This is a genomic window from Brenneria nigrifluens DSM 30175 = ATCC 13028 (assembly GCF_005484965.1).
In the GTDB taxonomy this organism is placed as follows: Bacteria; Pseudomonadota; Gammaproteobacteria; order Enterobacterales; family Enterobacteriaceae; genus Brenneria; species Brenneria nigrifluens.
Genome location: NZ_CP034036.1, coordinates 688,119 through 745,789 on the forward strand (window position 1 = coordinate 688,119; position 57,671 = coordinate 745,789).

The 57,671-nt window shown below is 57.3% G+C and carries 49 protein-coding genes (2 of these 49 cut by a window edge); 29 read left to right on the forward strand and 20 right to left on the reverse strand.

Going from position 1 to position 57,671, the window contains the following annotated elements; all coding sequences use genetic code 11:
* The 3 genes in view from thrA to thrC are tightly spaced (at most 3 nt apart) and all read left to right on the forward strand, a layout consistent with a single transcriptional unit that may run on beyond the window.
* Positions 1-476 carry the end of a bifunctional aspartate kinase/homoserine dehydrogenase I gene (gene thrA, locus EH206_RS03140; protein WP_009111365.1) on the forward strand. The gene continues 1,984 nt to the left of window position 1, outside the view, so only the last 476 of its 2,460 coding nucleotides appear in the window; its start codon lies off the left edge, out of view; it ends in the stop codon at positions 474-476.
* A 2-nt stretch (positions 477-478) separates the two neighbouring features.
* Positions 479-1,408 (forward strand): homoserine kinase, encoded by a 930-nt coding sequence (thrB, locus tag EH206_RS03145; protein WP_009111366.1) that lies wholly within the window; start codon positions 479-481, stop codon positions 1,406-1,408.
* Between the two features lie 3 nt (positions 1,409-1,411).
* On the forward strand, positions 1,412-2,701 hold the full coding sequence (gene thrC / locus EH206_RS03150; RefSeq protein ID WP_009111367.1) for a threonine synthase: 1,290 nt from the start codon (positions 1,412-1,414) through the stop codon (positions 2,699-2,701).
* Positions 2,702-2,836: 135 nt separating this feature from the next.
* On the opposite strand, the gene EH206_RS03155 is transcribed toward thrC, so the two are convergent.
* The 3 genes from EH206_RS03155 to EH206_RS03165 all read right to left on the reverse strand — a co-directional run bounded on the left by EH206_RS03155 (position 2,837) and on the right by EH206_RS03165 (position 5,448).
* Positions 2,837-3,436, reverse strand: coding sequence for a cysteine dioxygenase family protein (locus EH206_RS03155; protein WP_009111368.1), 600 nt, complete (start codon positions 3,434-3,436; stop codon positions 2,837-2,839).
* A gap of 77 nt (positions 3,437-3,513) precedes the next feature.
* Entirely contained in the window at positions 3,514-4,419 is a 906-nt protein-coding gene (locus tag EH206_RS03160) for a LysR family transcriptional regulator (RefSeq protein ID WP_009111369.1), read from the reverse strand.
* A gap of 66 nt (positions 4,420-4,485) precedes the next feature.
* Positions 4,486-5,448, reverse strand: a complete 963-nt coding sequence (locus EH206_RS03165) for a Bug family tripartite tricarboxylate transporter substrate binding protein (RefSeq protein ID WP_009111370.1) — start codon at positions 5,446-5,448, stop codon at positions 4,486-4,488.
* A gap of 282 nt (positions 5,449-5,730) precedes the next feature.
* Between EH206_RS03165 and EH206_RS03170 the strand changes: the two genes are divergently transcribed.
* From EH206_RS03170 to purB, 3 genes are all read left to right on the forward strand, one after another.
* The gene (locus EH206_RS03170; RefSeq protein WP_009111371.1) at positions 5,731-6,192 is read left to right on the forward strand and encodes a tripartite tricarboxylate transporter TctB family protein; all 462 of its coding nucleotides are present in this window, start codon (positions 5,731-5,733) and stop codon (positions 6,190-6,192) included.
* 4 nt (positions 6,193-6,196) lie between these two features.
* Positions 6,197-7,696: a tripartite tricarboxylate transporter permease gene (locus EH206_RS03175; RefSeq protein WP_009111372.1), complete on the forward strand. Its 1,500-nt coding sequence runs from the start codon at positions 6,197-6,199 to the stop codon at positions 7,694-7,696.
* Positions 7,697-7,835: 139 nt separating this feature from the next.
* A complete protein-coding gene (purB, locus tag EH206_RS03180; RefSeq protein WP_009111373.1) occupies positions 7,836-9,188 on the forward strand; it encodes an adenylosuccinate lyase in 1,353 nt (450 codons plus the stop codon).
* Between the two features lie 217 nt (positions 9,189-9,405).
* Here the strand turns inward: purB and yaaA are convergent, their stop codons facing one another.
* Entirely contained in the window at positions 9,406-10,179 is a 774-nt protein-coding gene (yaaA, locus tag EH206_RS03185) for a peroxide stress protein YaaA (RefSeq protein ID WP_009111374.1), read from the reverse strand.
* A 252-nt stretch (positions 10,180-10,431) separates the two neighbouring features.
* Here yaaA and tal point away from each other — a divergent pair, with 252 nt between their 5' ends.
* Positions 10,432-11,385 (forward strand): transaldolase, encoded by a 954-nt coding sequence (gene tal / locus EH206_RS03190; RefSeq protein ID WP_009111375.1) that lies wholly within the window; start codon positions 10,432-10,434, stop codon positions 11,383-11,385.
* 233 nt (positions 11,386-11,618) lie between these two features.
* Here the strand turns inward: tal and EH206_RS03195 are convergent, their stop codons facing one another.
* Positions 11,619-12,704 (reverse strand): GGDEF domain-containing protein, encoded by a 1,086-nt coding sequence (locus EH206_RS03195; protein ID WP_009111376.1) that lies wholly within the window; start codon positions 12,702-12,704, stop codon positions 11,619-11,621.
* A 389-nt stretch (positions 12,705-13,093) separates the two neighbouring features.
* On the opposite strand from EH206_RS03195, the gene mog reads away from it, so the two are divergent.
* Positions 13,094-13,681 (forward strand): molybdopterin adenylyltransferase, encoded by a 588-nt coding sequence (gene mog, locus EH206_RS03200; protein WP_009111378.1) that lies wholly within the window; start codon positions 13,094-13,096, stop codon positions 13,679-13,681.
* 279 nt (positions 13,682-13,960) lie between these two features.
* On the opposite strand, the gene satP is transcribed toward mog, so the two are convergent.
* On the reverse strand, positions 13,961-14,533 hold the full coding sequence (satP, locus tag EH206_RS03210) for an acetate uptake transporter (RefSeq protein ID WP_009111379.1): 573 nt from the start codon (positions 14,531-14,533) through the stop codon (positions 13,961-13,963).
* Positions 14,534-14,942: 409 nt separating this feature from the next.
* On the opposite strand from satP, the gene dnaK reads away from it, so the two are divergent.
* Positions 14,943-16,859: a molecular chaperone DnaK gene (gene dnaK / locus EH206_RS03215; RefSeq protein WP_009111380.1), complete on the forward strand. Its 1,917-nt coding sequence runs from the start codon at positions 14,943-14,945 to the stop codon at positions 16,857-16,859.
* A 113-nt stretch (positions 16,860-16,972) separates the two neighbouring features.
* The gene (gene dnaJ / locus EH206_RS03220; protein ID WP_009111381.1) at positions 16,973-18,106 is read left to right on the forward strand and encodes a molecular chaperone DnaJ; all 1,134 of its coding nucleotides are present in this window, start codon (positions 16,973-16,975) and stop codon (positions 18,104-18,106) included.
* A gap of 134 nt (positions 18,107-18,240) precedes the next feature.
* Here the strand turns inward: dnaJ and rpsT are convergent, their stop codons facing one another.
* On the reverse strand, positions 18,241-18,504 hold the full coding sequence (gene rpsT, locus EH206_RS03225) for a 30S ribosomal protein S20 (RefSeq protein ID WP_009111382.1): 264 nt from the start codon (positions 18,502-18,504) through the stop codon (positions 18,241-18,243).
* 413 nt (positions 18,505-18,917) lie between these two features.
* Between rpsT and ribF the strand changes: the two genes are divergently transcribed.
* The 9 genes from ribF (at position 18,918) to EH206_RS03270 (ending at position 31,716) form a co-directional block, all read left to right on the forward strand.
* Positions 18,918-19,859, forward strand: a complete 942-nt coding sequence (ribF, locus tag EH206_RS03230; protein WP_009111383.1) for a bifunctional riboflavin kinase/FAD synthetase — start codon at positions 18,918-18,920, stop codon at positions 19,857-19,859.
* 32 nt (positions 19,860-19,891) lie between these two features.
* A complete protein-coding gene (ileS, locus tag EH206_RS03235) occupies positions 19,892-22,705 on the forward strand; it encodes an isoleucine--tRNA ligase (RefSeq protein ID WP_009111384.1) in 2,814 nt (937 codons plus the stop codon).
* Positions 22,705-23,214 carry a signal peptidase II gene (gene lspA / locus EH206_RS03240; protein WP_009111385.1) on the forward strand — a complete coding sequence of 170 codons (510 nt, stop codon included), beginning with the start codon at positions 22,705-22,707 and terminating at the stop codon, positions 23,212-23,214. Before ileS ends, lspA begins: the two co-directional genes overlap by 1 nt.
* Positions 23,214-23,687 carry an FKBP-type peptidyl-prolyl cis-trans isomerase gene (fkpB, locus tag EH206_RS03245; protein WP_009111386.1) on the forward strand — a complete coding sequence of 158 codons (474 nt, stop codon included), beginning with the start codon at positions 23,214-23,216 and terminating at the stop codon, positions 23,685-23,687. The genes lspA and fkpB overlap by 1 nt, the downstream gene beginning before the upstream one ends.
* On the forward strand, positions 23,668-24,618 hold the full coding sequence (gene ispH, locus EH206_RS03250) for a 4-hydroxy-3-methylbut-2-enyl diphosphate reductase (protein WP_009111387.1): 951 nt from the start codon (positions 23,668-23,670) through the stop codon (positions 24,616-24,618). The genes fkpB and ispH overlap by 20 nt, the downstream gene beginning before the upstream one ends.
* A gap of 275 nt (positions 24,619-24,893) precedes the next feature.
* Entirely contained in the window at positions 24,894-25,718 is an 825-nt protein-coding gene (gene dapB, locus EH206_RS03255) for a 4-hydroxy-tetrahydrodipicolinate reductase (RefSeq protein WP_009111388.1), read from the forward strand.
* A gap of 446 nt (positions 25,719-26,164) precedes the next feature.
* A complete protein-coding gene (gene carA, locus EH206_RS03260) occupies positions 26,165-27,313 on the forward strand; it encodes a glutamine-hydrolyzing carbamoyl-phosphate synthase small subunit (protein ID WP_009111389.1) in 1,149 nt (382 codons plus the stop codon).
* A gap of 14 nt (positions 27,314-27,327) precedes the next feature.
* Positions 27,328-30,552: a carbamoyl-phosphate synthase large subunit gene (gene carB, locus EH206_RS03265; RefSeq protein ID WP_009111390.1), complete on the forward strand. Its 3,225-nt coding sequence runs from the start codon at positions 27,328-27,330 to the stop codon at positions 30,550-30,552.
* A gap of 231 nt (positions 30,553-30,783) precedes the next feature.
* Positions 30,784-31,716, forward strand: a complete 933-nt coding sequence (locus EH206_RS03270; RefSeq protein ID WP_009111391.1) for an SDR family oxidoreductase — start codon at positions 30,784-30,786, stop codon at positions 31,714-31,716.
* 190 nt (positions 31,717-31,906) lie between these two features.
* On the opposite strand, the gene EH206_RS03275 is transcribed toward EH206_RS03270, so the two are convergent.
* A complete protein-coding gene (locus EH206_RS03275; RefSeq protein WP_009111392.1) occupies positions 31,907-32,521 on the reverse strand; it encodes a LysE family transporter in 615 nt (204 codons plus the stop codon).
* Positions 32,522-32,695: 174 nt separating this feature from the next.
* Between EH206_RS03275 and EH206_RS03280 the strand changes: the two genes are divergently transcribed.
* The 3 genes from EH206_RS03280 (at position 32,696) to folA (ending at position 34,703) form a co-directional block, all read left to right on the forward strand.
* On the forward strand, positions 32,696-33,472 hold the full coding sequence (locus tag EH206_RS03280; RefSeq protein WP_009111393.1) for a threonine/serine exporter family protein: 777 nt from the start codon (positions 32,696-32,698) through the stop codon (positions 33,470-33,472).
* Complete coding sequence (locus EH206_RS03285) at positions 33,463-33,933, forward strand: threonine/serine exporter (protein ID WP_009111394.1); 471 nt, start codon at positions 33,463-33,465, stop codon at positions 33,931-33,933. The genes EH206_RS03280 and EH206_RS03285 overlap by 10 nt, the downstream gene beginning before the upstream one ends.
* Positions 33,934-34,220: 287 nt before the next feature.
* Entirely contained in the window at positions 34,221-34,703 is a 483-nt protein-coding gene (gene folA, locus EH206_RS03290; RefSeq protein WP_009111396.1) for a type 3 dihydrofolate reductase, read from the forward strand.
* 51 nt (positions 34,704-34,754) lie between these two features.
* Here folA and apaH read toward each other — a convergent pair whose 3' ends face one another.
* From apaH to lptD, 6 genes are all read right to left on the reverse strand, one after another.
* Positions 34,755-35,591 (reverse strand): bis(5'-nucleosyl)-tetraphosphatase (symmetrical) ApaH, encoded by an 837-nt coding sequence (gene apaH / locus EH206_RS03295; protein ID WP_009111397.1) that lies wholly within the window; start codon positions 35,589-35,591, stop codon positions 34,755-34,757.
* 2 nt (positions 35,592-35,593) lie between these two features.
* Positions 35,594-35,971, reverse strand: coding sequence for a Co2+/Mg2+ efflux protein ApaG (gene apaG / locus EH206_RS03300; RefSeq protein WP_009111398.1), 378 nt, complete (start codon positions 35,969-35,971; stop codon positions 35,594-35,596).
* 15 nt (positions 35,972-35,986) lie between these two features.
* On the reverse strand, positions 35,987-36,805 hold the full coding sequence (rsmA, locus tag EH206_RS03305; RefSeq protein WP_009111399.1) for a 16S rRNA (adenine(1518)-N(6)/adenine(1519)-N(6))-dimethyltransferase RsmA: 819 nt from the start codon (positions 36,803-36,805) through the stop codon (positions 35,987-35,989).
* Positions 36,798-37,799: a 4-hydroxythreonine-4-phosphate dehydrogenase PdxA gene (gene pdxA, locus EH206_RS03310; protein ID WP_009111400.1), complete on the reverse strand. Its 1,002-nt coding sequence runs from the start codon at positions 37,797-37,799 to the stop codon at positions 36,798-36,800. The genes rsmA and pdxA overlap by 8 nt, the downstream gene beginning before the upstream one ends.
* Positions 37,799-39,094: a peptidylprolyl isomerase SurA gene (surA, locus tag EH206_RS03315; RefSeq protein ID WP_009111401.1), complete on the reverse strand. Its 1,296-nt coding sequence runs from the start codon at positions 39,092-39,094 to the stop codon at positions 37,799-37,801. Before surA ends, pdxA begins: the two co-directional genes overlap by 1 nt.
* Before the next feature lie 92 nt (positions 39,095-39,186).
* Positions 39,187-41,580 carry an LPS assembly protein LptD gene (lptD, locus tag EH206_RS03320; RefSeq protein ID WP_009111402.1) on the reverse strand — a complete coding sequence of 798 codons (2,394 nt, stop codon included), beginning with the start codon at positions 41,578-41,580 and terminating at the stop codon, positions 39,187-39,189.
* 150 nt (positions 41,581-41,730) lie between these two features.
* On the opposite strand from lptD, the gene djlA reads away from it, so the two are divergent.
* Positions 41,731-42,600 carry a co-chaperone DjlA gene (gene djlA, locus EH206_RS03325; protein WP_009111403.1) on the forward strand — a complete coding sequence of 290 codons (870 nt, stop codon included), beginning with the start codon at positions 41,731-41,733 and terminating at the stop codon, positions 42,598-42,600.
* A 54-nt stretch (positions 42,601-42,654) separates the two neighbouring features.
* On the opposite strand, the gene rluA is transcribed toward djlA, so the two are convergent.
* From rluA to EH206_RS03345, 4 genes are all read right to left on the reverse strand, one after another.
* On the reverse strand, positions 42,655-43,308 hold the full coding sequence (gene rluA / locus EH206_RS03330) for a bifunctional tRNA pseudouridine(32) synthase/23S rRNA pseudouridine(746) synthase RluA (RefSeq protein WP_009111404.1): 654 nt from the start codon (positions 43,306-43,308) through the stop codon (positions 42,655-42,657).
* 20 nt (positions 43,309-43,328) lie between these two features.
* Positions 43,329-46,232 carry an RNA polymerase-associated protein RapA gene (gene rapA / locus EH206_RS03335; RefSeq protein ID WP_009111405.1) on the reverse strand — a complete coding sequence of 968 codons (2,904 nt, stop codon included), beginning with the start codon at positions 46,230-46,232 and terminating at the stop codon, positions 43,329-43,331.
* Between the two features lie 174 nt (positions 46,233-46,406).
* Entirely contained in the window at positions 46,407-48,773 is a 2,367-nt protein-coding gene (locus EH206_RS03340; protein ID WP_009111406.1) for a DNA polymerase II, read from the reverse strand.
* Positions 48,774-48,907: 134 nt separating this feature from the next.
* The gene (locus EH206_RS03345; protein ID WP_040343634.1) at positions 48,908-50,485 is read right to left on the reverse strand and encodes a sensor domain-containing diguanylate cyclase; all 1,578 of its coding nucleotides are present in this window, start codon (positions 50,483-50,485) and stop codon (positions 48,908-48,910) included.
* A 587-nt stretch (positions 50,486-51,072) separates the two neighbouring features.
* Here EH206_RS03345 and EH206_RS03350 point away from each other — a divergent pair.
* The 6 genes from EH206_RS03350 to EH206_RS03375 all read left to right on the forward strand — a co-directional run bounded on the left by EH206_RS03350 (position 51,073) and on the right by EH206_RS03375 (position 56,597).
* Positions 51,073-52,209, forward strand: a complete 1,137-nt coding sequence (locus EH206_RS03350; RefSeq protein ID WP_009111408.1) for an ABC transporter substrate-binding protein — start codon at positions 51,073-51,075, stop codon at positions 52,207-52,209.
* Positions 52,210-52,332: 123 nt separating this feature from the next.
* Positions 52,333-53,232: a branched-chain amino acid ABC transporter permease gene (locus EH206_RS03355; protein ID WP_009111409.1), complete on the forward strand. Its 900-nt coding sequence runs from the start codon at positions 52,333-52,335 to the stop codon at positions 53,230-53,232.
* A 59-nt stretch (positions 53,233-53,291) separates the two neighbouring features.
* Positions 53,292-54,275, forward strand: coding sequence for a branched-chain amino acid ABC transporter permease (locus EH206_RS03360; protein WP_232216591.1), 984 nt, complete (start codon positions 53,292-53,294; stop codon positions 54,273-54,275).
* A complete protein-coding gene (locus tag EH206_RS03365) occupies positions 54,265-55,044 on the forward strand; it encodes an ABC transporter ATP-binding protein (protein WP_009111411.1) in 780 nt (259 codons plus the stop codon). Before EH206_RS03360 ends, EH206_RS03365 begins: the two co-directional genes overlap by 11 nt.
* Positions 55,037-55,732, forward strand: coding sequence for an ABC transporter ATP-binding protein (locus tag EH206_RS03370; RefSeq protein WP_009111412.1), 696 nt, complete (start codon positions 55,037-55,039; stop codon positions 55,730-55,732). Before EH206_RS03365 ends, EH206_RS03370 begins: the two co-directional genes overlap by 8 nt.
* Before the next feature lie 94 nt (positions 55,733-55,826).
* Entirely contained in the window at positions 55,827-56,597 is a 771-nt protein-coding gene (locus EH206_RS03375; RefSeq protein WP_009111413.1) for a DedA family protein, read from the forward strand.
* Between the two features lie 63 nt (positions 56,598-56,660).
* Here EH206_RS03375 and ilvN read toward each other — a convergent pair whose 3' ends face one another.
* Positions 56,661-56,954, reverse strand: coding sequence for an acetolactate synthase small subunit (gene ilvN, locus EH206_RS03380; protein WP_009111414.1), 294 nt, complete (start codon positions 56,952-56,954; stop codon positions 56,661-56,663).
* A gap of 4 nt (positions 56,955-56,958) precedes the next feature.
* Positions 56,959-57,671, reverse strand: partial view of an acetolactate synthase large subunit gene (gene ilvB, locus EH206_RS03385; RefSeq protein WP_009111415.1) — the 3' portion only. Its footprint extends 952 nt past the window's final position; only the last 713 of its 1,665 coding nucleotides appear in the window; its start codon lies beyond the right edge, outside the window; its stop codon occupies positions 56,959-56,961.

Below are 57,671 nucleotides of genomic sequence, written 5' to 3' on the forward strand. Positions count from 1 at the left end.
AAAAGGGCTACACCGAGCCCGATCCGCGCGACGATCTGTCCGGTATGGATGTGGCGCGCAAGTTGCTGATTCTGGCGCGCGAAGCGGGTTATAAACTGGAGCTGGACGACATCGCGGTGGAATCCGTGCTGCCGGCCGGTTTTGACGCCTCCGGCGACGTGGAGAGCTTTATGAACCGTTTGCCGTCGGTGGACGGCGAATTCGCCGACCGCGTCGCCCGGGCGCGCAATGAAGGTCAAGTGCTACGCTATGTCGGCGTGATCGAAGGGGGGAACTGTAAGGTTCAGATTAGCGCGGTGGGCGGCAACGATCCGCTGTTTAAAGTTAAAGACGGCGAAAATGCGCTGGCCTTCTACAGCCGCTACTATCAGCCGTTACCGTTGGTATTGAGGGGTTATGGCGCGGGGAATGATGTTACCGCAGCCGGCGTATTCGCCGACTTGCTGCGTACCCTGTCATGGAAGTTGGGAGCTTGATTATGGTTAAGGTGTATGCGCCAGCGTCGATTGGCAACGTCAGCGTCGGATTTGATGTGCTGGGGGCCGCCGTTTCGCCGCTGGACGGATCGCTGCTGGGGGACTGCGTCTCCGCCGTCGCGGCGGATCAATTCAGCCTGCGCTGCGAAGGGCGATTTGTCGCCAAGCTGCCGGACGATGCGCGGCAAAATATCGTCTATCAGTGCTGGGAGCGTTTCTGTCAGGAAATCGGTAAAACCATCCCGGTGGCGATGACGCTGGAAAAGAATATGCCGATCGGCTCCGGCCTGGGCTCCAGCGCCTGTTCGGTGGTGGCGGGCCTGATGGCGATGAATGAATTTTGCGGCAAGCCGCTGGACGATACCCGCCTGCTGACGCTGATGGGCGAACTGGAAGGGCGTATTTCCGGCAGCGTGCATTATGATAATGTAGCGCCCTGTTTTCTCGGCGGCATCCAACTGATGCTGGGGGAAGAGGGCATTATCAGCCAGCCGGTGCCGGCGTTTGACGACTGGCTGTGGGTGATGGCCTACCCGGGTATCAAGGTGTCGACCGCCGAAGCGCGGGCGATTCTGCCGGCGCAATATCGCCGCCAGGACTGCATCAGTCACGGCCGATATCTGGCGGGCTTTATTCACGCCTGCCATACCGGGCAGGCCTCGCTGGCGGCTAAACTGATGAAAGACGTGATAGCAGAACCTTATCGGACGAAACTGCTGCCCGGCTTTGCCGAGGCGCGCAAGGCCGCGCAGGATATCGGGGCGCTGGCCTGCGGTATTTCCGGTTCAGGTCCGACATTGTTTTCCGTATGCGATGAAATGGGCAGCGCGCAGCGTCTGGCCGACTGGCTGCGGGATAACTATTTGCAGAACGATGAAGGTTTTGTTCATATTTGCCGTCTGGATACCACAGGCGCGCGACAACTGGGATAATGCATGAAACTCTACAACCTTAAAGATCATAACGAGCAGGTCAGCTTTGCGCAGGCTATTCAACGAGGGCTGGGAAGTCGGCAGGGGCTGTTCTTTCCTTTGGAACTGCCCGAGTTCGGGCGCACTCAGATTGATGAACTGCTGGCGATGGATTTCGTTACCCGCAGCAGCCGCATTTTATCCGCCTATATCGGCGATGAAATGGCCGATGAAACGGTCTATCAGCGCGTCAAGGCGGCATTTGCTTTCCCGGCGCCCGTCGCCGCCGTAACGGAAGATATCGCTTCACTGGAGCTGTTCCACGGTCCGACGCTGGCGTTCAAGGATTTCGGCGGGCGTTTTATGGCGCAGATGCTGACGGAAGTGGCGGGCGACAATAAAATCACCATTCTTACCGCCACCTCGGGGGATACCGGCGCGGCGGTGGCGCACGCGTTTTACGGTCTGGAAAACATCCGCGTGGTGATCCTCTACCCGCAAGGGAAAATCAGCCCGTTGCAGGAAAAACTGTTCTGCACGCTGGGCGGCAATATTCACACCATCGCCGTCGACAGCGATTTTGACGCCTGTCAGGCGCTGGTCAAGCAGGCCTTTGATGATGAAGAGCTGAAAAAGGCCATCGGTCTGAATTCGGCCAACTCGATTAATATCAGCCGCCTGTTGGCGCAGATCTGTTACTACTTTGAAGCGGTGGCGCAGTTGCCGCAGGAAGCGCGCGATCAACTGGTGGTTTCGGTGCCGAGCGGCAACTTCGGCGATCTGACGGCCGGCCTGCTGGCCAAATCACTCGGCCTGCCGATTAAACGCTTTATCGCGGCCACCAACGCCAACGACACCGTGCCGCGTTTCCTGAGCAATGGCGCCTGGCAACCGAATAAGACCGTCGCCACCCTGTCCAACGCCATGGACGTGAGCCAGCCGAACAACTGGCCGCGTGTGGAAGAGCTGTTCCGCCGTAAAGACTGGCAGTTGAAAACGCTGGGCTTCGGCGCGGTAAGCGACGATACCACCAAAGAGACCTTGCATGAGCTTGAAGCGCTGGGCTATACCTCCGAGCCGCATGCGGCGATTGCCTATCGTTTGCTGCGCGATCAGCTGCAGCCCGGTGAGTTCGGGCTGTTTCTGGGAACGGCGCATCCGGCGAAATTCAAGGAAAGCGTGGAAGCCATTCTGGGCAAAACGCTGGAACTGCCTGACGCGCTGGCGAAACGCGCCGATCTGGATTTGCTGTCGCACCATTTCCCGGCTGATTTCGCGCAGCTGCGTCAGTTCCTGATAACCTTGCCGGAGTAAGCAAACTTTTCTCTTCGCGTAAAAATCGCGCTGCGGCGGGCGTGAGCGGCAGGGACGCCGCGAAAGCCAGTGCCGCGCCGGGAGCGCGTCGCTTTTTCATCGCCGCGACTCCGCCAGCCGCGATGCGCCAAAGCGCTATTGCTGCTGCCTGGACAGGTCCCAGATATTGGGCAGCAGGGTATTGGAATAGCCCGAAATAAAGGTTTTTTCCCGGCCGTCGGCGTCATACACCGCGCGCCGCACCGCGCCAATATTGGCGCCGTAGACATGGATGCTGATAGAGACCGCGTCATCCAGCGCATTGCTCACCCGGTGGATGTCGCCGATATTGGGCGACACCGCCTCCACCTCGCCCGGGCGCAGCAGCACCGGCGGCCCGTCTTCCGCCAGGCGCCCATCGCGGCGCGCAAACGACTGCGAACGCTCCGCCCCGCGCAGCAAGCCAATCAGTCCCCAGACCCGATGGTCGTGTACCGGCGTGAATTGTCCGGGGCCCCAAACGAAACTCACCACCGAAAACCGCTGGCGGGAATCCACATGCAGCAGATACTGCTGGTAGTGGTCGGGGTGAGGTTGGGCGAAAGCCTCATCCAGCCAGTCATCGTGGCGTACCAACTCCGCCAGCAGCGGTCGTCCCTGGCGTAGCAGACTCTCTTCATCGTCAGCCGACTCCACCTCCGCCGCCAGTTTGCCGATAAAGTCGCGTAGCCGATCCTGTCTTAACGTTGCGCTCATATTCTCTCCTTCACCCTGGTTTGCAAAACCCGCGCGCGCAGGCGCGGGGATTCGGCCGGCGGGCGCGCCGTGCCGGTCTAAGCGGCGTGCGGCGCCGGCAGCCCCAGTCCGGCGGCCACCGCCCCGGCGAAGCTGGCCGCCGCGTCGCGTAGTTGCTGCGGCAGGGCGGAATGCACCAGCCACAGGCGATTTTGCGGGGCGAAATCCGCCAGGGGCAAAATGCGTAGCCGATCGGCCCACAGACCGTTTTCCACCTGAAAGCGCGGCAGTAGCCCTAACCCGCCGCCGCTGGCGATAAGCGACTGCTGCAGGTTGGATCCGATCACCTCCATGGTGATGCGCAGCGGCAACCCTTGTTCCGCCAGCGCGCGTCGCAGCGCGGCGCGAAAACCGCACCCCTCCGGATTAAGCACCCAGCCGTGGGGATAGCACTCCGCCAACGTCCGCGGCGGGGGAGCTTTGTCGCGCGGCGCCACCACCGTCAGCGGCACCGGCCCGAGATCGCTGCTATGCAACCCGTCGGGAAACACGTTGCCGGCGGGAAACATCAGCACCGCGGCATCCAGTTCTCCCTGCCGCAGGCTCTCCAGCAAAGGCAGCCCCCAATGGCTGACGATCTGCGGCCGGATATCGCCGTACTCGCCGCACAGCGTCGCCAATGCCGGCATCACCCCCCGCTCCGCCAGGCTGTGCGGCAACCCCAGGCGCAGCGCGCCGCTCGGACCCTCTTTGCGCGATATCAATTGGCGCAGGGCGTCTATCTCATGCCGAATGCGCCGGCACTGCCGGTAAACGCTCAGACCGAGCGGCGTGGGTTTGAGCGGCTTGGTTTGCCTGTCCAGCAGCTGTACGCCCAGCGCCTGCTCCAGATTTTGTACGCGGCGCGTGACCGCCGGCTGGGTTAGCCCCAACTGAGTCGCGGTAGCCTGGGTGGATTTCAACTGCACCAGCGTCACAAAGGCGTCGATATCATCTATTTTCATAATAAACAGGCGCTATATTTTTCGGGCGGAAAAAATAGCCCGAGATTATATGGATAGGATATTGGCTTATTCATTGACGGAAATATTGGCTCGTTGAATGATATCTTTACTGATGGAATAGGTGGCTTTAATTAATTCGCTGGTTTGCTCCGGCGTTTTTATTTCCGGCGATACGCCGATGCCGGTTAATTCCGCCTGGGTTTTCGCATCGTTTAACGCTTCACTGAAGGCCCGGCGCAATTTATCCACCACCGGTTGCGGCGTGCCCGCGGGCGCGACGGCGATAAATGAACCGGAGAAGTTCCACTGCGGATAGCTGTCGGTAATCGGCGGAACGCCGGGCAAATCCGGCGCGCTGTCGGCACCGAAATAAGCCAGGCCGCGTAGTTTCCCGGCTTTGACAAAACCGTTGGCCAGCGGATCGGAAACCAGATCGATGTGCCCTGCCACCGCGTCGGCCAGCGAGGGGGCGCTGCCCTTATAGGGAATATGAAGAATATCGACGCCGCTCAGCATCTTGAAATACTCCATGGAAATATTGCCCGGCGTACCGTTCCCCGAAGTGCCGTAAGTTAATTTTCCGGGATTTTTCTTTGCATAATCAATGAGCTCTGCGATGGAGTTAATCGGCAGCGATGGATTGACCGCGATGACGGAACGCGAGCCGCCAATATGGGCCAGCGGCGTGAAGTCCTTGAACGGATCAAACTGCGCCGGCAGCAGCTGCGGCGCGATGGCCAGATTGCCGATGGAGGCATTCAGCAGGGTATAACCATCCGGGCGCGCATGCGCCACTTTGGCCGCTCCCAGCGTGCCGCCCGCGCCGGGGCGGTTCTCTATCACTACCGGTTGACCCAGCCGCCGTTCCAGCGCGCGCGCGACGATGCGCGCTGAATTGTCATTGGTGCCGCCCGGAGTGTAAGGGACGACATAAGTGATGGGGCGCGTCGGATAAGCTTCCTGCGCCTGTGCAGGCGTCCCCGCCGCGATCGCCATGACGGCAGCGAAGCGTATAAATGCATATTTCATTATCTATTTTTCCTCTTTATTTATCCCGGCAATGAATATGTGTAATTTATCTTTAGAAATTAAAAATGCGTACTTAGAATAAGGGCGTAATTATAAAATTACATGATATAAATAACCGGTATTATGCAAACTATCTATATATTTTTTTGCTGACTAAAGTTGATTCATCGCTAAAGCGATATCGTCGTAATAAAGCAGGCAATGATATGAACGCAAATAAACGGGAAATATATTTCGGGTTGTTTATTCGGGCGACCGGCCGCCGCCGCCCGGGAGCAGTGTATGTCACGGCGCATTAATCAACCCGATGCGCTCAGCGGTCTGCTGTATCTGCTGCTGGGCGGCGCGTTCGCGATCGTCGCCTGGCGGCATTACCCGTTGGGCAGCGCGGCGCGCATGGGGCCGGGCTTTCTGCCGTTCTGGCTGGGTACGTTGCTGATGCTGATCGGCTGCTGGGTATTGGCGCAGGGAATACGTTCCCGTTTCGCCGAACGTCTGCCCCCTACGAATCGGCGCGCCTTGGGGCTGGTCGCCGGGTCCATCGTGGCGTTTGCGCTGGCCTTGCCCTGGTGCGGCCTGCTGTTCGCCATCGTGCTGATGGTGCTGGCCGCCACCCTGGCGGCGCCGCATGCCTCGCTGTTGCGGGCGGCGGCGCTGGGTGGCTCGCTGGCCCTGTTCAGCGCGCTGGTGTTCGTCAAGGGATTGGGCCTGCCGCTGCCTCTGTGGCCGTTTTTCATAGGATAGGATCATGGAGCTACTACAACATCTGCAGTTGGGGTTCGCCACCGCTCTCAGCCTGGAAAATCTGCTGTTCGCCCTGCTGGGCTGCCTGCTGGGCACGCTGATCGGGGTGCTGCCCGGTATCGGGCCGGTAGCCACGATAGCCATGCTTCTGCCGATCACCTACGGCATGTCCCCGACGGCGGCGCTAATCATGCTCTCCAGCATCTATTACGGCGCGCAGTATGGCGGTTCGACCACCGCCATACTGGTTAATCTGCCCGGCGAATCCTCCTCTGTCATCACCACCCTGGATGGTCATCAAATGGCGCTTCAGGGCAGGGCCGGCGTGGCGCTGACCGCCGCCGGTATCGGTTCTTTCTTCGCCGGCAGCGTGGCGACGCTGCTCATTGCCCTGTTCGCCCAGCCGCTTACCGCCATCGCGCTCAATTTCGGTCCCGCCGATTATTTTTCCCTGATGGTGTTCGGTCTGGTTGGTTCGGTGGTGATCGCTTCCGGCGCGCTGAGTAAAACCTTCGGCATGATCATTCTGGGGCTGCTGCTGGGTACCGTGGGAACCGACGTGAATTCCGGCATGGCGCGCTACGCTTTCGGCCAGCTCAGCCTGCTGGACGGGCTGGATTTCGTCTGCATCGCCATGGGCATTTTCGGCATCGCGGAAATCGTACGCAACCTGGAGCAGGAGGCGGCGCGGGCCGATGGCACCGCGCCGATCCACACCCTCTGGCCAGCGCGCCAGGACTGGCGCCGCATGTGGCCCGCTATCCTGCGCGGCACCGGACTGGGCAGTCTGCTGGGGGTATTGCCGGGCGCCGGGGCCACTCTGGCCGCCTTCTCCTCTTATAGCCTGGAAAAAAAATGTACCGCGCGGCCGCAGGAGTTCGGCCGGGGGGCGATTGAAGGCGTGGCGGGACCCGAATCGGCGAATAACGCCGCCGCGCAGACCTCGTTTATCCCGCTGCTGACCCTGGGGATCCCGTCCAGCGCCACGATGGCGATGATGGTCGCGGCGATGATGATCCACAACATCCAGCCCGGGCCGCAGGTGATGAGCACCAACCCGGCGCTATTCTGGGGGCTTATTGTCTCCATGTGGCTGGGTAATCTGATCCTGGTACTGCTCAATTTGCCGCTGGTCGGCCTGTGGGCCCGGCTACTGCGCATTCCCTATACCTTGCTGTATCCGATGATCCTGGTGTTTTGCTGCATCGGCGTGTATTCGGTGAAAAACGCCGCGGCGGATCTCTGGCAGATGCTGGCCTTCGGGCTATTCGGCTATCTGCTTGGCAAACTGCGGCTGGAGCCGGCGCCGCTGTTGCTGGGCTTCGTACTGGGGCCGCTGCTGGAGGAGAATTTGCGCCGGGCGTTGCTGCTGTCGCGCGGCGATTTCAGCGTCTTCGTTACCCGCCCGCTCTCCGCGGGCCTGCTATTGGCCGCGCTGCTGCTGGTGCTGCTTATCTTTTTACCTCGACTGAATCGCTCCCGGCAGGAAGTTTTTCAGGAATAAATCCCCGATGCCATGGACGATGGCGCGACAAGGCCCGGATTGCCGCGTAGCGGGATACGCTATTAGCGCGGCGCCGGTGATAAAGCCGCGGGCCGGGTAAGACGAAACAGGAAAATTTTCCACAGGAGATAATTGTCTTATGAGTGCCTATGTTATTGATAGTGAACTGTTCGGCGACCAATTCGGTACGGCGGAAATGCGCGATATTTTCAGCGATCGCGCCACGGTACAACGCTGGCTCGACGTTGAGGCCGCTCTGGCCGACGTTCAGGCGGAGCTCGGTATTATCCCGGCCGCCGCCGCCGCCGAAATCCGCCGCCAGGCGCGCGCCGAGCTTATCGATCTGGCGGCGCTCAAAGCCGATATGGATCGTATGGCGCATCCCATTGTGCCGCTGCTTAAGGCCATGAAGCAGCTCTGCGCCGGAGACAGCGGCGAGTACATTCACTGGGGAGCAACCACGCAGGACATCATGGATACGGGAACGGTGCTGCAAATCCGCGACGCATTGACATGGGTGGAGAAAAGCTTGGCGGAGTTGATCGAGCATGCGCTGGCGCTGGCGGTTAAGTATCGTGATTTGACCATGGTGGGACGCAGCCACGGCCAGCAGGCGCTTCCCATCACCTTTGGCTTTAAAGCCGCAGGTTGGGCGCAGGAGCTGCGGCGCGGACAGCAGCGGTTGCAAGAGATCAAGCCGCGGGTGCTGGTCGGCCAGTTTGGCGGGGCGGTGGGTACGCTGGCGTCGCTTGGCGATAAAGGCATCGCGGTGCAGCAGGGGCTTTTTCGGGCGCTCGACCTGAATGACGCCTACATCAGCTGGCATGTGAGCCGGGATAGCATCGCGGAATTGGTTGTTCAGTTGGCCATGGTTTCCCAGTCGGCCGCCCGCATTGCCCATGAAATCTATAACCTGCAAAAAAGTGAAATCGCGGAATTGGAAGAGCCGTTTAATGAAGGCAAAGTGGGCAGCAGCACCATGCCGCACAAACGTAATCCCCCCGTCTGTGAAACCGTGGTGGCGCTGGCGCGCATCGTGCGCAGTACGGTGCCGTTGGCGCTGGAAGCGATGATTGCCGATCATGAACGCGACAAGATCGCCTTGCAGACCGAGCGGGAATTTATCAGCCGGGTGTTCAGTCTGACGCACGCGGCGCTGAAAAAAACCGCCGCTGTCACCGCCCGTTTGAGCGTGCGTGAAAGCAATATGGAACGAAACCTCCATCTGCAAAAGGGGCTGCTGCTGTCCGAAGCGGTGATGATGCGCCTGGGAGAAAAAATCGGCCGTCAGGAAGCCCATGACATTCTTTACCATATCTGCATGGCCGTATTTGAACGGGGAGGGTCGTTACAGGACGAGCTTCAACAGGACTCGAGGGTTACTCAATGGCTGGAGACCGGCGAGTTGGCGGAATTGCTTGCTCCCCATCGCTATACCGGCCTTGCCGGTTATTTCGTCGATCGCATCGCCGGTAACGCGCCAGGGTCTTAAGAGGCCGGCGGCGTGAAAGCCGCTCATCCCATGGCTTTCCCTCGCTGTAAAAACAAGACCGGAATGATGTATTTCGTTACCCGCGGGGCATAAAGTCGGATCAGGAAAACAGCCGGATATATTACCGTATCCATAGACGAGCTCTCCTCAAACCTGGAGAGAAAACCGCACGCGCGGCTATCTTGAGGTTTGTGAGGATGAGTCAGCGGATATTTATTTACCGCTCGCGCCGTTTGAAAATCAGCTCGTCCGCCGAAGATTGGGTCGCTTCGAAGTAATAACCTTCCAGATCAAAGTCTTTCAGCTGTTCCGGCTGCGTCAGGCGGTTCTGGATAATAAAACGGCTCATTAAGCCGCGGGCTTTTTTGGCGTAAAAGCTGATGACCTTGAACTTGCCGTTTTTCTCATCCAGAAATACCGGTTTGATAAGTCGGCCATGCAGTTTTTTGCGGTCAACCGCTTTGAAGTATTCATCCGACGCCAGATTAACCACAATGTCGTCACCTTGTTCGCCGAGCGCCTGATTCAGCTTTTCAGCGATCACATCCCCCCAAAAGCCGTAGAGTCCCTTGCCCGTTTTATTGTCGAGTCTGGTGCCCATTTCCAGCCGGTAGGGCTGCATTAAATCCAGCGGTCGCAACACGCCGTATAACCCGGAAAGTATGCGCAGGTGCCGCTGGGCGAAATCAAAGTCGTCTTCGCTGAAATCTTCCGCGGCCAGGCCGGTGTATACATCCCCTTTAAAAGCCAGCAGCGCCTGGCGCGCATTTTCGGGGGTAAAGTCGGGGTGCCAGTCATTAAAGCGGCCGGCATTCAAGTCGGCCAGTTTGTCGCTGATGCTCATCAGCGAAGCGATCTGCGCCGGCGTCAGTTGCTTACAAATGGAAATCAACCTGCTGGAATAGTCCAGTAATTCCGGCTGAGTATAGCGTTGCGTCGCTAAAGGCGTGGTGTAGTCGAGGGTTTTTGCGGGTGAAATGGTTATAAGCATGCGCCATATCCTATCGGGCCGATGTTGATGCTCTTACTATAACAAGAACCAGGCAAAATCAGGCAAGAAAGCGGCGATGGTTATAACAGGGAATAGCAATCGAGCTTTCGCCGGGCTGAACGGACGGATAGCGCAGCTGAAAAGGCCGCCTTGCGCCGGATTTCGCGCGTGTTATTATCAGATTCAAGCGAAAATACACCGCCACCAGTTCATGCTCGAATAATTCACGTATAAACCATGAGAAATGCCAATATGACGGATAAACTGACCTCCCTACGCCAACTGACAACGGTTGTGGCTGATACCGGCGATATTGCGGCGATGAAATTGTATCAACCGCAAGACGCCACCACCAATCCATCGCTGATTCTTAATGCCGCCCAGATTCCCGAATACCGCAAGCTGATTGACGACGCCGTTGGCTGGGCGCGCGAGCAGAGCGATAGCCGTGAGCAGCGGGTGATTGACGCCACGGATAAGCTGGCGGTGAACATCGGCCTTGAGATTTTAAAACTGATCCCCGGCCGTATCTCCACCGAGGTGGATGCCCGTCTTTCTTATGACACGCAAGCCAGCGTGGCGAAGGCAAAACGTCTGATTAAGCTTTATAACGATGCCGGCATCAGCAATGAGCGCATTCTGATCAAACTGGCTTCCACCTGGCAGGGCATTCGCGCCGCGGAACAGCTGGAGAAAGAAGGCATCAACTGTAACCTGACGCTGCTGTTCTCCTTTGCGCAGGCGCGCGCCTGCGCCGAAGCCGGCGTATTCCTGATTTCACCCTTTGTCGGCCGTATTCTGGATTGGTACAAAGCCAATGGCGATAAGAAAGAATTTGCCCCGAACGAAGATCCGGGGGTGATTTCGGTCACTGAAATCTACAACTACTACAAACAACACGGTTATGAAACCGTGGTGATGGGCGCCAGCTTCCGTAACCTGGGGGAAATTATCGAGTTGGCCGGGTGCGACCGTCTGACCATCGCGCCGGCTCTGTTGAAAGAACTGGCGGAAAGCGAAGGGGATGTGGTGCGTAAACTTTCTTATAGCGGCGAGGTTAAGGCGCGTCCGGCTAAACTGACCGAAGCACAGTTCTACTGGCAGCATAATCAGGATCCCATGGCGGTCGATAAACTGGCCGATGGCATTCGCAAGTTTGCGGTCGACCAGGAAAAACTGGAAAAAGTGATTGCTGAATTACTGTAAAAAAACGCGCGAAAAAAATGGCCGGATGGATATCCGGCCATTGCAAGGCGTAAACGCATGACGCCATGCCATATATACCCAATAGATTTCGAGTTGCAGGAAGGCGGCAACTGAACGAATCCCCAGGAGCTTACTCAAGTAAGTGACTGGGGTGAGCGAAGGCAGTCAACGCACCTGCAACTTGAAAGATGACGGGTATACTTTAGTTTTTTTCATGTTTTCGCCAGGCGACGTTATTTCGCCACGGCATTGCGCGTGTTTTTGGCGATATAGAGTTTTTCATCCGCACGGTTCATAACCGATATCAAATCTTCTTTTTCAATATGGTATTCCACCAGTCCGATACTGACCGTCAGGTTCATCTCATTGCCGAATATTACGCTCTTGGCATTACTGACCTTTAATCTGGCTCGTTCCGCCACCGTGTAGGCGTCTTCCAGTTCGATGTTGGGTAAAACAATAGCAAATTCATCACCGCCGATACGTCCGAAAATATCTTCTCGGCGGAATGATTTTTTAAAAACTTCGGCGACAAATTTTAGTGCCTCATCCCCGGCGCTATGGCCGAAAGTATCATTCACGTTCTTAAAGTGATCAATATCGATAAGGATGACGCAAACCGGACGTTTGGCGAAATTGGCGATGCTCAGCACTTTATTGGCGGCCATAAAAAAGGCCTCCCGCCGCAGGTATCCGGTCAGGTCGTCATATCTTGCGGTTATCGGTAGTTCTATCAGATACTTTTTGGCGAGTATGGAGAGCAGACTTCCCAGTATCGCGCAAAACAGCACGATGCTCAGTATAATAAACGCCGAGGTGGTCGATAAAAAGGTATCCAGTATCGAAGGGATAGGCTCCCGTGACGTAGTGCGGATGCGCACGCCCAGCAGTTCGTCTTTTGCCGACAGAATCGGGAAAATGAACGTTAAGGTATCCCGCCCCGCGTACTTACCTATGGAGGGGAGTTTATTCTGACAGACGCGGATAACGGCCATATCATTAAATTGCAGCTCTGAGGCTGACAAGCGGTTGATACATTCACTGCTCACATCGCGGGTATTGAAGGCGAAGGTTCTTATGCGCGCGACAAGGTAGCGTCCGGTTTTTTCCGTGGTATCGATGTTTGTAACGTCGCCGGAATTATAGGAATCATAGGTTTTGATGATCGATTCAAGGTTACGCTTCTCCACCCGCCAGGTTCTTTTATCTGACTCATGCATAACAACGACGGCGATTAAAAATGAAATAAAACCGAACAGAATAAATGCGGATATCGGATGGGAAAAAAACTCTAATATCTTATATTTAGTGCTATTCATGCATACTTCCTTGGTGTGACTTTTTACTTATTATCTTGGCATATAAGCTATGCCCCGATTTTATCATATTATCCTCGCTCGGGTGAACGTTAATGATAGGCAGAGGCGTTGTTTTCCTTTTTTTTAAAAGTTTTTATTTAAGGAAAAGCTGACGGGAGTTCGGCGGTTGAGGAAACTCGCACTGTTCTATTATCTCTTTGGATTCAATGCTGCGGGTTACTGCTTAAAATAAATTTTTATCATTTTTGAGAGGAGACTTAATAACGATTATTATATACAGGCTGGGCGGCATCCCGGTGTGGCGAGGCTTGGCGGTGATGTGGCGATTTAGCCGCTCGAAGCAGACAATATCCTGATAAAATTGGGTTTTCATTTTCCAGGAGTCCTTTATGAACGTATTGCATGTGGGATTGGTATCCGTTTCCGATCGGGCCTCCGGCGGTGTTTATCAGGATAAAGGCATTCCGGCGCTGGAAACATGGTTGACGGCCGCATTAACTACACCCTTTGAAATCGAAACCCGCCTGGTGCCGGACGAGCAACCGTTGATTGAACAAACGCTATGTGAACTGGTTGATGAGCGTGGCTGTCATCTGGTGCTCACCACGGGCGGCACCGGGCCGGCGCGTCGCGATGTGACGCCCGACGCGACGCTGGCGATCGCCGATCGCGCAATGCCTGGATTTGGCGAACAGATGCGCCAAATCAGCCTGCAATTTGTGCCGACGGCGATTCTGTCCAGACAGGTGGGGGTGATTCGTAAACATGCGCTGATTCTTAATCTGCCGGGGCAGCCCAAATCCATCAAAGAGACGCTGGAAGGGCTAAAAGATAGTGACGGCAACGTCGTCGTGGCCGGGATTTTTGCCAGTATTCCCTATTGTATCCAACTGCTGGAAGGGCCTTACATTGAAACCGATCCGCGCGTCGTAGCAGCTTTTCGTCCTAAAAATGCCATCCGCGAAATAAAAAACTGAAGTTGAGATTGCTGACAAAGTCGCCTGTAAGTCGGCGATACCCGGGCCTACCATACCGAGGGGCCATGATGGGACACATCCCTGTGTCCCACCCTTGCGGGCCAGCATAAATGCTGTTCAAATTTGCTCCCGGCAAATTTGTCGGCGGCGTAAGCCGCTACGGCCCCTCGCCACGCTCTCCCTAATAACGAGCTTTGTCAATGGCCTGAACTGAAGTTTGGCGATTTCAAACATAAGATGGTCACTCCCCGCGGCGCAGGGAGTGACGCAATTCCATACTTAGTGCGCGCCGCGTGCGCCGATGGGCAGGACTTTACGTCCGAACTGTTCGTTCAGCACTTCCGCCATCGCCAGATAAATCGCGCTGGCGCCGCAGATAATGCCTTCGAAACCGGCAAAGGTCAGCAGCGCATGGTTGCCGGTAAAATTACCGACGGCCAGTAACGCGAAAAGCAGGGTCAGGCTGGCAAATACAAACTGCAACGCCAGGTTGGCGCGTAAGGTTCCGAAGAACATAAACAGGGTGAATACTCCCCACAGGCCGAGGAATACGCCCAGGAACTGAGGATCGCTGGCTTCGGCCAGGCCCATTTTCGGTAATATAAGAATAGCGACCAACGTTAGCCAGAAAGCACCGTAAGAGGTGAATGCGGTAACGCCGAAGGTATTGCCTTTTTTATATTCCAGTAATCCGGCCAGAATCTGGGCGATACCGCCGTAGAAAATGCCCATGCTGAGGATAATGGAAGAAAGCGGGAAAAAGCCTGCGTTGTGCAGGTTTAATAAAATAGTGGTCATCCCGAAGCCCATCAGTCCTAACGGACCGGGATTCGCCAACGTGTTTGCGCTCATAAAACCTCTGCAATAACCGATTATCAAAATAGATGTTGTTTAAGGTGTTATTGCCCGTGATAGCGACGGAAGCGTCCCCCGTTTTACCAGCGAGCGCGGCATCATATCCGGCGCGTTGAGCGGACACAACATGTCGAATGCGGAATAGTTTGATTGAACAGGGCATAAAGGTCATTTTTTTTCATATCCCCCCTTGATGATGGAATTGTTGACCCCATCTTATTTTCAACCAAAACGGTTTGACCAAATCAAAAAAGGGTTTATGTCGGCTCGTTACGCTGGCGCGGCGTCTTGGAAACAGCAGGCCGCGCCGGTGGAAAATGTTGTTGTGCAGTTGAAAAATGACATTGCGTCCGCATAGTAGGTTGAACTACCACACCGAATATGACTTTTTAGTGGAGATGTTTAGATGGGTAAGATTATTGGTATCGACCTTGGTACGACCAACTCTTGTGTAGCGATTATGGACGGTACGCAGGTTAAAGTACTGGAAAACAGCGAAGGCGATCGCACCACGCCTTCAATCATTGCTTATACCCAAGACGGTGAGACTCTGGTTGGCCAACCGGCTAAACGTCAGGCGGTGACTAACCCGAAAAATACCTTGTTCGCGATTAAGCGTCTGATCGGCCGTCGTTTCAAAGATGAAGAAGTTCAGCGCGATACCAACATCATGCCGTATAAAATCATCGCGGCGGATAACGGCGATGCCTGGCTGGAAGTGAAAGATCAGAAGCTGGCTCCGCCGCAGATTTCAGCTGAAGTGCTGAAAAAAATGAAGAAAACGGCGGAAGACTACCTGGGCGAACCGGTAACCGAAGCGGTTATCACCGTTCCGGCCTACTTTAACGATGCTCAGCGCCAGGCGACCAAAGACGCCGGCCGTATCGCCGGCCTGGAAGTGAAACGTATTATTAACGAACCGACCGCCGCCGCGCTGGCGTACGGCCTGGATAAAGAAGTGGGCAACCGCACCATTGCCGTCTATGACCTGGGCGGCGGTACTTTCGATATCTCTATTATCGAAATCGATGAGGTCGACGGCGAAAAAACCTTTGAAGTTCTGGCGACCAACGGTGACACCCACCTGGGCGGCGAAGACTTCGACAGCCGCTTGATCAACTATTTGGTTGACGAATTCAAGAAAGAGCAGGGCTTCGACCTGCGTAACGATCCGCTGGCGATGCAGCGTCTGAAAGAAGCGGCGGAAAAAGCCAAGATTGAGCTCTCTTCCGCGCAGCAGACCGACGTCAACCTGCCGTACATCACCGCGGATGCGACCGGCCCGAAACACCTGAACATCAAAGTGACGCGCGCCAAACTGGAGTCTTTGGTTGAAGATTTGGTCAACCGTTCTCTGGAGCCGCTGAAAGTCGCGCTGAAAGACGCCGGCCTGTCCGTGTCTCAGGTTCAGGACGTTATTCTGGTCGGCGGTCAGACCCGTATGCCGCTGGTACAAAAGAAAGTGGCTGATTTCTTCGGCAAAGAACCGCGTAAAGACGTCAACCCGGATGAAGCGGTGGCTATAGGCGCCGCGGTTCAGGGCGGCGTGTTGTCCGGCGACGTGAAAGACGTTCTGCTGCTGGACGTTACCCCGCTGTCGCTGGGTATCGAAACCATGGGCGGCGTGATGACGGCGCTGATTGCCAAGAACACCACTATCCCGACGAAACACAGCCAGGTGTTCTCTACGGCGGAAGATAACCAGTCCGCGGTGACGATTCATGTCCTGCAGGGTGAACGTAAACGCGCCCAGGATAACAAGTCCCTGGGGCAGTTTAACCTGGACGGCATTCAGCCTGCGCCGCGCGGTTTGCCGCAGATTGAAGTTACGTTCGACATCGATGCCGACGGTATCCTGCACGTTTCCGCGAAAGATAAAAACAGCGGCCGCGAGCAGAAAATCACCATCAAGGCCTCTTCCGGTCTGAATGAGGACGAAATCCAGAAAATGGTGCGCGATGCCGAAGCGAACGCGGAATCCGACCGTAAGTTTGAGGAACTGGTGCAGACCCGCAACCAGGGCGATCACCTGTTGCACAGCACGCGCAAGCAGCTGGAAGAAGTCGGCGATAATCTGGCCGCCGATGATAAAACCGCCATTGACGACGCGCTGAAAGCGCTGGAAAGCGCGCTGAAAGGCGAAGACAAGGCCGATATCGAAGCGAAGATCCAGGCGCTGGTTCAGGTTTCCGGCAAACTGCTGGAAGCCTCTCAGCAGCAGGCACAGGCCGGCGCGGGCGCTGAAGGCGCGGCGGATGACGCCGCTCATAAAGACGACGACGTGGTCGATGCCGAGTTTGAAGAAGTAAAAGATAAAAAGTAATTGCCCTGAGCGGGCACGGTAGCGGTCAGTAGTAGATACTGTTGCTGGCAACCAGCACGGGCGTCGAGGAAACTCTGCGCCCGTGCACGTATGTTGAGGGCAGGAAAAAAAGAATGGCGAAGCAAGACTATTACGAGATTTTAGGCGTTGCTAAAGATGCGGACGAGCGTGAAATCAAGAAGGCTTATAAACGTCTGGCGATGAAGTATCACCCGGATCGTAATTCCGGTGAGAAAGAAGCCGAGGCGCGATTTAAAGAGATCAAGGAAGCCTACGAGATCCTCACCGACTCACAGAAACGGGCTGCTTACGATCAGTACGGTCATGCCGCGTTTGAACAAGGCGGCATGGGCGGCGGCGGGGGCTTTAGCGGCGGCGGCGCCGATTTCGGTGATATCTTTGGCGACGTTTTCGGCGATATTTTTGGCGGCGGTCGCCGTCAGCGCGCGAGCCGCGGCGCCGATTTACGCTACAACATGGAGCTGTCGCTGGAAGAGGCCGTCCGCGGCGTCACCAAAGAGATCCGTATTCCCACGCTGGAAGAGTGTGATGTTTGCCATGGCAGCGGGGCGAAACCGGGCAGTTCGCCCGTCACCTGTCCCACCTGTCACGGCAACGGCCAGGTGCAAATGCGCCAGGGCTTCTTTACCGTGCAGCAGGCCTGTCCGCACTGCCACGGCCGCGGTAAGATAATTAAAGATCCCTGCGTTAAATGCCACGGTCACGGCCGGGTGGAAAAGAGCAAAACGCTGTCGGTGAAAATCCCGGCCGGGGTGGATACCGGCGATCGCATCCGTTTGTCCGGCGAAGGGGAAGCGGGGGAGCACGGCGCGCCGGCGGGTGATTTGTATGTGCAGGTTCAGGTGAAAGCGCATCCGATTTTCCAGCGCGAGGAAAACAACCTGTACTGTGAGGTGCCGATCAACTTCGCCATGGCGGCGCTGGGCGGAGAAATTGAAGTGCCGACGCTGGATGGCCGGGTGAAGCTGAAAGTCCCCGCCGAAACGCAAACCGGCAAACTGTTCCGCATGCGCGGCAAGGGCGTGAAGTCGGTACGGGGCGGCGCCCAGGGCGATCTGCTGTGCCGGGTGGTGGTGGAAACCCCGGTCAGCCTGAACGAGCGGCAAAGAGAGCTATTGCAGGAGCTGGCGGAAAGTTTCGGCGGTCCGTCGGGCGACAGAAACAGCCCGCGTTCCAAAAGTTTCTTCGACGGCGTGAAGAAGTTTTTTGACGATCTGACGCGCTGACGCGTTTTTATTGCCAGTGGGATAAGACGGAAAAACCGGTCGCGAATCAGCGACCGGTTTTTTTGCTCTGACGGCAGGCGTAAAAAAACCGGCCTGAGCCGGTTTTTTTAACCACAATAATACGCGAAAAGCGATTATTGCATGGCGTTGATGCGCGCAACCAGATTGGATTTATGACGTGCAGCTTTGTTTTTGTGGATCAGGCCTTTGCTTGCCTGACGATCCACGATCGGTTGCATATCATTAAACGCATTCTGTGCCGCTTCTTTATCGCCGGTCGCGATCGCCGCGTATACTTTCTTGATGAAAGTACGCATCATCGAGCGACGGCTTGCATTATGCTTGCGGCGCTTCTCAGATTGTACGGCGCGTTTCTTAGCTGATTTGATATTAGCCAAGGTCCAACTCCCAAATATATTCTATTGAGGACAATTCAAAGGCCGAGGAATATGCCCTTTTAGCCTTCGTTTGTCAATGGATTTGTGCAAATAAGCGCCGTTTGTACGTCGACGCTTGTTACGTTGTGATGGCGCAGGATTTTAACAGCTTCACGCGGTGGAATACAGCTTTTCGCATGATAAATTCACCTTAGGGCGATTAAAGCGCGATAAAACAATTAATCACGGCTAAAACCCCGTCGGAATAGTGCGCTTGTCGCCGCTATTCGCCGACGATCCGTCGAAAAACCGCCAAAATAGCGGCAGTATCCGCAAGGCCGGCGGTAAAAGGCGCGAATCGCGGGTTAACCTTACTCGCTGTACAAGGTATAATCCGCCGGTTTCCAATTTAACCCATTTGTTCTGAGCCAGCCATGCAGCTAATTCGCGGTATACACAATCTTCGGGCACACCATTATGGCTGTGTGCTCACTATTGGTAATTTTGACGGCGTGCATCGCGGACATCAGATGCTGCTTGAGCGTTTGAAGCAGGAAGGCCGCGCGCGCGGCCTTCCGGTAATGGTGATGATTTTCGAACCTCAGCCGTTGGAGCTGTTTTCCGCCGAGAAGGCGCCGGCGCGGCTGACCCGTCTGCGTGATAAAGTGAATTATCTGCGGAAAGCCGGCGTGGACTACCTGCTGTGCGTGCGGTTTGACGCCCACTTTGCCGCCAACCATGCTCAAACTTTTGTTTCCACCCTGCTGGTGGAAAAGCTGGGCGTCAGGTTTTTGGTGGTGGGGGATGACTTCCGCTTCGGGGCTGGTCGCGAAGGCGATTTCCTGTTATTACAGAAAGCGGGCCGGGAGGCGGGTTTTGACGTTATCAGCACCGCGTCATTCTGCAACGACGGCAAGCGCGTGAGCAGCACCGCGGTGCGCGAAGCGCTCTACAATGACGATTTAGCGCTGGCGGAAAGCCTGTTGGGCCATCCCTACAGCATTTCCGGGCGCGTGGTTCATGGTAACGAGCTGGGGCGCACCATCGGTTTCCCCACCGCTAATCTGCCGTTAAAACGCCAGGTATCGCCGGTCGGCGGGGTTTATGCCGTCAGTGTCTATGGCCTGGGGGATAAGCCGTTGCCGGGCGTGGCCAATATCGGTACGCGCCCGACGGTAACCGGAGACAAGCGCCAGCAGCTTGAAGTGCATTTGCTGGATGTGACGATGGATCTCTATGGCCGCCATATAGAAGTGGCGCTACGCAAAAAGATACGTAATGAACGGCGTTTTGCTTCGCTTGAGGCGCTCAAGCGGCAAATCGCTGATGATGTGGTGACGGCCCGGGCGTTTTTCGGGTTAAAGACACCGGTTTAATTTTTCTAGCCGAAAACGAAATCGAGAATCTAATGAGTGACTATAAGACTACCCTGAATTTGCCGGAAACAGGGTTCCCGATGCGTGGCGATTTGGCCAAGCGTGAACCTGACATGCTGAAACGTTGGTATGAACAGGATCTGTACGGGATTATTCGCCGTGCTAAAAAGGGTAAAAAAACCTTTATTCTGCACGATGGCCCGCCGTATGCGAATGGCAACATTCATATCGGTCACTCAGTCAATAAAATTCTGAAAGACATTATCGTCAAGTCGAAAACCCTGGCCGGCTATGACTCGCCGTATATCCCGGGCTGGGACTGCCACGGCCTGCCGATTGAGCTGAAGGTTGAACAGCTTATCGGCAAGCCGGGCGAGAAGGTCAGCGCCGCGCAATTCCGCGCCGAGTGCCGCAAATACGCGGCCGAGCAGGTTGCCGGTCAAAAGAAAGACTTTATCCGTCTTGGCGTGCTGGGCGACTGGGATCATCCCTACCTGACGATGGACTTCGCCACCGAAGCCAACATCATTCGCGCGCTGGGCCAAATTATCGCCAACGGCCACCTGCATAAAGGAGCCAAGCCGGTTCACTGGTGCGCCGACTGCGGTTCCGCCCTGGCGGAAGCTGAAGTGGAATACTACGACAAAACCTCGCCTTCCATCGACGTGGCGTTTAACGCCGTCGATGCCGCGGCGGTTAGCGCCAAATTCGGCGTCAGCCGGGTAGACGGGCCGCTTGCTCTGGTTATCTGGACCACCACCCCGTGGACGCTGCCGGCTAACCGCGCCATCTCCCTCAACCCTGAATTCACCTATCAACTGGTGCAGGTGGAAGGGCGGGCGTTGATTCTGGCGGCGGATCTGGTGGAAAGCGTGATGAAACGCATCGGCGTCAGCCACTGGACCGTGCTGGGCGAATGCAGCGGCCGCGATCTCGAACTGCTGCGTTTCCAGCATCCGTTCCTGGCGTTCGACGTGCCGGCGATCCTGGGCGACCACGTGACGCTGGACGCGGGTACCGGCGCGGTGCATACCGCGCCGGGCCACGGTCCGGACGACTATGTCATCGGTCAGCAATACGGGCTGGAGGTCGCCAATCCGGTGGGTCCGAACGGCTGCTACCTGAGCGGCACCTATCCGGAACTGGACGGCAAGTTTGTCTTTAAGGCCAATGACACCGTGGTCGAGATCCTGCGTCAGCGCGGCGCGCTGCTGCACGTGGAAAAACTGCTGCACAGCTATCCGTGCTGCTGGCGCCATAAAACGCCGATCATTTTCCGCGCCACCCCGCAGTGGTTTATCAGCATGGATCAACAAGGGCTGCGTAAGCAGTCGCTGGCCGAAATCAAAGGCGTACAGTGGATCCCGGACTGGGGCCAGGCGCGTATCGAATCGATGGTCGCCAACCGTCCCGACTGGTGTATTTCCCGCCAGCGCACCTGGGGGGTGCCGATGTCGCTCTTCGTCCATAAAGAGACGGAAGAACTGCATCCGCGCACCGGCGAGCTGATCGAGGCGGTTGCCAAACGCGTGGAGCAGGACGGCATTCAGGCATGGTGGGATCTCGACCCGGCCGAACTGCTCGGCGCCGACGCGGCGGACTATGTGAAAGTTCCGGATACGCTGGACGTCTGGTTCGACTCGGGATCGACCAGCCGCTCGGTGGTGGACGTGCGCCCCGAGTTCGGCGGCCACGCGGCGGATATGTATCTGGAAGGTTCCGACCAGCACCGCGGCTGGTTTATGTCGTCGCTGATGATTTCGACGGCGATCAAGGGCAAGGCGCCGTACCGTCAGGTATTGACCCACGGCTTCACCGTTGACGGTCAGGGCCGCAAGATGTCCAAATCCATCGGCAACACCGTCAGCCCGCAGGACGTGATGAACAAGCTGGGGGGCGATATTCTGCGGCTGTGGATCGGCTCAACCGACTACTCCGGCGAAATCGCGGTGTCTGATGAGATCCTGAAGCGCTCCGCGGACGCCTACCGCCGTATTCGCAACACCGCGCGTTTCCTGCTGGCCAACCTGAACGGTTTTGATCCGCGGACCGATATGGTGAAGCCGGAAGAGATGGTGGTGCTGGATCGCTGGGCGGTCGGCCGCGCCAAAGCCGCGCAGGAAGAGATTACCGAAGCCTACGACAGCTATGATTTCCACCGCGTGGTTCAGCGTCTGATGCAGTTCTGCTCTATCGAGATGGGGTCGTTCTATCTGGATATCATCAAGGATCGCCAGTATACGGCGAAAGGCGACAGCGTGGCCCGCCGCAGCTGCCAGACGGCGCTGTATCATATTGCGGAAGCGCTGGTGCGCTGGATGGCGCCCATCCTCTCCTTTACCGCGGATGAAATCTGGGCGTATCTGCCGGGCGAGCGCGCGCAATACGTGTTTACCGAAGAGTGGTATGACGGCCTGTTTGGTCTGGATACGGCGGAAACCATGAATGACGCCTTTTGGGCGGATATTCTGCAGGTACGCAGTGAAGTGAATAAGGCGATCGAGCAGGCGCGTAACGACAAGCGTATCGGCGGTTCGCTGGAAGCCTCCGTCACGCTGTACGCCGACTCCGACCTGGCCGGTAAGCTTAATCGGCTGCATCAGGAGCTGCATTTCGCCCTGCTGACCTCGAAAGCCCGGGTCGAGGGGTATGAAAACGCGTCGGTTGACGCGCAGGCTACGGAACTACCCGGATTGAAAATTGCCTTAAGCAAGGCGGAAGGGCATAAGTGTCCGCGCTGCTGGCATTATGAGTCGGATATCGGCAGCAACCCCGATCATCCCGACATTTGCGGTCGCTGCGCGACCAACGTCGGCGGCAAAGGCGAAGAGCGTAAATTTGTCTGATGAATAAATCGATCTGTTCGAGTGGATTGCGCTGGCTGTGGCTGGCGCTGGCGGTTCTGGTTGTCGACCTCGGCAGCAAGCAGTGGATTTTAGCCCACTTTGCGCTGGGGGATACGCAGCCGCTGGTTCCCTATCTAAACCTGCACTATGCGCGCAATTATGGCGCGGCGTTCAGTTTTCTGGCGGACAAGGGCGGCTGGCAGCGCTGGTTTTTTGCCGGTATCGCCATCGCCATCGTTATCGCCCTGCTGGTGATGATGTATCGCGGCAGCGCGCGGCAGAAGCTGAATAATATCGCCTATGCGCTGATTATCGGCGGCGCGTTGGGCAACCTGTTTGACCGGATGTGGCATGGTTTTGTCGTGGACTTTATCGACTTCTATGTCGGTAGCTGGCATTTCGCCACCTTCAATCTGGCGGACAGCGCTATCTGTATCGGCGCCGCGCTGATTGTGCTGGAAGGCTTTTTCAACACCCATGATGACGCGGTCAAGCAAAAGGGTCACTGATGTCTGAGACTGTACAGAGCAACAGCGCTGTGCTGGTGCATTTTATCCTGACGCTGGAGGATGGTTCCGCGGCGGAGTCTACCCGCGAAAGCGGCAAACCCGCGCTGTTCCGCTTGGGCGACGGCAGCCTGTCCGCCGAACTGGAACGGCATCTGCTGGGATTAAGGCGGGGTGAGAAACGCAAGTTCACGCTGGCGCCGGAGTCCGCTTTCGGCGCCGCAAACCCCGACCTGATCCAGTTTTTCCTGCGTCGCGACTTTGCCGAGACCGGCATGCCGGACGTGGGGACCATCATGCTGTTCAGCGGCATGGGCGGCAACGATATGCCGGGGATCATCCGTGAGGTGACGGAAGAGTCCGTCACCGTGGATTTCAACCATCCGCTGGCCGGCCGCTCGGTTACCTTTGATATGGAAGTCGTGGATATCGACCCCTCTCGGCAGGAGGTTCCCCATGCAAATCTTGCTGGCTAATCCCCGTGGCTTTTGCGCCGGGGTTGATCGCGCCATCAGTATCGTCGAACGGGCGCTGGAGATCTACGGCACCCCAATCTACGTGCGTCATGAAGTGGTGCATAACCGCTATGTGGTTAACGGGCTGCGTGAGCGCGGCGCGATATTTATCGAACAGATCGGGGATGTGCCGGACGGCTCGATCCTGATTTTCTCGGCGCACGGCGTTTCGCAAGCGGTGCGCGCCGAGGCCAAAAATCGCGATCTGACCGTCTTTGACGCCACCTGTCCGCTGGTGACCAAGGTGCATATGGAAGTGGCGAGGGCCAGCCGCAAAGGCGTGGAGGCGATCCTGATCGGCCACGCCGGCCACCCGGAGGTCGAAGGCACCATGGGGCAGTACAGTAACGCGCGCGGCGGCATGTATCTGGTGGAGTCGCCCGAGGATGTCTGGCGCTTGCAGGTGAAGGACGAAAACAACCTCTGCTTTATGACGCAAACCACGCTGTCGGTTGATGATACCTCCGCGGTGATCGATGCGCTGCGCGAACGCTTTCCGCGCATTATCGGCCCGCGCAAAGATGATATTTGCTACGCCACCACCAATCGTCAGGAGGCGGTGCGCAATCTGGCGACTGAAGCCGACGTGGTGCTGGTGGTCGGCTCCAGGAACTCCTCCAATTCCAATCGTCTGGCCGAACTGGCGCAGCGCGCGGGAAAAGCGGCTTATCTGATTGATGCCGCCGCGGACATTCAGGAAAGCTGGCTGAGCGGCATTACCCGCGTCGGGGTGACCGCCGGGGCGTCGGCGCCGGATATCCTGGTGCAGCAGGTCATCGAGCGCTTGCAGGCCCTGGGCGGAGAGATTGCCGTGGAAATGCAGGGGCGCGAAGAGAATATCGTCTTTGAAGTGCCCAAAGAGCTGCGCGTTGAAGTCAAGCTAATCGATTAACATTGATGGCGGCGGGAGCGCGTTTTCGCTTCGCCGCCTCTTCCTCCATTCTCCCCGAATAAACCCGACCGCCGGTTAATTATCGGATAAAATGCATATTTATGCGCTGTCGCGCTTAATGTGGCGGCGTAAGCGCTGGCTGCGGACAGGCTTTACGCGTTAACCTCTCTGCGCGCACAATTTTCTTATCCGCCTATTAAATCCGCTGGCGATAGGGCTTCACGCCCGTTAACCTAGCGTTATTTCATGAAGAAATCAGCAAAGAGAGAGACATTATGCAGGATTCATCAATCATCCGTATCGCCGTTGCCGGTGCCGGCGGTCGTATGGGGCGTCAGCTTATTGCGGCCGTTGAGCAGGCGGAGGGCGCGATATTGGGCGCCGCGCTGGAGCGTCCGGGATCGTCGCTGGTAGGGGTTGACGCCGGCGAACTGGCCGGGCTGGGCAAAACCGGCGTGGCGGTGAGCGACAGCCTGGAAGCCGTGCGTGACGACTTCGATATCTTAATCGATTTTACCCGTCCTGAAGGCACGCTGGCCTATCTGGCGTTTTGTCGTCAGCACCATAAGGGCATGATTATCGGCACCACCGGCTTTGATGAGCAGGGAAAAGCGGCTATTCGCGACGCCGCGCGGGAGATAGGCATTGTTTTCGCCGCTAACTTCAGCGTGGGCGTGAATGTGATGCTCAAGCTGCTGGAAAAAGCCGCCAAGGTGATGGGCGATTATAGCGATATCGAAATTATTGAGGCCCACCACCGCCATAAAGTGGATGCGCCTTCAGGAACGGCGCTGGCGATGGGCGAGGCGATTGCCGGTGCGCTGGGGCGCGATCTGAAAACCTGCGCCGTTTATGCCCGCGAAGGCTATACCGGCGAGCGCGATCCGCAAAGCATTGGTTTTGCCACCGTGCGGGCGGGCGATATCGTCGGCGAGCACACGGCGATGTTTGCCGATATCGGCGAGCGCGTGGAGATTACCCACAAGGCTTCCAGCCGTATGACCTTTGCCAATGGCGCGGTAAGGGCGGCAATCTGGGTGAAATCCAGAAAAGAGGGGCTTTTCGATATGCGCGACGTGCTTGGTTTGGATGATTTGTAAAAGATAAGTGTAAATAAAATAAATATAACCCAATGATAAAAGTGGCGATTTTATGTCGTTGCTTTTATTTTTGCGGTTTTATTTTGTCTTATTGGTTGATTTTGTTATTTATCTCGATTTTGTTGTTTTTCAGGCCCGTTTTTTTATTCTGAAGCAGCAAAACGGAGCCTGTTGAGTGATTTTTACCTTTATTTTAACCATCTGGGGTGGCAATCGTTTACTTTCCTTAGTTAACCTGTGTTTTTACGGCGGTGGGCCGGCATTTATGCCATAAGCTATATAAATAAGGGAAAAAGTGCGGTTGAAGTGGACAATTTAGCCGGCCATCATTAAAATGCGCCCAATTTGCCAAAAATTTACCTCGCAGGTGGTTTTTGCGTTGATTTAGATCGATTAATCTGAATTAATATGCAAATAACATGATTTTTTATTCCTTGGAGGGTGTTTTGATTAAGTCAGCGCTATTGGTTCTGGAAGACGGAACCCAATTCCATGGCCGGGCCATCGGGGCGGAAGGCTCGGCAGTGGGAGAAGTGGTCTTCAATACGTCGATGACCGGATATCAAGAAATCCTTACCGATCCATCCTATTCCCGCCAAATCGTGACTCTCACTTATCCCCATATCGGTAATGTCGGTGCCAACGACGCCGACGAAGAATCGCCAGCCATACAGGCCCAGGGGCTGGTTATTCGAGACCTGCCGCTGATTGCCAGTAACTACCGCAGCGAAGAGAGCCTGTCCGACTACCTCAAACGCCATAACATCGTCGCCATCGCCGATATCGATACCCGTAAGCTGACCCGCCTGCTGCGCGAGAAAGGCGCCCAGAGCGGCTGTATTATCGCCGGCGACGCGCCGGACGCCGCGCTGGCGTTGGAAAAAGCCCGGGCGTTTCCGGGGCTGAAGGGCATGGATCTGGCGAAAGAGGTCACCACGGCGGAAAGCTATGGCTGGACGCAGGGCAGCTGGACGCTGGAAGGCGGGCTGCCGGCGGCGAAAGCGCAGAGCGAACTGCCTTACCATGTAGTGGCTTACGACTACGGCGTGAAGCGCAACATTCTGCGCCTGCTGGTGGACAGAGGCTGCCGCCTGACGGTGGTGCCGGCGCAGACCCCGGCGGAGGAGGTGTTGAAACTGGATCCGGACGGCATCTTCCTGTCGAACGGCCCGGGCGACCCGCAGCCTTGCGACTACGCCATTCGGGCGATTAAAGCCTTTCTGGACACTGATATTCCGGTATTCGGCATCTGCCTCGGCCACCAGTTGCTGGCGCTGGCGAGCGGGGCGAAGACGGTCAAAATGAAGCTTGGCCACCACGGCGGCAATCACCCGGTAAAAGATCTGGATAATAATCGCGTGATGATCACCGCTCAGAACCACGGTTTTGCGGTGGATGAAAACGATCTGCCCGCCACTCTACGGGTGACGCACAAATCGCTGTTCGACCACACGGTGCAGGGGATTCACCGCACCGACAAGGCGGCGTTCAGTTTTCAGGGGCACCCGGAAGCCAGCCCCGGCCCGCACGATGCGGCGCCGTTTTTCGACCACTTTATTGAATTGATCAAGACTTACCGTTCTTCAGCCGAATAATCAGGAGCGAGAAAATGCCAAAACGTACAGATATTAAAAGCATCCTGATTCTGGGCGCCGGTCCGATCGTTATCGGCCAGGCGTGCGAATTCGACTACTCCGGGGCGCAGGCCTGCAAAGCGCTGCGCGAAGAGGGCTACCGCGTCATTCTGGTGAACTCCAACCCGGCCACCATTATGACCGACCCGGAAATGGCCGACGCCACCTACATCGAGCCGATTCACTGGGAAGTGGTACGCAAAATCATCGAGAAAGAGCGCCCGGACGCGGTGCTGCCGACCATGGGCGGCCAGACGGCGCTGAACTGCGCGCTGGAGCTGGAGAGTCAGGGCGTGCTGGCCGAATTCGGCGTCACCATGATCGGCGCCACCGCCGATGCGATTGATAAGGCCGAAGATCGCCGCCGCTTTGACGTGGCGATGAAGAAAATCGGCCTGGATACCGCCCGTTCCGGTATCGCGCACAATATGGAAGAGGCGCTGGCGGTGGCGGCCGAGGTTGGTTTCCCATGCATTATCCGTCCCTCCTTTACCATGGGCGGCTCCGGCGGCGGCATCGCCTATAACCGCGAAGAGTTTGAAGAGATCTGCGAGCGCGGCCTGGATCTGTCGCCCACCAAAGAGTTGCTGATCGACGAATCGCTGATTGGCTGGAAAGAGTATGAAATGGAGGTGGTGCGCGATAAGAACGACAACTGCATCATCGTCTGCTCCATTGAAAACTTCGACGCCATGGGGATCCATACCGGCGACTCCATCACCGTTGCGCCGGCGCAAACCCTGACCGACAAAGAGTATCAAATCATGCGTAACGCCTCGATGGCGGTGCTGCGCGAGATCGGGGTGGAAACCGGCGGTTCGAACGTCCAGTTCGCGGTCAACCCGAAAAACGGCCGCCTGATCGTGATTGAGATGAATCCGCGGGTGTCGCGCTCCTCCGCGCTGGCATCCAAGGCCACCGGCTTCCCGATTGCGAAAATCGCCGCCAAGCTGGCGGTGGGCTACACGCTTGACGAACTGATGAACGACATTACCGGCGGCCGTACGCCGGCCTCCTTTGAACCCTCCATCGACTATGTGGTTACCAAGATCCCGCGCTTCAACTTCGAGAAGTTCGCCGGCGCCAACGACCGCCTGACCACGCAGATGAAATCGGTGGGGGAAGTGATGGCGATCGGCCGCACGCAGCAGGAATCGTTGCAGAAAGCGCTGCGCGGCCTGGAAGTCGGGGCGAACGGATTCGACCCGAAAGTCGATCTGGACGATCCGCAGGCGTTGACCCAAATCCGCCGCGAGCTGAAGGATGCGGGGGCCGAGCGTATCTGGTATATCGCCGACGCTTTCCGCGCCGGCATGTCCGTCGACGGCGTATTCAACCTGACCAATATCGACCGCTGGTTCCTGGTGCAGATTGAAGAGCTGGTGCGTCTGGAAGAGCAGGTGGCGGAAAAAGGCGTGAACGCGCTGGACGCCGACTTCCTGCGCCAGCTGAAGCGTAAAGGCTTTGCCGATGCGCGTCTGGCCGCGCTGGCCGGGGTGGCGGAAAGCGAAATACGCAAGCTGCGCGACGGGTTCGACCTGCACCCGGTGTATAAGCGCGTCGATACCTGCGCGGCGGAGTTCGCCACCGACACCGCGTACATGTATTCCACCTATGAGGAGGAGTGCGAAGCCAATCCGCATCAGGACCGCGACAAAATCATGGTGCTGGGCGGCGGGCCGAACCGTATCGGTCAGGGCATCGAGTTCGACTACTGCTGCGTTCATGCGTCGCTGGCGCTGCGCGAAGACGGTTATGAAACCATTATGGTCAACTGTAACCCGGAAACCGTCTCGACCGACTACGACACCTCCGACCGTCTGTACTTTGAGCCGGTGACGCTGGAGGACGTGCTGGAAATCGTGCGTATCGAGCAGCCTAAAGGGGTTATCGTGCAATACGGCGGCCAGACGCCGTTGAAGCTGGCGCGGGCGCTTGAAGCCGCCGGCGTGCCGGTTATCGGCACCAGCCCGGATGCCATCGACCGCGCCGAAGACCGTGAGCGTTTCCAGCAGGCGGTAGACCGTCTGAACCTGAAACAGCCGGCCAACGCCACGGTGACGGCGATTGAGCAGGCGGTGGAAAAGGCGCGCTATATCGGCTATCCGCTGGTGGTGCGTCCCTCCTATGTGCTCGGCGGCCGGGCGATGGAGATCGTCTACGACGAAATCGATCTGCGTCGCTACTTCCAGAATGCGGTGGTGGTGTCCAACGATGCGCCGGTGCTGCTGGACCGCTTCCTGGACGACGCCATTGAAGTGGACGTGGACGCCATCTGTGACGGCGAGCGGGTGCTGATCGGCGGCATTATGGAGCACATCGAGCAGGCGGGCGTTCACTCCGGCGACTCGGCCTGTTCGTTGCCGGCCTATACGCTGAGCAAGGAAATTCAGGACGTGATGCGCCGGCAGGTAGAGAAACTGGCGTTTGAGCTGGGGGTTCGCGGCCTGATGAACGTGCAGTTCGCCGTCAAAAACAACGAAGTCTATCTGATTGAAGTCAACCCGCGGGCGGCGCGTACCGTTCCGTTTGTTTCCAAGGCGACCGGCGTGCCGCTGGCGAAAGTCGCGGCGCGGGTGATGGTGGGCCAGACGCTGGCGCAGCAGGGGGTGACGCAAGAAGTGATCCCGCCTTATTACTCGGTGAAAGAGGTGGTGCTGCCGTTTAACAAATTCCCCGGCGTCGACCCGATTCTGGGGCCGGAAATGCGCTCCACCGGCGAGGTGATGGGCGTGGGCCGCACCTTCGCCGAAGCCTTCGCCAAAGCCATGCTGGGCAGCAACTCGCAGATGAAGAAATCCGGCCGGGCGCTGTTGTCGGTGCGTGAAGGCGACAAGGCCCGGGTGGTGGATCTGGCGGCGAAACTGCTTAAGCACGGCTTTGAGCTGGATGCGACGCACGGCACGGCCATTGAGCTGGGTGAAGCGGGGATTAATCCTCGTCTGGTGAACAAGGTGCATGAAGGGCGCCCGCACATTCAGGATCGCATTAAAAACGGCGAGTACGCCTATATCGTCAACACCACGGCGGGGCGCCAGGCGATTGAGGATTCCAAGCTGATCCGCCGCAGCGCGCTGCAATACAAGGTACATTACGATACTACCATGAACGGCGGGTTCGCCACGGCGATGTCGTTAAACGCCGATCCCACCGAGAGAGTGATCTCGGTACAGGAAATGCATGCCCTGGTGAAAGGCTGATTCCTTCCCGACCGGCAAAGCCGGCGTTGGCGACCAACGCCGGCTTTTTTTAGGCCGCCGAACTACGCTTTATCACCGTTCCCGCTTTATTCCTGCTTCCTCGCCGTAACCCCTTTGAATTTCTTCCTTTTTGGCGGTTTATTGCCGTCTTTTAGGGAAATATCCAGATAATCGTCTATCCTTAAGCGTATTGTTTGAAGTTTTATGCGGTAAACAAGATAAGAGGTGAGTATGAGTGTTAACCAGCAGAATCCAAGCTTAACCAAAGACGCGTCATCCCCATTAACCGGTAAAAATCCGACCGAGGCGTACCCCAAACCGCCTTTTGACGATCAGCCCCAGACGCCGCCGGGATTGGCCGGCAAAATGAAACCCGTTCCCGATCATGGCGAAAAAAGCTACCGCGGCAGCGGGCGTCTTTCCGGCCGCAAGGCGTTGATCACCGGCGGCGATTCGGGGATCGGGCGTGCCGTCGCCATCGCTTACGCCCGGGAAGGGGCGGACGTGGCGATTAACTATCTGCCGGAAGAAGAATCCGACGCGCGGGAAGTGATTGCGCTGATTCGCGCCGCAGGGCGCACCGCCGTCGCCATCCCCGGCGATATCCGCACGGAGGAGTTCTGCCGGCGCCTGGTCAAGGAAGCGGTAGAAAAACTGGGCGGGTTGGATATTCTGGTTAACAATGCCGGACGTCAGCAATACAACGAGTCCATTGAGGAACTGACCACGGAAGCCTTTGACGCGACCTTTAAGACCAACGTCTATGCGCCGTTCTGGATTTCGAAAGCCGCGCTGGCGCATTTGCCGGCGGGCTCCGTCATCATTAACACCTCGTCGGTGCAGGCGTTTATCCCCAGCCCGATCCTGTTGGATTACGCCCAGACCAAAGCCTGTAATGTGGCGTTCACCAAAGCGCTGGCTAAGCAACTGGGGCCGAAGGGTATTCGCGTCAACGCGGTGGCGCCGGGTCCCTATTGGACGCCTTTACAGCCGAGCGGCGGCCAGCCGGCGGAAAAAGTGAGGGAGTTTGGCGGCGATAGTCCGTTGGGCCGCCCCGGTCAGCCGGCGGAGATTGCGCCGCTGTATGTGACGCTGGCCTCGGCGGAAAGCAGCTATGCCTCCGGTCAGGTATGGTGTTCCGACGGCGGGACGGGAACCCTCTGAGCCGAATAAAAGGCCCGCTCGGCGCGCCCATTAACGACCCCCTCCCGGCCTCCCCCTTGTCAGGGGGAGGAGCCAGCGTTTTTACTCCCTCTTCCTTGTCAGGGGGAGGAGCGTGCTCCCTCCCCTGCGAAGGGGAGGGTTGGGGTGGGGTTAAACTGCCCCGCTCGGCGGGCCAAACGTAAAACCGCTGTTAACCCAGCGCCACCTTGATACCGAGCGCGATCAACACCGTACCCAGCACTTTATCCACCAGCTTTTGCGCTTTTTCCAGCACGCGGCGTACCGGCCCGCTCTGAAAAATAACCACCAGCAGCGGCCACCAGACTGCGGCCAGAACCCAGATAATCATGGCATACCACAGTTTCTCGCCGACGCCGGAGTCGACGCTCAGCACCTGGGTAAACATCGCCAGAAAGAACAGCGTGGCCTTCGGGTTCAGCAGATTGCATAAGTAGCCCTGCAAAAAGGCTTTCTTCATGCTGACCCGCTGTTTCGTTAAATCCGCGAGATTCATTTTACTCCCGCCGCGGGACAGCAGCGCCTGAACGCCGACCCAGATCAGATAAGCGGCCCCGGCGTATTTCAGTAAATTGAACAGCCATGGGGTGGTGGTGATAACCACCGCCAGTCCCGCCACGCAGTACGCCATATGGGTCGCTACGCCGCAGATCACGCCTAATGACGTCATCAGCGCCGCGGCTCGCGGATAGCGGGCCGCATTTTTGATCACCAGAAAAAAATCAGGGCCGGGCGAAAGCATGCCCAGCGCGGCAATGGTGGCGACAAACAGCGACGTTTCCAGCATGATGTAGTCCAGGTGGTTCCAGGTGGCGGAAATAAGAAATAAAAACAGGATAGAATAATAGCGCCGGAGCAATTAATTCGCATCACCATTATTGGCTATTGCCCGGTAATATGTTAACAAGTCTCCTTGCTTTGTTCGGGGTTATTTCTGTGGGTCGGGATCGGGATATAAAACATGGTCGATGAAACGTCACGGCAAAGGGAGATTACCCGGCTGTGCATTCAGTGCGCGCTGTTGCTGTTGCAGCACGGCGCGGAAAGTACGGTTGTGGAGCAGTTGCCCGCCAGGCTTGGCGTGGCGTTGGGCGTTGATAGCGTCGAGAGTTCGATCTCGGCGAACGCCATCGTCCTGACCACCATCCAAGGGGGGCATTGCCTGACGTCCACGCGCAAGAATGTCGATCGCGGCATCAATATGCATGTGGTTACCGAGGTGCAGCACACGGTGATTATGGCCGAGCATAGATTGCTGGATGTGGCCGGGGTGGAGAAACGTTTTGCCCATATCAAGCCGCTGCGCTATCCGCGCTGGCTGATGGTGTCCATCGTGGCGCTGTCCTGCGCCTGCTTCAGCCGGCTGAACGGCGGCGGGTGGGATGCCTCGGTGGTGACGCTGATCGCCAGCGGCCTGGCGATGTATGTGCGCCAGCTGTTCACCGCCCGCCACCTTAATCCGCTGATTAACTTTTGTATTACCGCATTCGTGGCGACGTCCGCCTCGGGGCTATTGATGAAGCTGCCCGTTTTCCAGCACACCTCAACCGTGGCGATGGCGGCCAGCGTGCTGCTGCTGGTTCCCGGTTTTCCGCTGATCAACGCGGTGGCCGATATGTTTAAAGGACACGTCAATACGGGACTGGCCCGTTGGACGGTAGCCAGCCTGCTGACGCTGTCCACCTGCATTGGCGTGGTGATGGCGCTGGCGATGTGGGGATTACGCGGATGGGCTTAACGCTGTTGTGGGAGCTGTTACTGGATATGGCGCTGGCGGCGGTGCCGGCGTTGGGCTTCGCCATGGTGTTCAACGTGCCCGTCAGGGCGTTGCGCTACTGCGCGGCGCTGGGGGCGCTGGGACACGGCGTGCGCTTTATCGCCATGCATTTCGGTTTGAACATCGAATGGGCCTCGTTTCTGGCGGCGATTACCATCGGCATCCTCGGCATTCGCTGGTCGCGCTGGCTGTTGGCGCACCCCAAGGTGTTTACCGTCGCCGCGGTGATTCCCATGTTCCCGGGGATTTCGGCCTATACCGCGATGATTTCCGTGGTGGAGCTGTCGCACCTTGGCTACAGCGAAGAATTGATGAGCGTAATGATCACCAATTTCCTTAAGGCCAGCTTTATCGTCGGGGCGTTGTCCATCGGCCTGTCGCTGCCGGGAATATGGCTGTACCGTAAGCGCCCCAGCGTCTAAATATATTGCTATACCCTATAGATTTCGAGATGCAGGAAGGCGGCAACCGAGTGATTCCCCAAGAGCTTACTTAAGTAAGTGACTGGGGTGACTGACAAATCTGCCTGGAGCAGATTTGAACGCTGCTTGCAGCGGCCCCAACGGGGCGAGGCCCACGGATGGGCCGAGTAATGCAGCCAACGCACCTGCAACTTGAAAGATGACGGGTATATAAGAGGTATCCATATCGACGAGTGGGGGAGCTTTCCGTATAGTGTCAGCAATTTTCTGACCTATAGGGTTTCACCATGGTTATTAGTTTGATTGCCGCATTGGCTGTGGATCGTGTTATCGGTATGGAGAACGCCATGCCGTGGCATTTACCGGCGGATTTGGCGTGGTTTAAACGAAATACGGTAGATAAGCCGATCGTGATGGGGCGCAATACCTTCCGCTCTATCGGTCAGCCATTGCCGGGCAGGCTTAATATTGTGGTCAGCAATCATCCCGGCGATGACGAGCGGGTGACCTGGGTTTCCTCCCTGGACGAGGCGCTGGCCGCCGCCGGCGATGCGCCAGAAGTGATGGTGATCGGCGGCGGGAGTATCTACCGGCAGATGTTGCCCAGGGCTGACCGGCTGTATCTGACCCATATCGATGCGGAAGTCGAAGGCGATACGCATTTTCCGGATTATGAGCCCGATGAGTGGTCGTCCACGTTCAGCGAGTTTCATGATGCGGATGAGCGTAATTCTCACAGCTACTGTTTCGAGATTCTGGAGAGAAACTGATTCTTTGGTCCAGGGCGCAGACGGCGCGCCCTGGTCGTTATTGCGGACGGATTACTCGGCATTGCCCGTATCCGGGCGCGACAGCGATTTCTGTCTGAAGTAGCGCTTGTCTTCCCAGCGCAGCATGGTCAGCTCTCCGCCCCAGCAGCAGCCGGTATCCAGCGCGTAGATATTCTCCGGCGTGCCTTTCCCTTCCAGCGACGCCCAGTGCCCGAAAGCGATGGCGTACGCCGGGGCGATCCGGCTCGGTAATTCGAACCACGGCTTCAGCAATGACGGCGCCTGCGTCGGCGGCTCCTTGCAGATCATATCCAGTTGACCGCCCGCGAAGCAGTAGCGCATACGGGTCAATACGTTGGTGCTGAAACGCAGGCGGGGCAGGCCGCTAAGCTCCGGGCTCCAGTGATTCGGCATGTCGCCGTACATCGCGTCGAGAAACAGGGGGTAGCTATCGCTGCCCAGCATGGATTCCACTTCCCGGGCGCACATTTGCGCGGTTGCCAGATCCCACTGCGGCGTAATGCCGGCGTGCGCCATCACCAGCTTTAAATCTTCATCAACCTGCAACAGCGGCTGGCGGCGCAGCCAGTTAATCAGCTCATCGGCGTCCGGCGCTTCCAGCAGGGCGTTGAGCCGGTCTTTGGGCTTATTGCGGCTGATCCCCGCGTAGACTGCCAGTAAATGCAGATCGTGATTGCCTAAAACCATGCGGACCGCGCTGCCGAGCGAGCGGACAAAACGCAGCACCTGAAGCGAATCCGGACCGCGCGCCACCAGATCGCCGGTCAGCCATAGGGTATCCTGTCGTGGATGGAAGGATACCTGCGCCAATAGCGCCTCAAGTTCCGCTAAACAGCCGTGAACATCGCCAATCAAATAAGTAGACATAATTAATGTATCAATGAGGGAATAGCCAGACGGAATACGGGAATAGCGACCTGAAAAGCGTTGCCCAGATGATCGATCATCTGGTAGTGCCCTTCCATGGTGCCTAACGGGGTTTCCAGCACCGTGCCGCTGGTGTACTGAAATTCACCGCCGGGAGGTATCACCGGCTGCTCGCCGACGACGCCTTCGCCCTGGACCTCGGTCTGATGACCGTTGGCATTGGTAATCAGCCAGTAGCGGCCGAGAAGACGTACCTCATGCCGCCCCAGATTGCGCACCGTGATGGTATAAGCGAAGACGAAACGTTCTTCATCAGGCAGTGACTGAGACTCGACGTAAAAGCTCTGAACCTGTACACAAACACGGGGCGCATTAATCATCACGAACAACTCCAGTTATTCCGGCGCGGCAGGATGCTCGGTCAGCCAGTTCGCCAGGCGGCAGTATTGCTCCACCGTCACGTTTTCGGCCCGACAGGTCGGGTCGATGCCCAGCTCCGTCAGCAGTGGCGGCGTAAAGATATTACCCAGGCTGTTGCGCAGCGTTTTACGCCGCTGATTAAACGCCGCGGTGGTAATCCTGCTCAACGTACGGATGTCGTTCACCGGATACGGAACCTGCGCGTAAGGAACCAGACGGACCACGGCGGAATCGACTTTCGGCGCCGGTTTAAACGCCGTGGGCGGCACTTCCAGCACCGGGATTATCTGACAGTAATACTGGGCCATCACGCTTAAACGGCCGTAGGCTTTACTGTCGGGACCGGCGACCAGACGGTTGACCACTTCCTTCTGCAACATAAAGTGCATGTCGCGGATAGCCTGAGTATAGCTGAACAGGTGGAACATTAACGGCGTGGAGATATTATACGGCAGATTGCCGAACACCCGCAGCGGCTGTCCGGCCTGCTCGGCCAGCGCGGAGAAATCCACCGTCATGGCGTCCTGCTGAATAATGGTCAGCTTATCTTTCAGCGTGGGATGGGTTTCCAGCCGCGCCGCCAGATCGCGATCCAGCTCGATGACGGTAAAGCGATCCATCCGCTCGCCGACCGGCGCGGTGAGCGCGCCGAGTCCGGGGCCGATCTCGACGATGGCCTGACCGGGCTGCGGATAAATGGCGGAAACAATGCTGTCGATCACAAAACGATCGCTTAAAAAGTTTTGCCCAAAGCGTTTACGGGCGAAGTGGCCTTGGTGTACTCGATTATTCATTAATATGCGTTGTCATTTTAATGGCAAGGTTTAATGCCGTGATAAAGCTGCCGGGATCGGCGCTGCCGCTGGCGGCTAGCTCCAGCGCCGTGCCGTGGTCGACCGAGGTGCGGATAAACGGCAGCCCCAGCGTGATATTCACCGCGCGGCCGAATCCCTGATATTTCAGCACCGGCAGGCCCTGATCGTGATACATCGCCAGCACCGCGTCCGCATGTTGCAGATACTTCGGCTGAAACAGCGTATCCGCGGGCAACGGACCGATAAGGGAGATGCCCTGCCGGCGCAGTTCATCCAGCGCGGGGATGATGACGTCCAGCTCTTCACGGCCCATATGGCCGCCTTCCCCGGCGTGGGGATTCAGGCCGCAAACGTAGATTTGCGGCCGTTCGATGCCGAATTTGCTCTGTAAATCATGATGCAGAATGGTGACGACTTCATGCAGGCTCTGCCGGGTAATGGCGGCAGAGACGTCGGCGAGCGGCAGATGCGTGGTGGCTAACGCGACGCGTAATTCTTCGGTCGCCAGCATCATTACCACGCGTTTGCAGCGGCTGCGAGCGGCGAAAAATTCGGTATGTCCGCTGAACGGCACCCCGGCGTCGTTAATAATACCTTTGTGGACCGGCCCGGTGATCAGGGCGGCGAATTCGCCGTTCAGGCAGCCGTCGCAGGCGCGCGCCAGCGTCTCGACCACGTAGGCGCTGTTGCTGACGTTAAGCCGGCCGGCCACCACGGTCGCCGGGGCGGGGAGCGCCAGCAGCGTCAGGGTTCCCCCCTGCTGCGGCCGGGCGGGCGTCCCGGGCTGGTAATGCCGCAGGGTCAGCGGCAAGTGCAGTTGCAGCGCCCGGCTCATCAGCAGGTCGGGGTCGGCGCACACCACCAGCTCGACCGGCCACGGCCGCTGCGCCAGCGCAATAACCAGGTCGGGACCGATCCCGGCGGGTTCGCCGGGAGTGATCGCCACGCGTGGCGTATCGTTGCTGCCGTGCATCAGTTGTCCGCGTCGTTGACGATTTTAACGTAAGCCGCCGCGCGCTGTTCCTGCATCCAGGTTTGCGCCTCTTCGGCGAATTTGCGGTTGAAAATCATGCGGTAGGCGCGCTCTTTCTGCGCCGCGTCGGTTTTATCCACCTGGCGGGTATCCAGCAGCTGAATCAGATGCCAGCCGAAGGCGGAGTGGACCGGCTGGCTGATTTCGCCTTTGCGCAATTTCAGCAGCGCATCGCGGAACGCCGGATCGTACATATCCGGGGACGCCCAGCCCAGATCGCCGCCCTGATTGGCCGAACCGGGATCCTGCGACAGCAGTTTCGCCTGCGTGGCGAAGTCGGTGCCGCCGTTTTTAATCTGCTGGGCGACCTCTTCCAGCTTCGCCTGCGCCTGGCTGTCGGTCATCACCACCGAAGGCCGCAGCAGAATATGGCGGGCATGGGTTTCGGTGACCGACACGGTTTTATCGCTGCCGCGCAGATCGTTAACCCGCAGAATATGGAAGCCGACGCCGGAACGGATAGGGCCGACTATCTGCCCTTTCTGCGCCTGCGTCAGCCGTTCGGCGAACAGGGTCGGGATCTCCTGCAGCTTGCCCCATCCCATTTGGCCGCCTTGCAGCGCCTGGGAGTCGGCGGAGTAGCTGATGGCGAGTTTGGCGAAATCCGCCCCTTCGTTGATTTGCTTCACCAGGGAGCCGGCCAGATTTTCAGCTTCATCAACCTGCTGCTGGCTGGGGTTTTCCGGTAACGGAATAAGGATATGGCTCAAATTGAGTTCGGTATCTTCCCCGGTCTGGTTGGCGATCTGTTTGGCCAGCGCATCCACTTCCTGCGGCAGCACGCTGACGCGGCGGCGAACTTCGTTATTGCGCACCTCGGCGATCAGCATCTCTTTACGAATCTGGCTGCGGTAGGTGTTGTAGTTAAGACCTTCATAAGCCAGCTGGCTTTTTAACTGATCGAGCGAGATACGGTTCTGGGCGGCGATGTTGGCGATAGCCTGATCCAACTGCTGATCCGTAATCTGGATACCCATTTTCTGCGCCATCTGCAGGACGATGTTATCCATGATCAGACGGTCGATAATCTGATGGCGCAGGGTGGCGTCATCCGGCAATTGCTGGCCCGCCTGCTGGGCATTCAGTTTCACCGACTGTAAAAGGCCGTTGACGTCGCTTTCCAATACGACGCTGTTATCAACCACTGCTGCAACTTTATCAACCACTTGTGGTGCTGCGAACGCGGTAGAAGCACTTAGTGCCACTCCGAGAATAAGCGTTCTCCAGTTATTCATACCTTTCCCATTTATCTCATCCGCAAGGCGGGTTAAAAGTTTCGTTGATACAGCCTGCTCGCCCATTTATACCGGCTGGCGGCGCGATAGCGTCAAAATGCGCGCTGGTAGGGCAAAATACCCGACCGCAGCATTTTTTCGGAGCCCAGACTGTAATTATTGCTTAAACCACGTAATTCGATATTAAACGACACCTTATTATCATACACGCTGCCGTTGCTCTCCCAGTCGGTGATTTTGCGTTCATACCCGACGCTGACGGCCCAGCAGCAGGTGTTGTACTGCACCCCAATCAACTGGCTGGCAGGCTGATTGGCCTTGGTATCATAGTAGTAAGCCCCCACCACGGCCCACTGGTCGACGATCGGCCAACTGGCGGTAACGCCTACCTGCGAAATGCCCTGTTGGAAACCGGGGTTCTGCACATTCGGCAGCATGGCCTGAATGTACTCCGGGCTGGCGTAGCGATAGTTCAACTGTACCAGACGTTCGGCGTCCTTGCGGTATTCCAGCACGGCGTCGCCCAGCGCCACTTCGTTGAGGCGGGCGTCGTACTGCAATCCGCCGCGCATGCCCCAGTTATCGTCAACCTTCAGATAGGCGTCGCCGGCCCATACCATGCTGCCGTTATCATCGCTTTGATCGAGCGACATATTGCCATCGCCGGTACGCGGACGATCAAAGTAATAGATTTGACCCACGGAGGCATTAAAACGTTCAACCAGTTCGTCATCATAAATACGCGATGTTACCCCGGTCGCCAACTGGTTGGCCGAAGCGATACGGTCCAGGCCGCTGTAGCTGCGGTCGCGGAACAGCCCGGAGTAGTCGGCCTGCAGCAGCGTTGAATCATAGGTATGGATGTCGCTTTGGTTGCGATAAGGCACATACAGGTATTGCGCCCGCGGCTCCAGCGTTTGGGTATACCCTTGCGACCAGTCCATCTCGCGCTCGAAAACCATCTTGCCGTCTATCTTGTACTGCGGCATCACGCGGTTTACCCTGTCTTTCAGATTGTTCTTTGAGCTGTCGCTGACCGTCGGGTCGGCGCGGTAGCGATCGAGATTGTCCTGCTGGTAATGCGTCGCCAGCAGCTTGGCTTCGGTGTTCAGGCTGCCCCAGCGGTTGGTCAGCGGCAGGCTCAACGCCGGTGCGATATGCAGACGCGTGGCTTCCGGCCGGTTATCGTTCACGTTGGTGAATTTTACCGCCTGACCGTAAAGATGCAGATCGACCGGGCCGATATCATTCTGATAATAATTGATATCGAGCTGCGGTTCGGCACGGTAGACGTCCCGGCTGTTGGCGGTGGAAAATACCTGGAACTGTTTGGTGGAGAGCGTGGTATCCCAGTTTTGATTGGCGTAGCCCACGCTGAGTTTTTGGGAGACGTAGCCGTCGGTGGTTGAGCCGTATTCCGAGTCCAGATCGGTGAAATAGCGATCGTCGCTGACTTTGGTATAGTCGGAATTGAAACGCCAGACCTGATCCATCACGCCGTTGTGCCGCCAGTGAAACAGCCAGCGGGTGTCGTTATCGTCCAGCGGCGCGTCTTTGGCGTATTCATCGTCGCTGGGCAGCCAGTCGAACTGAATGGTGCCGGCGCCGGGGGCGGTCAGGTAACGGAATTCGTTCTGCCACTGCATGCCGCGTTTGGTTTGCAGATGCGGCGTGATGGTGGCGTCAAAATTGGGCGCGATATTCCAGTAGTATGGCGTCAGCAGCTCAAATCCGTTGCTGCTGCCGAATTTGGCATTGGGGATCAGGAAACCCGAGCGCCGCTTGTCGCCGATGGGCAATTGCAGGTAAGGGCTGTAGAAAACCGGTACGCCGCCAATCATAAAACGCGCGTTCCAGATTTCGGCAACCTGCTCTTCGCGGTCCTGAATCACTTCCGAACCGACGACGCTCCAGCTATTATCTCCCGGCAGGCAGGAGGTAAAGGTGCCGTTTTCCAAAATGGTGTAGCGATTATCGTCGCGCATTTTCATTTTGTCGGCGCTGCCGCGTCCCTGACGGCCGACCATCTGATAGTCGCCCTCATACACGTCGGTATCTTTGGTGTTGAGGTTCGACCAGGCCTTGGGACCTTGCAGAACGACCTGGTTATCGTCGTAACGCACATTGCCGGTGGCGGTAATGGTACGCGTGGGCGCGCCGTCCTGAGCGGCGGATGCAATCTGGTTGAGCTCCACCTGCTCGGCGGTCAGGACGCTGTTACCCTGCTCGATATTGACGTTACCGCTGAACAGGGCGCTGTCAGGGTAGTTGGCCGTGGTTTTGTCGGCCTGAATATTTACCGGCAAATCATTGGCATCGCCGGTGACCAGCGGCCTATTGTACGTAGGTACGCCCAGCATGCACTGTTCGGCGAGATCGGCCAGCGTTTGCTGGCTGTATAGCGCCGACCAGATCAGGGTGGCCAGCAGGGTTGGGAAACTTTTTTTCATACGCGGTATCAGGTGTTCCGTCATCAGAGGCATCATGCCGGCAAACGGTCAGAGACTATATCACTCGTCAGCGTTGCGCCAGTGTTAAATCCCCACTGTTTAATACGCGCTGCCGTTAGGTGCAAAGATAAATGACGGGTATGATAAAGCAATTTTTAACCGGCGGCATGAGGATTTGAGGAGTATATGCGGTATTGGGGAAAGTTGCTGGGGCTTATGCTGGGAATTATCTCTAGCGGCGGCATCTGGGGAATCATCACGGGACTGCTGATGGGGCACTGGCTTGACCGGGCCAGGGCATCGCGTCGCCGTGACTTTTTCTCCGCCCAAGCCACGCGCCAGTCGCTGTTTTTTCTCACCACTTTCCAGGCGATGGGCCACCTTACCAAATCCAAGGGACGGGTAACGGAGGCGGATATCCGAATCGCCACCAGGGTGATGGATCGCCTTGAGCTGTTCGGCGAGGCGAGAACCGCGGCGCAGCAGGCTTTTCGCGAAGGCAAGGCCAGCCATTTCCCGCTGCGGCTTAAGCTGCGCAAACTGCGCGACGCCTGCCTGGGTCGTTTCGATCTGATTAAGATGTTTCTGGAAATTCAGCTGCAGGTGGCGTTTGCCGATGGCGTGCTGCATCCGAATGAAAGACGCTTGCTGTACGTTATCGCCGACGAACTGGGCGTGACCCGCGAGCAGTTCGACTTTTTTCTGCGCAATATGGAAAGTTCGGCTTACCACGCCAGACACGGCGACGGCGGACAGAGCGGCAAGTCCCACCAGCGCCGCGGCCAGTCGTCCGGCGGCCATTCTTACGGCGGGCAGCGGCAGCCGGTATCCCCGCGCGGACCCACGCTGGAAAGCGCCTACCGTACGTTGGGCGTACGGCGCAACGATGATGCGGCGACCATTAAGCGCGCCTATCGTAAGCTGATGAGCGAGCATCACCCGGATAAGCTGGTGGCGAAGGGGCTATCGCCGAGGATGATGGATATGGCCAAACGCAAGGCGCAGGATATTCAGGCCGCCTATGAACTGCTGAAAAGCGCCGATCAATTGAAGTAACGACGTCTCCTTTCCCCCGCCTTTATCGTTCTCTCCTGCTGCCTGCTACCGTGCTCAAAAGTCCGCCTCACAGCGAAAGTGCATCGGCGTGTTGAATTGCGGGTGGGTGATGCACAGCTCCTGGGCGTGAAGCAGCAGACGGGGCGCCAGCGCTTTGGCGGCGGGATGGGCGTAAAAGCCGTCGCCCAGAATCGGGTGGCCCAACGCCAGCAGATGGACGCGCAGCTGGTGAGAGCGCCCGGTGATCGGCATCAGCCTGACGCGCGTGGTGCCGTCGCCGTCGCGCGATAAAACCTGGTATTCGGTTTGCGCGGCTTTTCCCTGCTCAAAACAGACTTTCTGTTTGGGCCGGTTCGGCCAGTCGCAAATCAGCGGCAGGTCGATCAACCCTTCATCCCGCTCCATTATCCCCCAGACGCGGGCGATATAGGACTTTTTGGGCTCGCGTTCGCGGAACTGGCGCTTTAACTCACGCTCGGCCGCTTTGGTCAGCGCCACAACCATCACCCCGCTGGTGGCCATATCCAGACGATGGACCGACTGGGCGTCGGGGTAGTCGGCCTGAATGCGGCTCATCACGCTGTCCTTGTGTTCCGGCGCGCGGCCGGGAACGGAGAGCAAGCCGCTGGGCTTGTTCACCACCATGATGTGCCGATCCTGATACAGGATATGCAGCCAGGGATCGGCGGGGGGATTGTAGTCTTCCATCGATAATGCCTTTCTGCCGGCTACTGGTGGGTGACCACCACCAGGCGAATGGCGTCCAGACGCCAGTTTGCCTGATGAAGGTTACGCAACACCTGCTCGCGCTGATTTTCCAGCGCGCTCAATTCATCGTCGCGGATATTCGGGTTGACGGCCTTGAGCGCCTCCAGACGTTCCAACTCGCGGCGCAACTGCTGGTCGGCCTGCTGCTGGGCATCGGCGATCATCTGGCGCGCCTGTTCTTCCACTAGTGCTTCCGCCTGTTTGAGCATGGCGTGCACGTCCGCCTGGACGGCGTTCACCAGCTTGCTCGAGGTATGACGGTTGACGGCGCTGAGCTGGCGGTTAAAGCTTTCAAACTCCACCTGTCCGGCCAGGTCGGCGCCTTTGCGGTCCATCAGCAGGCGCACCGGCGTCGGCGGCAGGAAGCGCGTCAACTGTAAATTTTTCGGCGCCTGCGCCTCCACCACGTAGACCAGCTCCGCCAGCAGCGTGCCCACCGGCAGCGCCTTGTTCTTCAACAGCGACACGGCGCAACTGCCGGTATCGCCGGAGAGGATCAAATCAAGCCCGTTGCGGATCAGCGGATGCTCCCAACTGATAAACTGCGCGTCTTCGCGCGACAGCGCCTGTTCGCGATCGAAGGTGATGGTGCAGCCGTCCTGCGGCAAGCCGGGGAAATCGGGCACCAGCATATGGTCGGACGGCGTCAGAATAATCAGGTTATCGCTGCGATCTTCCTGATTAATGCCCACGATATCAAATAGATTAAGCGCAAAGGTGACCAGATTAACGTCGTTATCCTGTTCGGCGATGCCCTGCGCCAGCCTCTGCGCCTGTTCGCCGCCGTTGGAATGCATTTCCAGCAGTCGGTCGCGCCCTTGCTCAAGCTGCTGTTTAAACTGTTCGTGCTGCTGGCGGCAGAGGCGGATAAACTCATCCAGTCCCTGCCGCTCGCCCGGCGCGGTCAGTCGTTCAATCAGCTGCGCGTAGTGGGCGTCATAGATGGCGCGGCCCGTCGGGCAGGTGTGCTCGAAAGCGTCCAGCCCTTCGTGATACCAGCGCACCAGCAGCGCCTGGGCGGTATTTTCCAGATACGGGATCAGGATCTGGATCTGCTGCGTCTGGCCGATGCGATCCAACCGCCCGATGCGCTGTTCCAGCAGATCGGGGTTGAACGGCAGATCGAACATGATCAGCTGGCTGGCGAACTGGAAGTTGCGGCCTTCGGAACCGATCTCCGAGCAGATCAGCACCTGCGCGCCTTCTTCCTCGGTGGCGAAATAGGCGGCCGCCCGATCGCGCTCAAGAATGGACAGACCTTCGTGGAAAACGGCGGCGCGAATGGCTTCGCGGGTGCGCAGCACCTGTTCCAGCTGCAGCGCGGTGGCGGCCTGCGCGCAGATTACCAGCACTTTTTCGTGGCGGTTGGCGGTCAGATAATTGAGCAGCCACTCGACGCGCGGATCGAAATTCCACCAGGTGGCGTCGTTCCCTTCCAACTGCTGATAAATCTGCTCCGGGTAGAGCATATCGCGCGCGCGGGCTTCGGGCGCTTTGTTGGCGCCCATAATGGCGGACACTTTGATCGCCGTCTGATACTGGGCCGGCAGCGGCAGGCGGATTTGATGCAGAATACGCTGCGGGAAGCCTTTCACCCCCTGACGGGTATTACGGAACAGCACACGGCTGGTGCCGTGGCGATCCATCAGCATGGCGATCAGTTCCTGCCGCGCGCGCGGGTTGTCTTCGCCGTCGCTGTTAATCGCTTTCAGCAGCGGTTCGATATCCTGCTCGCCGAGCAGTTCGCTCAGCACGTTAAGCTCAGGCGTTTTGGCTTTTTCTCCCGCCAGCAGCAGCGTTACCGCATCGGCCACCGGGCGGTATTGCCGCTGTTCGGCGACGAATTCCCGATAGTCATGGAAGCGATTCGGATCGAGCAGGCGCAAACGGGCGAAATGGCTTTGCTGACCCAGCTGTTCCGGCGTGGCGGTAAGCAGCATCACCGCCGGAATATTGGCGGCCAGACGTTCAACCGCCTGATATTCGGGGCTGGGCGCCTCTTCACTCCAGGAGAGATGATGCGCCTCATCCACCACCAGCAGGCCCCAGTCGGCGTTGACCAACTGTTCGAAACGCTGCGCATCGCGCCGTACGAAGTCCAGCGAACAGATGACCAACTGCTCGGTTTCAAAGGGGTTGTCGCTGTCCAGCTTCGCTTCCGCGTAGCGTTCGTCGTCAAACAGCGAGAACAGCAGGTTGAAGCGGCGCAGCATCTCCACCAGCCATTGGTGCTGCAGGGTTTCCGGCACTACGATCAGCACCCGCTCGGCGCGGCCGGCCAGCAGTTGCTGGTGAATGATCATCCCGGCCTCGATGGTTTTCCCCAGGCCGACCTCATCCGCCAGCAGCACGCGCGGCGCGTGGCGCTGTCCGACTTCGTAGGCGATATGCAGCTGATGCGGGATCAGGCTGGCGCGCATGCCCCGCAGGCCACCCCACTGCTGCAGCGCCTGTTCGTGCTGATGTTTACGCGCGCGGTAGCGCAGGGCGAAGCGATCCATACGATCGATCTGGCCGGCGAACAGGCGATCCTGCGGCTTGTTGAACGTCAGCTTGCTATCCAGCATGATTTCGCGCAGTTCGGCCGGGGCCTCGTTATCCAGACGCTGGCCGCGGTACACCAGCAGCCCGTTCTCATCGCCGACGGCGTCTACTTTCAGCTGCCAGCCTTCGTGGCTGGTGACGATATCGCCGGGGTTGAACATCACCCGGGTGATGGGCGCATCGCTTCTGGAATAGAGTCGGTTTTCATCGCTGGCAGGGAAAAGCAGGGTGACCATGCGGTTGTCGACCGCAATCACCGTACCCAATCCAAGTTCGCTTTCCGTATCGCTGATCCAGCGCTGACCAAGTGTAAAAGGCATAAATTCTTAGCTCGATTTTTGTCTGTGTCGGTATAGAGTCGGGTTCTATTTCGCCATGCGCATCCGGCACGAAGAAGATAATGGCGTTGTCGATGTCAATTGAGAAAGGGCGTTATGGTAATGGAAGGCGACGCGTTCGTCACCTGCTCAAAAGCCCGCAGCGGACGCCGATGATTAAAATAGCCCCATCTGACCGGTAATCAGGGTAGTGAAATCGTCGTGCAGAAAGGGAAGAATGGCATCGGCCACCGGCTGTAGCTGGCGCTCGACGTAGTGCTGATAGTCGAGCGGCGAATGCCGGGTTTCCAGCGGTTCCGGCCCGCTGGTGGTGATGACGTAGCTGATCCAGCCGCCGTTTTGATATTGCAGCGGCCGCCCCTGTCGGCGATTGTAGTCGTCGGCGATTTTGGCCGCCCGCGCATGGGGCGGCACGTTGCGCTGGTAGTCGTCGAGCCGGCGGCGCAGCCGTTTACGGTAAACCAACTGCGCATCGAATTCGCCGTTCAGGGTCTTCGCCACATAGTCCCGCAACCATTGCTGATAAGGACGTTGCTGAAAGATAAGCAGATAAAGCTGCTGCTGAAAATGCTGCGCCAGTGGCGTCCAGTCGGTGCGCACCGTTTCCAGTCCCTTAAAAATCATTTTTTCGCCCTGGGGCGTATCTATCATCCCGGCGTAGCGTTTTTTACTGCCCTGTTCGGCGCCGCGGATGGTGGGCATCAGAAAACGGCGGAAGTGGGTTTCAAACTCCAGCTCCAGCGCGCTGGTCAGCCCGTGAGTTTGCTGCAGATGCGTGCGCCACCACTGGTTGACCTGCCGCACCAGCGTATTGCCGATGCGGGCCGCCTCTTCCTGCGTATGGGCGCGCCGCAGCCACACAAAGGTTGAGTCGGTATCGCCGTAGATCACCTGATAACCCTGTTGTTCGATCAGTTCGCGTGTTTTGCGCATGATTTCATGGCCGCGCAGGGTGATGGAAGAGGCCAGCCGGGGATCGAAAAAGCGGCAGCCGCTGGCGCCCAGTACGCCGTAAAAGGCGTTCATGATGATCTTCAACGCCTGCGAGAGCGGTTTGTTGCCGGTGCGTTTGGCGGCCTCGCGTCCTTGCCAGATATGCTCGACGATGGCCGGCAGGCAGTGCTGCCGGCGCGAAAACCAGGCGCCGAGAAAACCGGCGACGGCGTGCCGTTCGTCCGGGTGCTGCATTCCCACCGCCAGACCCACCGGGTCGATCAGGAAGGTGCGGATAATTGACGGATACAGGCTTTTGTAATCCAGCACCAGCACCGAATCGTATAAACCGGGGCGGGAATCCATCACGAATCCGCCGGGGCTGGCTTGCGGCGCGACCTCTCCCAGGTTCGGCGCCGCATAGCCCATGCGATGCATGCGCGGCAGGTAGAGGTGGGTAAAGGCGGCGACGGAGCCGCCGCTGCGATCGGCGGCCAGTCCGGTCACGTTGGCGCGCTCCAGTAAAAAACGCATCAGTTCCGTTTTGGCGAAAATACGGCTAACCAGTTCGCAGTCCTGCAGGTTATAGCGGGCGAGGGCCGGTTTATCTTCGGCGAAGCGGCGGTCGATTTCGTCCATGCGCTGGTAGGGGGTATCGATGGCTTTACCCTCGCCCAGCAGCGCCTGCGCGACAAATTCCAGGCTGAAGGAAGCGAAATTCCAGGTGGCGGACTTAAGCGCCTCGATGCCGTCAATAATCAGCCGGCCCGCGGCGCCGGCAAAAAAATGTCCCGGCTTGAAGCCGTGCTCGCGCCACTCCAGCTCACTGCCGTTGCGGCCCAGCCGCAGCGGGATGCGGTAGCGCTCGGCGTGTTTTTGCAATACCCGCAGGTCGAACTGCACCAGATTCCAGCCGATAATGGCGTCAGGATCGTGCCGCTGCAGCCACTGGTTCAGTTTTTCCAGCAGCTGCGGGCGGCTGGCGACATATTCCAGCGTGAAATCATCGGCGTCGGCGGCATGTCCATTGGCCGGGCCGAGCATATAAACCTGACGTTGACCGCAGCCTTGCAGGCCGATGCAGTACAGCTCGCCGTGGCGGTTGGTTTCGATATCCAGCGAAACCAGCTTGAGATCGGGGCGGTAATCGGGATTGGGCTTCATCCGCGCCTCGGTCAGCAGACCGGACGACGCGCTCTCGCCGCTTAGCCAGACGGAGGCGGTAATAAAGCGCTCCATCAGAAAGCGGTCGGGCGGACGGATATCCGCTTCATAGACCTGAACCCCGTCTTCGCGCAGAAACTTTTCCAGCCGCAGAAGCTGGCGGTATTGCCCGCAATACAGCCCCAGCAAGGGCTGATGATGAAAATCCCGCAGCGCCAGCGGCCGTAGCTGCCAGCCTCTCTCTTTGGTTAATAGGCGAGTGGCCTGGGCCTGTTGCGCGACGGGGATAAAAGCGACCGCCTGTTGCGCGGGCAGGCGGACCAGCAGCGGACCGTCGTCGGTGGCAAGCCAGAATTCCACCTGGGCGCCGGCGGGGGCGTCATACCAGTGGCGGGTGAGAATAAAGCCCTGACGAGTCTCGGTCACTAAGGCTGCCTTTTGGTTGGTTGCCGCGGGAGAAAGATGATTGAGTATGGTTATTTATACAGGTGATGTCCAGGGGTTTGCCGCCATAGTCCGTTGAACGGCTGGGGGGAATTACAGCCGCCATCGCGGCGGGCTCAGCGTGCGACCGCGGCGGCGATCACCCGGTTACGGCCCTGCTGTTTGGCTTTATACAGCGCTTCGTCCGCCATTTTAAACGCCCGTTCCATGGTGGTGTAATGATGGCGCGGCGCCCACTGCGATACCCCCAGCGAGATGGTGATATGGCCGACCGACGGAATATCGGCTTGCTGCACCTTGTTACGCAGGCGTTCCGCAATCTCCATCGCGCTTTTCATCGTGGCTTCCGGCAATAAAATCAGAAATTCCTCCCCTCCGCTGCGGCATAAAATATCGCTATCGCGCGAACTGTTGCGGATAAGCTGCGCAAGATAGATGATTACGCTATCGCCGACATCATGGCCATAGGTGTCGTTAACGCGTTTGAAACGGTCGATATCCAGCGCGATAATGGCGAAGCTTTTCTGGCCGAGCTGCCAGTAGCGCAGAATGCTTTCCATACCCCGGCGGTTAAACAGCTCGGTCATGGGGTCGGTTTGCGCCTCATAGCTCAGCTTGCCGATCTTTTTCTGTAGCAGATCGATGCCGATTAGCATCGCCTGTTTGAGCTGCGTGGCCTCAAAATACCAGGAGCGGATTTTCCTGATGTCGTCGGAAACATTCTGCGAGTCCATTTTATTGGCGCTGCGCGCCAGCAGCCACAGCGGTTGGGCAATAAGCCGGGCCAGCAGCCAAACGCCGAATAGGGTCAGCATGGCGAATGGCAAAGTATGGCGTAACACATTCATCATCAGGCTATCCAGCGGCTTTAATGTTTCACTCGTTGGGCGCAGCACCAGCACTTCCCAACGGCTGGCGGGAACCACGGCGTATCCGACCAGCACTTCTTTACCCTGTTTATCCCCCATCTTCCGGCTGCCGTCGCTCTCCGTGTGGCTATCCACTATCGGGCTGGTGTGGGCAATGACGCCGATCTGATGGGGGTCTTGGTGGTACAGAATTTTTCTAAAGTGGTCGGTAACATAGATATAAGAACCGTCCTGATAAAAGTGTTGGTCAAGCAATGCATTGAGAATACTGGGTTTTTCCAGGTGAATGGAGCCGCCGATAAACCCCTGGTAGCGCCCGTCCCGGCTAAATATCGGCGCAGAGACAAGGACGATCAAGTTATTGACCACGGAAACATAAGGCGAACTGATCAACAGATCCTTTTCCTGCAGGGCCTGTCTTACGCCGGCCGTAGTGACCTTATGTCCTATCCATTGAAATATATCGGGAAAGGCCGCCTTGACCACGCCATGTTCATCGACAATGGATATGGTGTTAAAACTGCGGTTCTGTAACCCGATACGTCTGGTTTCCCGGTACAGGCGGTCGCCGTCATCCATATGGTCCGCTATCTCGCCGGCGCTGTAAGCTAATTGCTGCAGCGATTCTTTAAAGAAAGTATCGGTGGTGGCCGCCAGCTTGGCCGCGTAAACGCGATTGGCTTCCAACGTGTTATCGATCAGCAACTGACGTTGTACCCGGTAACTGGCGTAAAAACTGTTAACCAACATAATCAGCGCGCTGGTAACGGACAGGAGTATGATTAGCTGTCGTAATCCGATGTGATTGACGCGTTTTAACAACATATTGGGCAGATTGGCGCGGTGGTAAAAATGGTCGCTATCATAAGTGCTGCTATATGGCCTGTAAATTCTGGTTAGTATAGTCATCTTGGGCGGGGAGGGATGATAAATTTTTCACCAATTCCTGATGCAAAAAACTTTCTCCCCCTGCTGCTATAGCATAAAAAGTGGCAAATGACATATTTAAAGGAATAATCACTATGGCGTCTATTTACCGTCACGCCCGCGCAGAGCATAAATAATAGATGACAATCATCAGCATACGATATTGCCGACTCGTCCTGAGAAGCTGATTTACTTATAGAATCTGGCTGTTAACCACGGCGCACTTTTTAAAAGCAACGACGAAACAAATTGGTGCATTTCCCTTTACGCCTTTTGCGCTCCGCTCTATTTTCTACCGTAATAAATCAATTTTCTTGTTATTTATTAATTTGTTAATAACGATTTTATCGTTCTGGCACATTTATTGCTGATTTCAGTTCCGCCAGCAGAATATATCCCTGCGGCAATTTTCAGACTCTCACAGTCAGGCGTACGGCTTTATTCCATTACTGGGATGTGCATCTCTCATTATCAAAGAGGCGATCATGAATAACAATTTTGTCAGAATAACGGTAGCAGCTGCATTTGTTTCCTCTGTTCTCTGCGCCAATAGCGCGCTGGCGGCCGAAGTGAAAATCGGCGTGGTCCTGCCTTTAAGCGGACCGCTGAGCGGTTTTGGGCAACCTTCGCAAAAAGGCGTTGAGCTGATTAATAGCCTGGAGCCGACGCTGAAAAACGGCGATACCATTAAACTGGTCATCATTGATGACAAAAGCGACAAGGTGGAAGCGGCCAACGCCATGCAGCGCCTGGTTTCCAGCGATAAAGTCGATGCGGTGATCGGGGAGGTAACCTCGACCAATACCATGGCGATGACCAAAATGGCCGAAGACACCAAAACGCCGCTGGTTTCCCCGACCGCCACCAACGACCGCGTAACCCGCAACCGCCAGTATGTCAGCCGCGTATGTTTCTCCGATAGCTTCCAGGGCGTGGTCGGCGCCAATCTGGCATCGCGTGATTTGGGGGCGAAAACCGCCGCCATCATGTTCGACAGCAGCAACGACTATTCCGTCGGTCTGGCGAAATCCTTCCGCACCCAGTTTCTGAAAAACGGCGGCACCATTCCCGTCGAAGTGCAGGTGCCGGGCGGCAGCAAGGACTTCAAAGCCCAGCTCTCCACCATCAAGGCTAAAAACGTCGATATGATCTATATGCCGATCTATTACACCGAAGCGGCGTTGATCGCGGTACAGGCCAAACAGCTAGGGCTGAAGGCGCCGGTGGTCGGCGGCGACGGCCTGGCGGCTGACCAGATCTTCTTCACTCTGGGGCAGGATGCGGTCGAAGGCTATATGGCCACCGACTACTACTCGCCGGACGCCAAAGAGCAGACGCCGGAAGGGGAGAAATTTATCCAGGCTTGGGAAGCGAAATATAAAGAGCCGACCCATACCTGGGGCGCGATGACCGCGGACGCTTACAAAATGATCGTCAACGGCATGAATCAGTGCAGCGACCCCAAAGACCGGGTTTGCGTCAATGAAAAAATCCGCGCCACCAATAATTTCACCGGCGTGACCGGCACGCTGACGCTGAAAGACGGCGATGCCATCCGCAGCGCGGTAATAAATGAAGTCAAAGATGGAAAAATGGTCTTCAAAACGGTGGTTAACCCTTAATTATCCCTTGCATCTTTCAAGCTGCGGCGACGCTCTTTACGCGTTTCCTTTCCGAGGTGCGTAAAGAGCGTCGCCGCAGGGTGAAATTTACTGGCTAAATAAAGGCTAATAAGGATTGAGTTTATGGATGCGGCCATTTTCTTTCAGCAGGTGGTTAACGGCATGAGCCTGGGCAGTATGTATGCGCTGATAGCCATTGGTTACACCATGGTTTACGGCGTATTACGACTGATCAACTTCGCTCACGCCGATATTATGATGGTGGGGGCATTCCTTGCCCTGTTCGGTTCCACCACCTTTGAGTTGCCTTTCGGGGCCGCTATTTTATTCGCCATTCTCTTTTCGGCGCTGCTGGGCGTATGCATCGATCAGATTGCCTACCGCCCGCTGCGGCAGGCTTCCAAAATCTCCATGCTGATTACCGCCATTGGCGTGAGCTTCTTTTTGGAGAATCTGTTTAACGTGCTGTTCGGCGGCAGCCCGCGCTTCTTCGCCGCGCCGGAATTTTTTAATCAAACCGTTTCCTTCGGCGGCATCATTATCACCAACGTCGCCTGGCTGGTGCCGCTGGTCACGCTGGTGTTGTTGGGCTGCATTCTGTTTATCCTCTACCGTACCCGGCAGGGGATGGCGATCCGCGCGGTGGCCTTTGATGTCAATACCGTCCGCCTGATGGGGGTGGACGCCAACCATATCATCGCCTTTGTCTTCGCGTTGGGCAGTTCGCTGGCGGCGCTGGGCGGAATTTTTTACGCCACCAGCTACCCGACCATCGATCCGTTAATGGGGGTATTAATCGGCCTGAAGGCGTTTGCCGCCGCCGTACTGGGCGGTATCGGCAGCGTAACCGGGGCGGTGATCGGCGGTTTTATTCTGGGCTTCACCGAAGTGGTCGCCGTGGCGATATTTCCCGAACTGGGCGGATATAAAGACGCCTTTGCATTTATGTTTTTGATTTTGGTCCTGTTATTCAGACCGGTCGGCATTATGGGTGATGAAAGACTGGAAAGGAGCCGTTTCTGATGAGAATGCCAACCAATTCCTTTTCGCTGCTGGGCGGCTATGCCGGGTTATTTGTGATTATGCTGCTGGCGCTGTTTGCGTTGCAGCATCTGTTTGACGATTACGTGCTGCGCATTGTGTGTAATATTTTTATTTTTATGATCCTGGCGGTGAGCTACAACCTGATTAACGGCGTCACCGGCCAGCTATCCCTTGAGCCAAACGGTTTTGTCGCCGTCGGCGCCTATATTACCGCCATCTTGTTGCTAAGCGCGGAAACCAAGCTGGATATGTATGAGATGGCTTCCCCCAGCGCGCTGGTGCTGGCGCTGCATACCTCCTTTTTGCCCGCGCTGATTATCAGCGGGGTCTGCGCCTCGCTGCTGGCGGTATGCCTGGCGTTTCCGGTTTTCCGGGTGCGCGGCGACTATCTGGCGATTGTCACCCTGGGGTTTGGTTTTATCATTAAAATCCTGGCGATTAATAATCCGCAAATCACCAACGGCGCCATAGGTCTGAACGAAATCCCCCAGGCCGGCAATATGCTGTACTGGTGCGGCTTTATCGCCCTGATCGCGGTGCTGCTTGTTTTACAGATCGTCTATTCCAAATACGGCCGGGCGATGAAGGCGGTGCGCGACGATGAGGACGCGGCGATCGCCATGGGGATCAATACCTTTAAAATCAAAACCTGCGCCTTTGCCACCAGCGCCTTTCTGGAAGGGATCGGCGGCGGTTTGCTGGCTTCGCTGCTGACGATTATTTCTCCCGATCTGTTTGATTTTATGCTGACCTTCCAACTGCTGATCATCATTGTCCTGGGCGGGTTGGGCAGCACCACCGGCGCCATTCTGGGCACCATCGTGGTGGTGGGCAGCGGCGAGTGGCTGCGTTTCCTTGACCAGCCGCTGAACCTGTTCGGCGAAGATCTGGGAACTTATCCCGGTTTACGGATGGTGGTTTTTTCATTGGTACTGCTGATCATTATGCTTTTCGCCCGCGAAGGGCTGTTGGGTAAGCGGGAAATCTGGGAAGTGAGCAGGAGGCGCCGTCATGGAAAATAAACCCATTCTCAGCGTTGATAACGTCATGATGCAATTTGGCGGACTACGGGCTATCGATGGCGTCAGCTTTACGCTTAATCCGGCGGAAATATTTGGTCTGATCGGCCCCAACGGCGCCGGGAAAACCACGCTGTTTAACGTTATCACCGCCAACTATAAACCGACGTCGGGAACGGTGATGCTGGGCAGTGAAAAAATTACCGGCCTGAAACCCAATCAGGTGGTCAATCGCGGCATTGCCCGCACCTTTCAGAATATTCGTTTGTTCAATTCCATGACGGTGCTGGAGAACGTATTAATCGGTTTTGATCGCGCCATTCACTACTCTTTTATTGAGGCGGCGCTGCATATGGGGCGCTTTTTCGCGGCGGAAAAACGGGCCAAAGCGCAGGCGATGGAGATCCTCGACTACATCGGCATCGCGCAGCATGCCGATTCGCTGGCCACCAACCTGAGTTACGGCAATCAGCGTAAAGTGGAGATCGCCAGGGCATTGGCCACGTCGCCCGCGCTACTGCTGTTGGACGAACCGGCGGCCGGCATGAATCCCAGGGAAACCAACGAGCTGGCGCAACTGATTTTTAAAATGCGCGAGGATTACCAATTAACGGTTTTGCTGATTGAGCACGATATGTCTTTCGTCAACACCCTGTGTGAACGGGTGCTGGTGCTGGACTATGGCAAACCGCTGTTTAGCGGCACCACCCATGAGGCCATTAACAATAAAGAGGTGATTGCCGCGTATCTCGGAGAGGTTGATTATGCTTAAGGCCGCTGATCTACAGGTATTTTATGGGCTGATTCAGGGATTGAAAGGGATCGACATCGAGGTGAACAACAGCGAGATCGTTACCCTGATCGGCAGCAACGGCGCGGGGAAAACTTCCACGTTGAACGGCATTATCAATCTGGTGAAATCGACCGGGCAGGTGAATTTCCTCAATGAGGATATCTCCCACAGCCTGACGCATCAGATTGTGCGCAAAGGGCTGGCGCTGGTGCCGGAGGGGCGTAAGGTGTTCACCAACCTGACCATTGAAGAAAACCTGCGCATGGGGGCGTACAACAATCCGGTCAACTTCAACTACCTGAAGGATAAAATGTACCAGCTGTTTCCGCGGCTGAAAGAGCGCCGCAGCCAGCTGGCCGGCACCATGAGCGGCGGGGAGCAGCAGATGCTGGCGATTGCCAGGGCGCTGATGAGCGAGCCGGTGCTGCTGATGCTGGACGAACCCAGCCTGGGGCTGGCGCCCAAGATAGTGGGCGAAATGTTCGGCATCATCAAGCAGTTGCAGAAGGATAATATCACCATCCTGCTGGTGGAGCAGAACGCCACCGCCGCGCTGAGGATTGCCGATCGCGCCTATGTGCTGGAGAACGGCAAGATCGTGCTGCAAGGCCAGGCGCAGGCGATTCTGGCCAATCCCGACGTGAAAAAGATGTATCTGGGGGGGTAGATTTCCCTCTGGCGTAAATACTGAAAATGACCGGTTGACGGCATCAGCCAAGATCCACACAATCCCTTTTTTATCACCAACGAGTTGGGATTTTATGGAAGCATGGCTGGATCATCTGGTGACGCAGTCATTAGCCTATGTACTGCTCGCCGTCATGCTGGTCACCTTTCTGGAATCTCTGGCGCTGGTCGGCCTGCTGTTACCGGGAACGGTGATGATGGCGACGCTGGGGGCTTTGATCGGCAGCGGCAAGGTGGGGCTGTATCCGGCGTGGGGCGCGGGGATTGTCGGCTGTCTGCTGGGGGACTGGATCTCTTATTTTATCGGCCGGGGTTTTAAAGAGTCGTTGCATCGCTGGTCTTTCTTGAAAAAACACCAGACGATGTTGCGCAAAACGGAGTATGCGTTGCATCAACACCATATCGCCACCGTGCTGATCGGGCGCTTCGTCGGCCCGACCCGCCCGCTAATTCCGCTGGTTGCCGGGATGCTGGAACTCTCGCCCTATAAATTCGCCTTGCCGAATATTATCGGTTGCCTGTTATGGCCGCCGATCTATTTTTTACCCGGCATATTGGCGGGCGTCGCCATTGATATTCCCGCCGCCGCCAACGGCGCCGGTTTTAAATGGCTGCTGCTGGCGACGGTGTTACTGCTGTGGAGCGCGGCGTGGCTGAGCTGGCGCTGGTGGTGGGGAGATAAACGCAAAAAGCGCGACGGGCTCAGCCGGTGGCTGCCAGTAAACCGTTTACGCTGGGTAACGCCGCTGGCGCTGCTGGCGGCGGGCGCGTTTCTGACGATGCTGCTGCAACATCCGTTAATGCCCGTCTATCGCCACCTGCTGTGGCAGGTGCTGAATGGCTAAATCGCCGCCCCTCGCGCAATGGAATGCCTGCGGGATCGTCATTGCGCGAGGGCGGTCGGGCGATCAGCGATAAAATTCCGCCACCTGATCAAAGATACGCATTTCATCGCCGTGGCGGCGCACCTGCAGCACATCTTCCAGCTTTTCCACCTGGCTTACCATCTGTTGCAGCCGCTGGTCGTCCTGCACCAGCAGCCAGATGCGGCTTTCGTCGCCCCCCGCCAGCGGCATACACAAGATCCCTTCGACGTTAAACGCCCGGCGGGCAAACAGGCCGCATACGTGAGACATCACGCCGGGGTGGTTGCGTACCGATAGCTCCAGCGTCACCTGGTTTGAGACTGATTGAGTTGGCATGGTATTAATCTCCGATCATATCGATGTTGGCGGCGCCCGGCGGCACCATCGGATAAACTTTTTCATTGGCGTCAATCAACACATGGATCAGCGCCGGTCCCGGTTGGTTCAGCGCCTCGGCCAGAGCGGCGCGAGGATCCGCCGCCGCATTCAGATCGCAGGTGGCGAAACCGAAACCCGCGGCGATGGCCAGAAAGTCGGTGCGGTAGCGGTAGTCCGCCGCAAAGATACGCTGCTGGAAAAACAGCGCCTGTTGCTGGTGAACCAGGCCAAGGGACTGATTGTTCAGCAGAATGATTTTGACGTTCAGCCCCTCTTCCGCGGCGGTGGCCATTTCCTGAATATTCATCATCAGGCTGCCGTCGCCGGAAAAGCACGCCACGGTGCGCTCAGGCTCGGCCAGCGCTGCGCCAATCGCGGCGGGCAGGCCAAAGCCCATGGTTCCCAGCCCGCCGGAAGTCAGCCACTGTCGCGGCCTGCGCAGCGGATAGGACTGGGCGACCCACATCTGATGCTGCCCGACGTCGGTGGTGATAATCGCCTCATCGCCCAGCGCTTGCGCGGCGGCCCGTATCAGCCCGTAGTGGCTCAATGGGTCATCCGTTCCCGGCATATTGACCGGAAACTCGCGTTGCAGTTCGCTGACGGTCGCGTGCCAGGCGTCGCGCCGCTGGGAGGCGACCAGCGGCAGCAACCGGTCCAGCGCCTGCGCGACAT

What these genes read in the sequence shown, in the direction of transcription:
- thrB (WP_009111366.1), top strand. Translation starts at nt 479, where the DNA reads ATGGTTAAGGTGTATGCGCCAGCGTCGATTGGCAACGTCAGCGTCGGA.
- thrC (WP_009111367.1), top strand. Translation starts at nt 1,412, where the DNA reads ATGAAACTCTACAACCTTAAAGATCATAACGAGCAGGTCAGCTTTGCG.
- EH206_RS03155 (WP_009111368.1), bottom strand. Translation starts at nt 3,436, where the DNA reads ATGAGCGCAACGTTAAGACAGGATCGGCTACGCGACTTTATCGGCAAA.
- EH206_RS03160 (WP_009111369.1), bottom strand. Translation starts at nt 4,419, where the DNA reads ATGAAAATAGATGATATCGACGCCTTTGTGACGCTGGTGCAGTTGAAA.
- EH206_RS03165 (WP_009111370.1), bottom strand. Translation starts at nt 5,448, where the DNA reads ATGAAATATGCATTTATACGCTTCGCTGCCGTCATGGCGATCGCGGCG.
- EH206_RS03170 (WP_009111371.1), top strand. Translation starts at nt 5,731, where the DNA reads ATGTCACGGCGCATTAATCAACCCGATGCGCTCAGCGGTCTGCTGTAT.
- EH206_RS03175 (WP_009111372.1), top strand. Translation starts at nt 6,197, where the DNA reads ATGGAGCTACTACAACATCTGCAGTTGGGGTTCGCCACCGCTCTCAGC.
- purB (WP_009111373.1), top strand. Translation starts at nt 7,836, where the DNA reads ATGAGTGCCTATGTTATTGATAGTGAACTGTTCGGCGACCAATTCGGT.
- yaaA (WP_009111374.1), bottom strand. Translation starts at nt 10,179, where the DNA reads ATGCTTATAACCATTTCACCCGCAAAAACCCTCGACTACACCACGCCT.
- tal (WP_009111375.1), top strand. Translation starts at nt 10,432, where the DNA reads ATGACGGATAAACTGACCTCCCTACGCCAACTGACAACGGTTGTGGCT.
- EH206_RS03195 (WP_009111376.1), bottom strand. Translation starts at nt 12,704, where the DNA reads ATGAATAGCACTAAATATAAGATATTAGAGTTTTTTTCCCATCCGATA.
- mog (WP_009111378.1), top strand. Translation starts at nt 13,094, where the DNA reads ATGAACGTATTGCATGTGGGATTGGTATCCGTTTCCGATCGGGCCTCC.
- satP (WP_009111379.1), bottom strand. Translation starts at nt 14,533, where the DNA reads ATGAGCGCAAACACGTTGGCGAATCCCGGTCCGTTAGGACTGATGGGC.
- dnaK (WP_009111380.1), top strand. Translation starts at nt 14,943, where the DNA reads ATGGGTAAGATTATTGGTATCGACCTTGGTACGACCAACTCTTGTGTA.
- dnaJ (WP_009111381.1), top strand. Translation starts at nt 16,973, where the DNA reads ATGGCGAAGCAAGACTATTACGAGATTTTAGGCGTTGCTAAAGATGCG.
- ribF (WP_009111383.1), top strand. Translation starts at nt 18,918, where the DNA reads ATGCAGCTAATTCGCGGTATACACAATCTTCGGGCACACCATTATGGC.
- ileS (WP_009111384.1), top strand. Translation starts at nt 19,892, where the DNA reads ATGAGTGACTATAAGACTACCCTGAATTTGCCGGAAACAGGGTTCCCG.
- lspA (WP_009111385.1), top strand. Translation starts at nt 22,705, where the DNA reads ATGAATAAATCGATCTGTTCGAGTGGATTGCGCTGGCTGTGGCTGGCG.
- fkpB (WP_009111386.1), top strand. Translation starts at nt 23,214, where the DNA reads ATGTCTGAGACTGTACAGAGCAACAGCGCTGTGCTGGTGCATTTTATC.
- ispH (WP_009111387.1), top strand. Translation starts at nt 23,668, where the DNA reads ATGCAAATCTTGCTGGCTAATCCCCGTGGCTTTTGCGCCGGGGTTGAT.
- dapB (WP_009111388.1), top strand. Translation starts at nt 24,894, where the DNA reads ATGCAGGATTCATCAATCATCCGTATCGCCGTTGCCGGTGCCGGCGGT.
- carB (WP_009111390.1), top strand. Translation starts at nt 27,328, where the DNA reads ATGCCAAAACGTACAGATATTAAAAGCATCCTGATTCTGGGCGCCGGT.
- EH206_RS03270 (WP_009111391.1), top strand. Translation starts at nt 30,784, where the DNA reads ATGAGTGTTAACCAGCAGAATCCAAGCTTAACCAAAGACGCGTCATCC.
- EH206_RS03275 (WP_009111392.1), bottom strand. Translation starts at nt 32,521, where the DNA reads ATGCTGGAAACGTCGCTGTTTGTCGCCACCATTGCCGCGCTGGGCATG.
- EH206_RS03280 (WP_009111393.1), top strand. Translation starts at nt 32,696, where the DNA reads ATGGTCGATGAAACGTCACGGCAAAGGGAGATTACCCGGCTGTGCATT.
- EH206_RS03285 (WP_009111394.1), top strand. Translation starts at nt 33,463, where the DNA reads ATGGGCTTAACGCTGTTGTGGGAGCTGTTACTGGATATGGCGCTGGCG.
- folA (WP_009111396.1), top strand. Translation starts at nt 34,221, where the DNA reads ATGGTTATTAGTTTGATTGCCGCATTGGCTGTGGATCGTGTTATCGGT.
- apaH (WP_009111397.1), bottom strand. Translation starts at nt 35,591, where the DNA reads ATGTCTACTTATTTGATTGGCGATGTTCACGGCTGTTTAGCGGAACTT.
- apaG (WP_009111398.1), bottom strand. Translation starts at nt 35,971, where the DNA reads ATGATTAATGCGCCCCGTGTTTGTGTACAGGTTCAGAGCTTTTACGTC.
- rsmA (WP_009111399.1), bottom strand. Translation starts at nt 36,805, where the DNA reads ATGAATAATCGAGTACACCAAGGCCACTTCGCCCGTAAACGCTTTGGG.
- pdxA (WP_009111400.1), bottom strand. Translation starts at nt 37,799, where the DNA reads ATGCACGGCAGCAACGATACGCCACGCGTGGCGATCACTCCCGGCGAA.
- surA (WP_009111401.1), bottom strand. Translation starts at nt 39,094, where the DNA reads ATGAATAACTGGAGAACGCTTATTCTCGGAGTGGCACTAAGTGCTTCT.
- lptD (WP_009111402.1), bottom strand. Translation starts at nt 41,580, where the DNA reads ATGATGCCTCTGATGACGGAACACCTGATACCGCGTATGAAAAAAAGT.
- djlA (WP_009111403.1), top strand. Translation starts at nt 41,731, where the DNA reads ATGCGGTATTGGGGAAAGTTGCTGGGGCTTATGCTGGGAATTATCTCT.
- rluA (WP_009111404.1), bottom strand. Translation starts at nt 43,308, where the DNA reads ATGGAAGACTACAATCCCCCCGCCGATCCCTGGCTGCATATCCTGTAT.
- rapA (WP_009111405.1), bottom strand. Translation starts at nt 46,232, where the DNA reads ATGCCTTTTACACTTGGTCAGCGCTGGATCAGCGATACGGAAAGCGAA.
- EH206_RS03345 (WP_040343634.1), bottom strand. Translation starts at nt 50,485, where the DNA reads ATGTTGTTAAAACGCGTCAATCACATCGGATTACGACAGCTAATCATA.
- EH206_RS03350 (WP_009111408.1), top strand. Translation starts at nt 51,073, where the DNA reads ATGAATAACAATTTTGTCAGAATAACGGTAGCAGCTGCATTTGTTTCC.
- EH206_RS03355 (WP_009111409.1), top strand. Translation starts at nt 52,333, where the DNA reads ATGGATGCGGCCATTTTCTTTCAGCAGGTGGTTAACGGCATGAGCCTG.
- EH206_RS03360 (WP_232216591.1), top strand. Translation starts at nt 53,292, where the DNA reads ATGCTGCTGGCGCTGTTTGCGTTGCAGCATCTGTTTGACGATTACGTG.
- EH206_RS03365 (WP_009111411.1), top strand. Translation starts at nt 54,265, where the DNA reads ATGGAAAATAAACCCATTCTCAGCGTTGATAACGTCATGATGCAATTT.
- EH206_RS03370 (WP_009111412.1), top strand. Translation starts at nt 55,037, where the DNA reads ATGCTTAAGGCCGCTGATCTACAGGTATTTTATGGGCTGATTCAGGGA.
- EH206_RS03375 (WP_009111413.1), top strand. Translation starts at nt 55,827, where the DNA reads ATGGAAGCATGGCTGGATCATCTGGTGACGCAGTCATTAGCCTATGTA.
- ilvN (WP_009111414.1), bottom strand. Translation starts at nt 56,954, where the DNA reads ATGCCAACTCAATCAGTCTCAAACCAGGTGACGCTGGAGCTATCGGTA.